This is a genomic window from Novosphingobium sp. BL-S-21, from assembly GCF_055521655.1.
The window spans coordinates 2704985-2759515 of the sequence record NZ_CM145496.1 but is presented as its reverse complement, the minus strand read 5'-3'; the positions used below and the strand labels follow the sequence as shown (position 1 = coordinate 2759515).

General features: G+C 66.6%; 58 protein-coding genes (2 of these 58 only partly in view). 17 read left to right on the top strand and 41 right to left on the bottom strand.

Going from position 1 to position 54531, the window contains the following annotated elements; translation table 11 throughout:
* From ACZ1J6_RS21715 to ACZ1J6_RS21680, 8 genes are all read right to left on the bottom strand, one after another.
* On the bottom strand, positions 1–623 hold the 5' portion of the coding sequence (locus tag ACZ1J6_RS21715) for a flagellar hook assembly protein FlgD (protein WP_132268667.1). The gene continues 52 nt to the left of window position 1, outside the view; 623 of the gene's 675 nt are visible here — the first part of the coding sequence; it begins with the start codon at positions 621–623; its stop codon lies off the left edge, out of view.
* Between the two features lie 12 nt (positions 624–635).
* The gene (locus ACZ1J6_RS21710; protein ID WP_431567285.1) at positions 636–2075 is read right to left on the bottom strand and encodes a flagellar hook-length control protein FliK; all 1440 of its coding nucleotides are present in this window, start codon (positions 2073–2075) and stop codon (positions 636–638) included.
* A 119-nt stretch (positions 2076–2194) separates the two neighbouring features.
* Positions 2195–4294, bottom strand: a complete 2100-nt coding sequence (flhA, locus tag ACZ1J6_RS21705; protein WP_132268663.1) for a flagellar biosynthesis protein FlhA — start codon at positions 4292–4294, stop codon at positions 2195–2197.
* A gap of 23 nt (positions 4295–4317) precedes the next feature.
* Positions 4318–4758 (bottom strand): helix-turn-helix domain-containing protein, encoded by a 441-nt coding sequence (locus tag ACZ1J6_RS21700; RefSeq protein WP_134094049.1) that lies wholly within the window; start codon positions 4756–4758, stop codon positions 4318–4320.
* Positions 4758–5123, bottom strand: coding sequence for a flagellar motor switch protein FliN (gene fliN, locus ACZ1J6_RS21695; RefSeq protein ID WP_207913050.1), 366 nt, complete (start codon positions 5121–5123; stop codon positions 4758–4760). The genes ACZ1J6_RS21700 and fliN overlap by 1 nt, the downstream gene beginning before the upstream one ends.
* Positions 5124–5134: 11 nt before the next feature.
* A complete protein-coding gene (fliF, locus tag ACZ1J6_RS21690) occupies positions 5135–6745 on the bottom strand; it encodes a flagellar basal-body MS-ring/collar protein FliF (protein WP_132268657.1) in 1611 nt (536 codons plus the stop codon).
* 327 nt (positions 6746–7072) lie between these two features.
* Positions 7073–7747, bottom strand: coding sequence for a FliH/SctL family protein (locus tag ACZ1J6_RS21685; RefSeq protein WP_431567284.1), 675 nt, complete (start codon positions 7745–7747; stop codon positions 7073–7075).
* A gap of 235 nt (positions 7748–7982) precedes the next feature.
* On the bottom strand, positions 7983–9011 hold the full coding sequence (locus tag ACZ1J6_RS21680; protein WP_431567290.1) for a flagellar motor switch protein FliG: 1029 nt from the start codon (positions 9009–9011) through the stop codon (positions 7983–7985).
* 105 nt (positions 9012–9116) lie between these two features.
* Here ACZ1J6_RS21680 and ACZ1J6_RS21675 point away from each other — a divergent pair, with 105 nt between their 5' ends.
* The 4 genes from ACZ1J6_RS21675 to ACZ1J6_RS21660 all read left to right on the top strand — a co-directional run bounded on the left by ACZ1J6_RS21675 (position 9117) and on the right by ACZ1J6_RS21660 (position 15551).
* The gene (locus ACZ1J6_RS21675) at positions 9117–11822 is read left to right on the top strand and encodes an SBBP repeat-containing protein (RefSeq protein WP_314463882.1); all 2706 of its coding nucleotides are present in this window, start codon (positions 9117–9119) and stop codon (positions 11820–11822) included.
* Positions 11823–11833: 11 nt separating this feature from the next.
* Positions 11834–12256, top strand: coding sequence for a flagellar biosynthesis protein FlgB (locus ACZ1J6_RS21670; RefSeq protein ID WP_431567283.1), 423 nt, complete (start codon positions 11834–11836; stop codon positions 12254–12256).
* A gap of 681 nt (positions 12257–12937) precedes the next feature.
* The gene (locus ACZ1J6_RS21665) at positions 12938–14041 is read left to right on the top strand and encodes an XRE family transcriptional regulator (RefSeq protein ID WP_431567282.1); all 1104 of its coding nucleotides are present in this window, start codon (positions 12938–12940) and stop codon (positions 14039–14041) included.
* A gap of 280 nt (positions 14042–14321) precedes the next feature.
* Positions 14322–15551 carry a putative bifunctional diguanylate cyclase/phosphodiesterase gene (locus tag ACZ1J6_RS21660; protein ID WP_431567281.1) on the top strand — a complete coding sequence of 410 codons (1230 nt, stop codon included), beginning with the start codon at positions 14322–14324 and terminating at the stop codon, positions 15549–15551.
* A gap of 297 nt (positions 15552–15848) precedes the next feature.
* Here ACZ1J6_RS21660 and ACZ1J6_RS21655 read toward each other — a convergent pair whose 3' ends face one another.
* From ACZ1J6_RS21655 to flgC, 8 genes are all read right to left on the bottom strand, one after another.
* Entirely contained in the window at positions 15849–16271 is a 423-nt protein-coding gene (locus tag ACZ1J6_RS21655; protein WP_132268648.1) for a flagellar biosynthesis protein FlgN, read from the bottom strand.
* On the bottom strand, positions 16261–16560 hold the full coding sequence (locus ACZ1J6_RS21650) for a rod-binding protein (protein ID WP_134094046.1): 300 nt from the start codon (positions 16558–16560) through the stop codon (positions 16261–16263). Before ACZ1J6_RS21650 ends, ACZ1J6_RS21655 begins: the two co-directional genes overlap by 11 nt.
* Before the next feature lie 2 nt (positions 16561–16562).
* On the bottom strand, positions 16563–17651 hold the full coding sequence (locus ACZ1J6_RS21645) for a flagellar basal body P-ring protein FlgI (RefSeq protein ID WP_431567280.1): 1089 nt from the start codon (positions 17649–17651) through the stop codon (positions 16563–16565).
* Positions 17652–17752: 101 nt separating this feature from the next.
* On the bottom strand, positions 17753–18847 hold the full coding sequence (gene flhB, locus ACZ1J6_RS21640; protein ID WP_465128039.1) for a flagellar biosynthesis protein FlhB: 1095 nt from the start codon (positions 18845–18847) through the stop codon (positions 17753–17755).
* A gap of 4 nt (positions 18848–18851) precedes the next feature.
* A complete protein-coding gene (fliR, locus tag ACZ1J6_RS21635) occupies positions 18852–19637 on the bottom strand; it encodes a flagellar biosynthetic protein FliR (RefSeq protein WP_132268641.1) in 786 nt (261 codons plus the stop codon).
* Between the two features lie 4 nt (positions 19638–19641).
* The gene (locus tag ACZ1J6_RS21630; protein ID WP_132268639.1) at positions 19642–19905 is read right to left on the bottom strand and encodes a flagellar biosynthetic protein FliQ; all 264 of its coding nucleotides are present in this window, start codon (positions 19903–19905) and stop codon (positions 19642–19644) included.
* A gap of 100 nt (positions 19906–20005) precedes the next feature.
* On the bottom strand, positions 20006–20365 hold the full coding sequence (locus ACZ1J6_RS21625; RefSeq protein WP_465128038.1) for a flagellar hook-basal body complex protein FliE: 360 nt from the start codon (positions 20363–20365) through the stop codon (positions 20006–20008).
* A gap of 11 nt (positions 20366–20376) precedes the next feature.
* The gene (flgC, locus tag ACZ1J6_RS21620) at positions 20377–20784 is read right to left on the bottom strand and encodes a flagellar basal body rod protein FlgC (protein ID WP_132268636.1); all 408 of its coding nucleotides are present in this window, start codon (positions 20782–20784) and stop codon (positions 20377–20379) included.
* A 118-nt stretch (positions 20785–20902) separates the two neighbouring features.
* Between flgC and ACZ1J6_RS21615 the strand changes: the two genes are divergently transcribed.
* From ACZ1J6_RS21615 to fliP, 3 genes are read left to right on the top strand one after another with little or no spacing between them, the layout of a single operon-like run.
* Entirely contained in the window at positions 20903–21136 is a 234-nt protein-coding gene (locus ACZ1J6_RS21615; RefSeq protein ID WP_132268634.1) for a FliM/FliN family flagellar motor switch protein, read from the top strand.
* 4 nt (positions 21137–21140) lie between these two features.
* A complete protein-coding gene (locus ACZ1J6_RS21610; RefSeq protein ID WP_132268633.1) occupies positions 21141–21482 on the top strand; it encodes a FliO/MopB family protein in 342 nt (113 codons plus the stop codon).
* Positions 21475–22218: a flagellar type III secretion system pore protein FliP gene (gene fliP / locus ACZ1J6_RS21605; protein ID WP_134094043.1), complete on the top strand. Its 744-nt coding sequence runs from the start codon at positions 21475–21477 to the stop codon at positions 22216–22218. Before ACZ1J6_RS21610 ends, fliP begins: the two co-directional genes overlap by 8 nt.
* A 69-nt stretch (positions 22219–22287) precedes the next feature.
* On the opposite strand, the gene ACZ1J6_RS21600 is transcribed toward fliP, so the two are convergent.
* The 13 genes from ACZ1J6_RS21600 to motA all read right to left on the bottom strand — a co-directional run bounded on the left by ACZ1J6_RS21600 (position 22288) and on the right by motA (position 31927).
* Positions 22288–22878 carry a PilZ domain-containing protein gene (locus ACZ1J6_RS21600; RefSeq protein WP_465128037.1) on the bottom strand — a complete coding sequence of 197 codons (591 nt, stop codon included), beginning with the start codon at positions 22876–22878 and terminating at the stop codon, positions 22288–22290.
* 83 nt (positions 22879–22961) lie between these two features.
* Positions 22962–23399, bottom strand: coding sequence for a hypothetical protein (locus tag ACZ1J6_RS21595; protein ID WP_314463893.1), 438 nt, complete (start codon positions 23397–23399; stop codon positions 22962–22964).
* A 113-nt stretch (positions 23400–23512) separates the two neighbouring features.
* Positions 23513–24379 carry a flagellar motor protein MotB gene (locus tag ACZ1J6_RS21590; RefSeq protein WP_431567276.1) on the bottom strand — a complete coding sequence of 289 codons (867 nt, stop codon included), beginning with the start codon at positions 24377–24379 and terminating at the stop codon, positions 23513–23515.
* Between the two features lie 12 nt (positions 24380–24391).
* Positions 24392–24715, bottom strand: coding sequence for a hypothetical protein (locus ACZ1J6_RS21585; RefSeq protein ID WP_243654383.1), 324 nt, complete (start codon positions 24713–24715; stop codon positions 24392–24394).
* 32 nt (positions 24716–24747) lie between these two features.
* On the bottom strand, positions 24748–25278 hold the full coding sequence (locus tag ACZ1J6_RS21580) for a chemotaxis protein CheD (protein ID WP_132268626.1): 531 nt from the start codon (positions 25276–25278) through the stop codon (positions 24748–24750).
* 5 nt (positions 25279–25283) lie between these two features.
* Positions 25284–25673, bottom strand: a complete 390-nt coding sequence (locus ACZ1J6_RS21575; RefSeq protein WP_207913048.1) for a response regulator — start codon at positions 25671–25673, stop codon at positions 25284–25286.
* Between the two features lie 12 nt (positions 25674–25685).
* Positions 25686–26717 (bottom strand): protein-glutamate methylesterase/protein-glutamine glutaminase, encoded by a 1032-nt coding sequence (locus tag ACZ1J6_RS21570; protein WP_431567275.1) that lies wholly within the window; start codon positions 26715–26717, stop codon positions 25686–25688.
* On the bottom strand, positions 26714–27601 hold the full coding sequence (locus ACZ1J6_RS21565; RefSeq protein WP_132268620.1) for a CheR family methyltransferase: 888 nt from the start codon (positions 27599–27601) through the stop codon (positions 26714–26716). Before ACZ1J6_RS21565 ends, ACZ1J6_RS21570 begins: the two co-directional genes overlap by 4 nt.
* Positions 27601–28092 carry a chemotaxis protein CheW gene (locus tag ACZ1J6_RS21560; protein ID WP_132268618.1) on the bottom strand — a complete coding sequence of 164 codons (492 nt, stop codon included), beginning with the start codon at positions 28090–28092 and terminating at the stop codon, positions 27601–27603. Before ACZ1J6_RS21560 ends, ACZ1J6_RS21565 begins: the two co-directional genes overlap by 1 nt.
* Complete coding sequence (locus tag ACZ1J6_RS21555; protein WP_465128036.1) at positions 28089–30338, bottom strand: chemotaxis protein CheA; 2250 nt, start codon at positions 30336–30338, stop codon at positions 28089–28091. The genes ACZ1J6_RS21560 and ACZ1J6_RS21555 overlap by 4 nt, the downstream gene beginning before the upstream one ends.
* Positions 30335–30700, bottom strand: a complete 366-nt coding sequence (locus ACZ1J6_RS21550) for a response regulator (protein ID WP_132268615.1) — start codon at positions 30698–30700, stop codon at positions 30335–30337. The genes ACZ1J6_RS21555 and ACZ1J6_RS21550 overlap by 4 nt, the downstream gene beginning before the upstream one ends.
* Entirely contained in the window at positions 30697–31059 is a 363-nt protein-coding gene (locus ACZ1J6_RS21545; RefSeq protein ID WP_132268614.1) for an STAS domain-containing protein, read from the bottom strand. Before ACZ1J6_RS21545 ends, ACZ1J6_RS21550 begins: the two co-directional genes overlap by 4 nt.
* A complete protein-coding gene (motA, locus tag ACZ1J6_RS21540; RefSeq protein ID WP_021233049.1) occupies positions 31043–31927 on the bottom strand; it encodes a flagellar motor stator protein MotA in 885 nt (294 codons plus the stop codon). The genes ACZ1J6_RS21545 and motA overlap by 17 nt, the downstream gene beginning before the upstream one ends.
* Before the next feature lie 315 nt (positions 31928–32242).
* Here motA and flaF point away from each other — a divergent pair, with 315 nt between their 5' ends.
* The 3 genes from flaF (at position 32243) to ACZ1J6_RS21525 (ending at position 36107) form a co-directional block, all read left to right on the top strand.
* On the top strand, positions 32243–32605 hold the full coding sequence (gene flaF / locus ACZ1J6_RS21535) for a flagellar biosynthesis regulator FlaF (protein ID WP_132268612.1): 363 nt from the start codon (positions 32243–32245) through the stop codon (positions 32603–32605).
* 176 nt (positions 32606–32781) lie between these two features.
* A complete protein-coding gene (locus ACZ1J6_RS21530) occupies positions 32782–35490 on the top strand; it encodes a PAS domain S-box protein (RefSeq protein ID WP_465128035.1) in 2709 nt (902 codons plus the stop codon).
* Positions 35487–36107 (top strand): response regulator transcription factor, encoded by a 621-nt coding sequence (locus tag ACZ1J6_RS21525; RefSeq protein WP_132268609.1) that lies wholly within the window; start codon positions 35487–35489, stop codon positions 36105–36107. Before ACZ1J6_RS21530 ends, ACZ1J6_RS21525 begins: the two co-directional genes overlap by 4 nt.
* A gap of 129 nt (positions 36108–36236) precedes the next feature.
* Here the strand turns inward: ACZ1J6_RS21525 and ACZ1J6_RS21520 are convergent, their stop codons facing one another.
* From ACZ1J6_RS21520 to ACZ1J6_RS21495, 6 genes are all read right to left on the bottom strand, one after another.
* Entirely contained in the window at positions 36237–37667 is a 1431-nt protein-coding gene (locus tag ACZ1J6_RS21520; RefSeq protein ID WP_465128034.1) for an alginate export family protein, read from the bottom strand.
* 265 nt (positions 37668–37932) lie between these two features.
* Complete coding sequence (locus ACZ1J6_RS21515; protein ID WP_134094037.1) at positions 37933–38811, bottom strand: sigma-70 family RNA polymerase sigma factor; 879 nt, start codon at positions 38809–38811, stop codon at positions 37933–37935.
* Between the two features lie 172 nt (positions 38812–38983).
* A complete protein-coding gene (locus ACZ1J6_RS21510; protein WP_465128033.1) occupies positions 38984–40018 on the bottom strand; it encodes a peptidoglycan-binding protein in 1035 nt (344 codons plus the stop codon).
* Complete coding sequence (locus ACZ1J6_RS21505; RefSeq protein ID WP_132268604.1) at positions 40018–40452, bottom strand: hypothetical protein; 435 nt, start codon at positions 40450–40452, stop codon at positions 40018–40020. The genes ACZ1J6_RS21510 and ACZ1J6_RS21505 overlap by 1 nt, the downstream gene beginning before the upstream one ends.
* Positions 40436–41773 (bottom strand): flagellar protein export ATPase FliI, encoded by a 1338-nt coding sequence (fliI, locus tag ACZ1J6_RS21500; RefSeq protein ID WP_132268602.1) that lies wholly within the window; start codon positions 41771–41773, stop codon positions 40436–40438. The genes ACZ1J6_RS21505 and fliI overlap by 17 nt, the downstream gene beginning before the upstream one ends.
* Positions 41774–41793: 20 nt before the next feature.
* Positions 41794–42282: a flagellar biosynthesis repressor FlbT gene (locus ACZ1J6_RS21495; protein WP_132268601.1), complete on the bottom strand. Its 489-nt coding sequence runs from the start codon at positions 42280–42282 to the stop codon at positions 41794–41796.
* A gap of 174 nt (positions 42283–42456) precedes the next feature.
* Here ACZ1J6_RS21495 and flgE point away from each other — a divergent pair, with 174 nt between their 5' ends.
* The 3 genes from flgE to ACZ1J6_RS21480 all read left to right on the top strand — a co-directional run bounded on the left by flgE (position 42457) and on the right by ACZ1J6_RS21480 (position 46869).
* Positions 42457–43782, top strand: coding sequence for a flagellar hook protein FlgE (flgE, locus tag ACZ1J6_RS21490; protein WP_132268599.1), 1326 nt, complete (start codon positions 42457–42459; stop codon positions 43780–43782).
* 61 nt (positions 43783–43843) lie between these two features.
* Positions 43844–45940: a flagellar hook-associated protein FlgK gene (flgK, locus tag ACZ1J6_RS21485; RefSeq protein ID WP_166675224.1), complete on the top strand. Its 2097-nt coding sequence runs from the start codon at positions 43844–43846 to the stop codon at positions 45938–45940.
* A gap of 20 nt (positions 45941–45960) precedes the next feature.
* Entirely contained in the window at positions 45961–46869 is a 909-nt protein-coding gene (locus ACZ1J6_RS21480; protein WP_465128032.1) for a flagellin, read from the top strand.
* 124 nt (positions 46870–46993) lie between these two features.
* On the opposite strand, the gene ACZ1J6_RS21475 is transcribed toward ACZ1J6_RS21480, so the two are convergent.
* Together ACZ1J6_RS21475 and ACZ1J6_RS21470 are read right to left on the bottom strand one after the other, a co-directional pair.
* Positions 46994–48877: a tetratricopeptide repeat protein gene (locus tag ACZ1J6_RS21475; RefSeq protein WP_465128031.1), complete on the bottom strand. Its 1884-nt coding sequence runs from the start codon at positions 48875–48877 to the stop codon at positions 46994–46996.
* Entirely contained in the window at positions 48874–49167 is a 294-nt protein-coding gene (locus ACZ1J6_RS21470) for a hypothetical protein (RefSeq protein ID WP_465128030.1), read from the bottom strand. The genes ACZ1J6_RS21475 and ACZ1J6_RS21470 overlap by 4 nt, the downstream gene beginning before the upstream one ends.
* Before the next feature lie 87 nt (positions 49168–49254).
* Between ACZ1J6_RS21470 and ACZ1J6_RS21465 the strand changes: the two genes are divergently transcribed.
* Positions 49255–49707, top strand: a complete 453-nt coding sequence (locus tag ACZ1J6_RS21465; protein WP_132268594.1) for a hypothetical protein — start codon at positions 49255–49257, stop codon at positions 49705–49707.
* A 98-nt stretch (positions 49708–49805) separates the two neighbouring features.
* Here the strand turns inward: ACZ1J6_RS21465 and ACZ1J6_RS21460 are convergent, their stop codons facing one another.
* The 4 genes from ACZ1J6_RS21460 to ACZ1J6_RS21445 are packed head-to-tail and all read right to left on the bottom strand — an operon-like array spanning position 49806 to position 52628.
* Entirely contained in the window at positions 49806–50495 is a 690-nt protein-coding gene (locus ACZ1J6_RS21460) for a MotE family protein (RefSeq protein ID WP_465128029.1), read from the bottom strand.
* Positions 50492–51103, bottom strand: a complete 612-nt coding sequence (locus tag ACZ1J6_RS21455; RefSeq protein WP_465128028.1) for a DUF6468 domain-containing protein — start codon at positions 51101–51103, stop codon at positions 50492–50494. The genes ACZ1J6_RS21460 and ACZ1J6_RS21455 overlap by 4 nt, the downstream gene beginning before the upstream one ends.
* The gene (fliM, locus tag ACZ1J6_RS21450; protein WP_132268591.1) at positions 51100–52119 is read right to left on the bottom strand and encodes a flagellar motor switch protein FliM; all 1020 of its coding nucleotides are present in this window, start codon (positions 52117–52119) and stop codon (positions 51100–51102) included. Before fliM ends, ACZ1J6_RS21455 begins: the two co-directional genes overlap by 4 nt.
* Positions 52116–52628 carry a flagellar basal body-associated FliL family protein gene (locus tag ACZ1J6_RS21445; RefSeq protein WP_243654380.1) on the bottom strand — a complete coding sequence of 171 codons (513 nt, stop codon included), beginning with the start codon at positions 52626–52628 and terminating at the stop codon, positions 52116–52118. Before ACZ1J6_RS21445 ends, fliM begins: the two co-directional genes overlap by 4 nt.
* Before the next feature lie 147 nt (positions 52629–52775).
* Here ACZ1J6_RS21445 and ACZ1J6_RS21440 point away from each other — a divergent pair, with 147 nt between their 5' ends.
* The 3 genes in view from ACZ1J6_RS21440 to flgA are tightly spaced (at most 55 nt apart) and all read left to right on the top strand, a layout consistent with a single transcriptional unit that may run on beyond the window.
* Positions 52776–53519 (top strand): flagellar hook-basal body complex protein, encoded by a 744-nt coding sequence (locus tag ACZ1J6_RS21440; protein WP_132268589.1) that lies wholly within the window; start codon positions 52776–52778, stop codon positions 53517–53519.
* Between the two features lie 55 nt (positions 53520–53574).
* On the top strand, positions 53575–54360 hold the full coding sequence (gene flgG, locus ACZ1J6_RS21435) for a flagellar basal-body rod protein FlgG (protein ID WP_132268587.1): 786 nt from the start codon (positions 53575–53577) through the stop codon (positions 54358–54360).
* 4 nt (positions 54361–54364) lie between these two features.
* Positions 54365–54531 carry the 5' portion of a flagellar basal body P-ring formation chaperone FlgA gene (flgA, locus tag ACZ1J6_RS21430; RefSeq protein WP_132268586.1) on the top strand. Its footprint extends 271 nt past the window's final position, so the window shows 167 of its 438 coding nt (coding positions 1–167); its start codon is at positions 54365–54367; its stop codon lies beyond the right edge, outside the window.

Here is a 54531-nt window from a genome sequence, read left to right as displayed (position 1 = left end):
GACATGCGGATGCCGTTCACGCCGAGCATGATGTTCGTGCCGTCCGTCACCACGTCGTTGACGATCGCCACCGAGTTGATCGTGGTGTCCAGTGCATTGCCGGCGCTGTCCGTGGCCGTGACCGAGAAGGTATAGGCGCCGTCCGCAGCCTTGCTGCCGTCCGCCTTGGTACCGTCCCACGAGTAGGAACCCTGCGTTTCGGGATCGAGCGTGACGGTGTTGACGACCGCGCCAGAGGAGTCCTTGATCGTGGCGGTCATCGCGGCGGGCGTGCCGTCCACGTAATAGGTCCAGTGCGCCGGAGCATCGCCGAGACCGGACACCGGGGAATCGAAGCGCGCTTCGCGGCCGATGTAGCTGGAAGCCTGCGACATCTGCTGCGAGGAAAGCTGGCTGAGGATGTCCTTGAGCGAGCCGGTCTGCTGGATCGACTGCTCCACCTGCGAATACTGCACGAGCTGCTGCGTATATTCCGAAGTGTCCATCGGATCGAGCGGATCCTGGTTCGTCATCTGCGTGGTCAGCAGCTTGAGGAAGAGGTTGTAATCGGTCAGCAGGCCCGAAGTGGAGGCCGCGGTCGTATCGGTCGTCGCGGTGGACGAGGTGCCTGAAACGGTGGTCATTGCTCTTGTGCCTTATGCCATGAGATCGACATGGCCGCTGCTGCGCAGAGGCCGGTAGATCGGGTCGTCGCTCCCGCCGAAGCCGTCGGACAGGCCGCTTTGGGCCTGACGCTGGTTCTGTTCGCCCTGCCAGCGCTGCCCGCCGCCCTGCCCGCCAGAGCGGCTGTCAAAGCGCAGGGACTGCCCGTCGGACCGCACGCCGGCATCGGCCAGGGCACGGTTGAGATCGGTGCTTTCGCGGCGCAACATGTCCAGCGAGGACGCGCTGTCGGCCGAGACCACCGCGCGCAGGACGCCGTCGTGGTCGAATGAGAGCCGCACGTCGATCCGGCCCAGGTGGCGTGGGTCGAGGCGGATCAGCAGGTCATCGCTGCCCTTGTCGAGCGCGCGGGCGATCTCGACCCCGATGTCGTTGCCGAACTGCCCCTGCTGCACGGCAACGGTCGCGCTCTGCGGCGCGGACTGCGCGGTGGGCGCGTAAGGCAGCGCGGCGGGGCGGCTGGTGGCGGCGTTCAGCGTCTGGCTGAACAGCGGTGCGGAAAGATTGCCATCGGGCGTGGCGGCGGCCTGGTCGGGCGCCTGCGCGGTATCGACCGGGCTTGCGGCATTGGCCGCCGCGCCCTGGCCGCGAGCGCCTGCCGGTTCCGCGGCTGCGCGCTCGGCCCCCGCGAACGTCCCGGCATTTCCCGTTTTGGCCAGCTTCACCGAAGCCTTGCCCTCGCCGTCGGTGGCGGTCTTGGCGGTCTCGCCGGGCACATCCTCGGACGGCGCCGGCACGGCCTGCGGCGCGACCGCGAGTTGCGGCTGCACCGCCGTCGTCGGCGTCTGCGGGACTTGCGCCTGACCGGCCGGGATCAATGCGGAAGCGTCGGCGTCGAGGTGCTTCGCCTCCGGGGCATCGGCATCGGCATCCGCCGCCGGAGCAGCATCGCCTGCGGCTTCGCCGGTCTCGCCGGTCGGGGCTGCATCTGCCGAAGCTGCCGCCTCGGCGACGAGCTGCGGCAGAAGCGCCTCGGCTTTCGCGACAGGCGGCTTGATATGGTCGGCTTTCGCCGCATGGCTCACATCGGCGGGCTTGGCCCCCGGCGTGGACGTCGCCGGCTTCGCCAGCAGGTTCTCGGCCGGCAAGGCGCCCGCAGCGGCTGCCGCGTCCTGAGCAAGCGTATCGGCGGAAATGACAGGTGCCGGGATCAGCTCGGCAGCAGCCGGTGCCTCAACCGTGGCTGCCGTTGCTGGCGCGCCTGCCTGGACCGTGCCGGAGGCGGCACCCGCGGGCGCCGCCTGCGCTGCGCCGAGCAGCGACTGGAAGGAACCGGTGGCCTGTTCCGCGCTCTTGAAAGCCCCCCCGCCGGCAAGCGCGCCGGCAAGGCTGTCAGCGGCCGCAACTCCGGAGACGGCGGCGGCCGAGGTGCTGCCGCCCGTCGCGGCGGCCATGGGGAACAGGGAATTCACGGAAACCGGCATTAGAAGACGTCTCCCGGCCGACGATCCGCGGCCAACACTTCATCATAGAGGGATTGCAGCCTGCCCGGTCGTGCGATCCTATATTCAGGCCCCTGGCGCGGGACCGCTCAACCGACCGTGCCGAGGCTGCGCAGCCGCGCGCGCGGATGGATCTCGTTCTGCGACAGCACGACGGTCGCCGGGCGCACGCGCTCGATGATCGAGCGCACGAAGGGCCGCAGCGGCGGGCTGGTCAGCAGGCAGGGGATTTCGCCCTGCCCGGCCAACCGGTCGTAAGTGTCGCGGACCGAGGCGATGAACGCCTGGAGCTGCGAAGGCGCCATGGCCAGGTGGCGGTCGTCGCCGAGACCGACGATGGCCTCGCCGAACGCCTCGTCCCATTCGCCGCCAAGCGTGACGATGGGGATCGCGCCGTCGAAGGTCTGCTGCGCCGAAATCTGGCGGGCCAGGCGCGCGCGGACATGTTCGGTCACTTGCGTCAGGTTGCCGGTCATTGCCGTCGCCTCGGCCACGCCTTCGAGGATCGTGGGCACGTCGCGGATCGAGATACCTTCGGCCAGCAGGTTCTGCAGCACGCGCTGCACGCCGGAGATGGAGATCTTGCTGGGGATCAGGTCCGCGATCAGCTTCTCGGTATCCTTGTGGACTTCGTTCAGCAGCTTCTGCGTCTCGGTATAGGAGAGCAGGTCGGCGATGTTGTCCTTGACGATCTCGGTCAGGTGCGTCGTCACCACGGTGCCGCAGTCTACCACGGTCAGCCCGCGGAAACCGGCTTCCTGGCGCATGTCGCGGTCGATCCAGAGCGCCGGCAACTGGAACACCGGTTCCTTGGTGGGCTCGCCGCGAATGCCGATGTCCTGCCCGGCCGCGTTGATCACCAGCAACTTGCCGATGCGCAGTTCGCCGCGTGCGATCTCGGTTTCCTTGACGAAGACGATATATTCGTTCGGCTGAAGCGCCATATTGTCGAGAATGCGGACCGAAGGCAGCACGAAGCCGTAGTCGATCGCCATCTGCCGGCGCAGCGCGCGGACCTGGTCGTCGAGGCGCGGCTCGGCCTGGGAATCGTTGATCAGCGGCAGCAGCCCGTAGCCGAGTTCGATGCGCAGCGCGTCGATGGCCAGCGTGCGCGAGATCGGTTCCTCGGCCTGCGCTTCCATCTGCTGCTGCTGCGCCATCGCCTCCTGCATGCGCTCCTGCGCGGCGCTGGCCTGCGCCTTGCGCGACATCGACCAGGCCATCCATCCGCACATGCCGCCCATCGCGGCAAAGGGAATGAACGGCAGGCCCGGCATCAGCGCCAGAACCGTCATCAGCACGCCGACGATGCCGAAGGCCTTGGGGTAGCGGCCGAGCTGGTCGCCCAGCGCGGCGCCGGTCTTGCCGACCACGCCGCCCTTGGAAACGAGCAGGCCCGCCGCCGTGGAGACGATCAGCGCCGGGATCTGGCTGACGAGGCCGTCGCCCACCGTGAGGATGGTGTATGTGGTGAAAGCCTCGCCGAACGGCACGCCGTGGATGGCAACGCCGATGATCAGGCCGACGACGATGTTGATTGCCGTGATCAGCAGGCCGGCAACGGCATCGCCCTTCACGAACTTCGAGGCACCGTCCATCGCACCGTAGAAGCCGCTCTCGGCCTCGATCTCGGCGCGGCGCTCGCGCGCCTGGCTCTCGGTGATGGTGCCGGCGTTGAGATCGGCGTCGATCGCCATCTGCTTGCCGGGCATGGCATCGAGGCTGAAGCGCGCCGCCACTTCGGCAATGCGGCCCGCGCCCTTGGTGATGACCACGAAGTTGATGACGATCAGGATCGCGAAGATGGTGAGGCCGATGACGGTCTCGCCGCCCATCAGGAACTCGCCGAAGGCCGCAATCACGCCGCCCGCCGCGTGGTGCCCCTCGTGCCCGTGGCCCAGGATCAGGCGCGTCGAGGCCAGGTTGAGGCCCAGGCGCAGCATCGTCACGATCAGCAGGATCGTCGGGAAGCTCGACAGTTGCAGCGGCTTTTCGATGAACAGCGCCGTCATCAGGATCAGCACCGAGGCGGTGATCGACAGGGCCAGGCCCATGTCGAGCATCCAGCCGGGCATCGGCAGGATCAGCATGCCGATAATGGCGCTGACCCCCAGCGCCAGCGCGAGATCGCGGCTGGGGCCGAGGCGGGCCAGGAACTGGTCCAGCCTTGCAGAGACGAGTGCGTTCATCGCTTCACCGGGCTTTCAGGAGGTCAATGACGGATCAGGCCGGGCGGCACCGCGACACCGTCGGACAGGAACGTGCGGAGCTTGTTGCGCATGGTCCGGACCGAAATGCCCAGCATCGAGGCGGCGGAAGTGCGATTGCCCCGGCAATGTTCCAGGGTCTTGAGGATCAGCTCGCGCTCGACATCGGCGATGTTCTGCCCGACCAGCTCGGAGACGGCCATGGCCACGGGCTGGTTCGCCCGCTCGCCGCGCAGCCGCGAGAGCACGTCCTGCAGGTTCACCGCGATGTCCACGACCACGAGATCGTCCTTGGCGCGCTGCCAGTCCTCCAGCACGGTGGAGCTGGCGGTGCCCACGGCGATGCTGGCGGGCGAACCGCGCACCATCTCCACCGCCAGGCCCATCGCGTTGCCGAGGTCGCCGACCAGCATCAGCCGGGTCGGATCGTGTTCGGAGTAAGGCATCATGCCTCCTGCCGGACGATTTCGGTGAGCGTGATGCCCAGCGTGCTGTCGATCAGCACGACTTCGCCGCGCGCGATCAGGCGGTTGTTGACGAAGATGTCCACCGGCTCGCCGACGCGGCGGTCCAGTTCCACCACCATGCCGGGCTTCAGGCGCAGCAGGTCGCCGATGTCCATCCGCGACCGGCCCAGGACGGCCTGGACCTTGACCGGCACGTCGAACACGGCCTGCAGGTCGTCGGGCGTGGGCGGCGTGGTGGGGCGGGGAGACCAGGCGGCTGCGGCATCCTCGCTCGCTTCGCCGTTCGGGTTTTCGTCGGACAGGTGAGCAGGCGCCAGCTGGCGCGGCTCGAGCTCGTCGCTCATGGTCATACCTTTCAACTGTTCATCCACTGACGGATTACGGATGCGGATTCTCCGGGACTGGCCGAGATGGCGTCACCGATGCGGCGCAGGGCGGAGAGCTTGATGCGCCCGTCCACTTGCGCCAGGGCAATTTCCTGGTCGAGCATCTCGCCTTCGTTGGCGCGCATTTCGTCGAGCTGGCGGATGGCCTCCTCGTCGCCGGCCGCGGCCCGCTCGTTGAGGGCCATCATTTCGGCATCCTCGGCGGTCAGGCGGCGCTCCACCACGCCTTCGACCAGCGGCGGCTCGGCCAGCTTGGGCTTGAGCATGCGGATGGCGAAGAGGATGATGCCGCCCACGATCAGGATCTTCAGCACGTCGAAGATGCGGTCCATGGTCAGGCCGAAAGGCAGGCCGCCTTCGGCGCCGTCGAGATCGGTCGGCGCGTTGAAGGCCATGTTCTCGACCACCACGCTGTCGCCGCGGTCGGCATCGAAGCCGACGGCATTCTCGACCAGCCGCTGCAGGCGCTGGACCTGCGGCGCGGGAAGGCCCTGCGGCCCGCCGTCCACCATGACCGCCACGGTCAGGCGCTTGACCTGGCCGGGGGTGCGGACCGCGACCTTCTGGGTGCGGCTGTTCTGGTAGGTGGTGTCTTCCGAGGTCTCGTTCTGCGCCGAGCGGCGGGCGTCGCCGCCATTGCCGTTGACGTTGCCCTGGTTGTCGGGAAGCTGCGAGCCGACCGTCACGCCCTCGGCGCCGGCGGAATTCTCGTCGCTCTGGTTGTTCGATTCCACGGTGACCGTGTGGGCCACGACCTGGGTATCGGGATCGAAGACTTCCGATTCCTCGCGCACCTGGTCGCGTTCGAGCACGGCGGCCACTTCGGCGCGCACTTTGCCCTGGCCCACGATCGGTTCGATCATCGCCTCGATCTCGGTGCGCAGGCGCGCTTCGACGGCGTTCTGGCGGTCTTCGAGATTGCCTGCACCGGCGTCACCGCCCTCGCCCGCCCGCGCCAGCAGCGCGCCGGTCTGGTCGACGATGGAAACCGCCTCGGGATTGAGATCGGGAACGGCCGAGGAGACGAGGTAGCGGATCGCCTGGACCTGCTCGCTGGAAAGGCGCCCGTTGGTCTTCACCGTCACCGCGGCGCTGGCCTTGCGCGGTTCGGTCTCGAACATCGCATGGTCCGGCATGACGACATGGACGCGGGCCTTGCTGACCTTTTCGAGGCTCTCGATCGAGCGGACCAGTTCGCCTTCGATGGCGCGGGTCTCGTTCAGCTTCGCGCGCGAGGAAGAGATGCCGAAAGGCTCCTCCGCATCGAGCACTTCGTAGCCGATCTTGCCGCCCAGCTGCTCGGAGGCCATCGACATGCGAAGCTCCGCCAGCTTGTCGACCGGGGCCATGACCGCAGAGCCGTCGGCGGAGAGCTGGAAGGGCACGTTCTGGCCCTTGAGCTTCTCGCTGATCGACTGGGCCGCCGAAGGATCGAGATCGGTATAGAGATAGCCCATCTCAGTCGCAGGACTGCGAAACGCCATCCATCCGAGCCCGGCCAGCAGGGCAAGGGCCACGCCGCCCATCAGCAGGGCACGGCGGGGACCGACCTGCTCGATAAAGTTCCGCAACGGGTTCAAAAGTCGCCTCTTACGTCAGCGGCGTCACCCCCTGGTGTCGCCCCTGACATTATAGGATAAACGCTAGGCAACTCTTGCCGGGAACAGGAAAAGTTTATGCAGGAATTTCCGGGCCGGTAGTCGAACTTGGACACGGCCCCGTCCAGATGCCGGACGGGCTGGGGATGTCAGGGGCGCAACCAGCGCGCCGCCGTCAGCGAGGCCGCAGTCCCGCTGGCCATTGCCACGCTGTCTGCGCCCCGTTCTTTTCGGTGGAAGCGGCTCCCGGCCGATCGGGAACGTGACGGTCTGCGGCGCGCCGGAAAGCCGGCCAAGCGCCGGACCGGCTCACGCCGAGACGGCGTCGCTTTCGGGTTCCTGCCCCAGAACACCGGCGAGTTCGGCCATGACCGCGGCCCGGCGCGAGGCCGCGTCGATGTTCAGGCCGCCTTCGGCCCAGCCGATATGGGCATCGCCGGAAGGGAGCGTGTCGTCGTCGACCACGACGATGGAGATCGCCCGCCGCTCGCGCGCGCGGCGTTCCTCGACAAGGCGCTCGATATCTTCACGCATGGCCGGGTTCGCGCGGATCGACAGCGCGGTATCGCGCGAGACCTGGTCGAGCGCGCGGGTCAGCGCTTCGTCGATGGCGCGCGCGGGCTCGGCGGCAATGGCATGTCCGGCCAGCAGTTCGGCGGCCTGGAGCGCAATCGCCCCGGCCTCGGCAATGACCTGATCCATCACTGCATCGAAACGGCTCTCGACATCGTCGATCGAGGCATGAAGCGCATCGGTGGCGGCCAGCATGGCTTCCGCCCGCTCGCCCCGCGCCTGCTCCAGGCCCGCCTCGAAGCCATCGACCCGCGCCCGCGCCAGCTCGGCGACGTGGTCCTCGTGCAGGCGCTCTATACGGGCCTGGAGTTCCTCGACGTGCTCGCGCAGTTCATCGTGTCGTCGTTCGTCGACCTGCTCACTGGACGGAAAACGAAATATCCTGTCGAAACCGAATGGCTGAATGGTCATGGGATCCTCCATCATCGCCGCACCCTCGGAATTCGGACGACCTTCCGGTCGCGCATCGCGGACATGGTCCCGCGAGGCATGAAACAGTTCGAAATCGTTCGGCCGATACGCCATTGGCTTCCCCAAATGGCAAGCTCGCGACACAAGCCGCGAGCGCACCGGATACCGGAATCTTCCCTGCTCGTTCCGTACGTTAACCCGGACGAGCAGGATATCAAACAGGTCATCGCACCGATCAATAGATCATGGCGTCGTCGCTCTTGGGATCGACGAGCATGATCTCGCCCCGATCCCCAAGCGACTTGGCAAGACGCACCAGAGCCGTCTGCGCTTCCTCGCATTCGCGCGCGCGCACCGGACCCATGGCCGACATGTCGTCGCGCATCAGCTTGGCGGCACGTTCGGTCATGGCGCCGAAGAACAGCTTCTTCATCTCGTCCGGCGCACCCTTGAGCGCCAGCGCCAGTTCGCGCTTGTTGCAATTGCGCACGATCGTCTGGATCGCCCCCGGCAGCAGATTGCCGAGATCCTCGAAGGTGAACATGAGCGCGCGGATACGTTCGGCCGATTCCGGCGCCTTCTCGTCGAGCGCGCCCAGCATGGCCTCTTCGGTCGAGCGGTCCAGCGCGTTGAACAGTTCCGCCATGGTCTCGTGCGGATCGCGGCGCTGGGCGCGCGACAGGTTGGTCATGAACTCGCTCTTGAGCGTCTGCTCCACCTGAACGATCACGTCCTTCTGCACGGTATCCATCCGCAGCATGCGCATGACCACGTCGGTCGCGAAATCGCGCGGCAGTTCGGATAGCACGCGCGCGGCATGGTCCGGGCGCAGCTTGTGCAGGATCACCGCAACGGTCTGCGGATATTCGTTCTTGAGGTAACCCGCGAGCACGGCTTCGCTGACGTTGGACAGCTTGTCCCACATCGTGCGGCCGGAAGGACCGCGGATGTCCTCCATGATCTCCTTCACGCGGTCCGCCGAGAGAATGCCTTCCAGCAGCCTTTCGGTGGTCTCGTAGGAGCCATGCAGCGTCGCCATGCTCGCCACTTCGCCCGAGAACTGGACGAGCAGGTGCTCGACGACGACTGCGGGCACCCGGCCGAGCTGGGCGATCGTGGAAGACAGCTCCTTGATTTCCTCGGTGGTCAGCTGTTCCCAGATCGGACCGCCATGGTCGCGTCCAAGGGCCAGCATCAGCGCGGCAGCGCGCTGAATTCCCGAGTATTTCTTGAGCTCCGGCGGCTCAGCCACCGCGGCCATCATCGTCACTTCGATACCCCCGAAAAATTGCTCAATTCCGCACGGTTTGGGCGCTGTTCCTTCTATTTATAGGAGGAAGGCTTGCGCAACCGCCCGATGGAGACAGAATTGACGATAAATATAAACAACGGGTTGATCGGACTGTCGGTTCTGGGTGGCACCAGTGCCTATTCCGCCCTGTCGTCCTCCCTCGCCGCCCTGGACAGCGCTGCCGTTCTCAAGGCCAAGAAGGCCTTCACCCTCGCCACGCCGGAAACGACGCCGCCCTGGCAGGAGGCCGCCGATACCCGCCCGGTCAGCGCCCAGATCGTCGCGCTCAAGCGGATGCTGTCGCTGGTGGACACCACCAAGGACAGCTCGCTGGGCGATCTGCCGGATGTCCAGACCGCCTTCACCACCTACAAGGCGCTCGACCGGCTCCGCATCCTGGCCGAAAGCGCCGCCAAGGCCACGACCTCGTCCACGGAACGCGCCTCGCTCCAGAAGACGTTCGCGCAAGGGCTGCTGGACCTTCAGTCCTTCCTGGGTTCGGCCGACACCGATCTCGTCTCGCTCTATTTCGGATCGAAGACCAGCAACGCCACTTCCGTCGCAATCAAGTCCACGAACTCCAGCGGCGCGGTCATCGGTGAAGGCGTATCGGCCACGCGCAACGCGGCCATCTCCGGCATGACCGGCAGCGAAGTGCTGCAGATCAAGCTGACCAAGGGCAGCACCACCGAGACCGTCAACGTCGACCTTTCGGCAACGACACAGCCGCCCACGCTCGATTCTGTCGCAGCCGCGCTCAATGCCGCCATCGGCAGCAGCCAGGCACTGGACACCAGCGGCAATCCCGCGGTCGATGCCAATGGCGACCCGATCAGCAAGTGGAAGTCGAACTTCACCGTCGAAAAGAACGACGGCAAATGGGGGCTCGTCTTCAATCCGGCGGGCAGCGAGAAGGTCGCCATCGACCAGGTCGGCGGCGGCGACGCACTGATGGTGGCCAGCGGCGAGACCGCGAAGGATGCCGCCACCGCTGCGCGCGTGTACCGGGTGGAAGACCTGGACGATTCCCTGTCCTGGCAGCGCCTGAGCAAGCTCAACGCGGTAGACGGCACCGCCACGGCAGACGCCAAGGCGAACGCATCCTCCACTGACGACGAGGACAAGGACTATACGGTCGCCGCGGCCACCCAGGCCAAGGCGATCGCGACGGATTCCGAGGGCTTCAGCTATGTCGTCGGCACCACGGCTGGCGATGTCGGCACGCGCATCTCGGACGGCTCCGACGATCTGTTCCTCACCAAGGTAGACAGCGAGGGCAATGTCGTATGGCAGCGCAGCCTTGGCGCCGCAGGCAGCGCGCAGGGCGCCGCCGTCAGCATTGCCGCCAATGGCGACATCGTGGTCGCCGGCACGGTAGACGGTGCCTACAACGGCGGCGACGACAGCCAGACCGACATGCTGGTCGCGCGCTACAACATCAAGGGCGACCAGCTTTCCGCCACCGTCATCCGGCAGGTCGGTAACGAAACCGCAAGCGCCGTGACCGTGGGCGACGATGGCAGCATCTATGTCGCGGGCAAATCATCGACGGGCGGCGGCGATGCGTTCATCGCCAAGCTCGATGCGACCGGCAAACTTCAGGAACGCCGCGCGATCGACAGCGGCGGCCTCGATTCCGTCACCTCGCTCGCCATCGACAACGACGGCAACCTCCTTGCCCTGACCAGCGAAAGCGGCGTGGCCACGATCCATCGGATCGACTCCACCTCGCTCTCCACCGATCTCGGCTCGATCACGCTTGGCAAGGTTTCCGCACGCGCCATCGCCGTGTCCGACAGCGGCGAGATTGCCGTGGTCGGCACCACGAGTTCGGCGGTAAGCGGCACGCAGGTCAACAGCATCAATGGCGGACAGGACGCGTTCGTCACCCGCATCGATGCCGCCCTGTCCTCGGCCAGCACGACGTATATCGGCACGTCGGCCACCGATCAGGCCGACAGCGTCACGTATCTGAACGGTACGCTCTATGTCGGCGGCCGCACGGCGGGAGACCTTTCGGGAACGAAGTCCGGCACTGTCGACGGCTTCGTCGCACGGATCGATGCTTCCACGGGCGCGATCGAGAAGATTTCGCAGTGGGGCATGTATACCTCGACCACGGAGCCAGTGAAGATCTCCGCCGTGGCGGGCGGCTCCACGGTGCTGGGGGCGCTGGGCCTCAACCGCGGCACACTGAACGAGCAGGAATCGACCACCCTTTCCTCGCAGACCAACCTGCAGGCGGGCGACAAGTTCACGATCCGCGTCGATGGCGGGGCCACGCGCACCATCACCATCGGCAAGGACGAGACGATGGTCTCGCTGGCGCAGAAGATCCAGAAGATCACCGGCACCAAGGCCACCATCACCACCCCGCGCGTGAACGGCCAGACGACGCTCAAGATCCAGGTGAAGTCCGGCTACCAGGTCGAACTCGGTTCCGGACCGGACAACAAGGACGCCCTGTCCAAACTGGGCATAGACCCTGTACGCCTGGTCGCTTCCAAGGCACCCGATGCCGATGCGCCCAAGGTCACGCCCGGCGGCACCTACAGCCTGGGCCTCGCCACGACCCTGTCGGTGAAGGATGCCAAGACGGCTGCGGTCGCGCTGGCCCAGATCAAGTCCGCCCTCTCCATGACCCAGACCGCCTATCGCTCGCTCTATTGGGACTCGTCGAAGGCGACCCTGGTGGACGGCGCGATCACCGGCGGCGGCACGGTCTACCAGCAGAAACAGCTCGCCAACTACCAGGCCGCCTTGTCGCGGCTTACCGGTTCCTGAGGTAAACCTTCATGTCTTCTCTTCCTCCTATTTTCGATGGCATGGGCCAGGCCATGAAATACATGGCCGAGCACCAGCGCGTGATCGCCGAGAACATCGCCAACAACGAGACACCCGGGTTCAAGGCGCGGACCGTGGACGCGCCGGACTTCTCCTCGCTCGTCTCGCAATATGGCGTAGCGGGTACGCCCCGCGTTTCCCGGCCGAAAGTGGAGCTGTCCAGCGGCATGACCGCGCTCGGCGCCCGCCCGCCCCTGGCCGGCAGCCATGTCGTGCTGGACGGCGACACAACCGAAACCAAGCCGGACGGCAACAATGTCACGCTGGAAGACCAGTTGCTTACCCTGGGGCAGGTCCAGGCCGACTTCGCGGCCATGACCAATCTCTACCGCAAGCAGATGGGCCTCATGAAAACGGCACTCGGCCGCGGCTAAATCGCTTCGGGAGAGGGTGTCCGGGGCGCGGTACCTCACAGAGGGCCGCGCCCCGTAAAAGGACGATCCGACAAGCGAGAAATCCGGCGTGCGATACCTCGAAAGGGGTAGGCCGCCCTCTGCAGGCGAATCGCAGATCAGGCGGGTTCGTTCAGCCTGCCTTCAATCTATCCCTGCCTTATCCTAAAAAATCGACGAAGCGATTCTGATAGGAGGGAACTGGATAAGCCGCAGCACGTTCAAAAGCGAAACTATTTGTATTTCAGCTTTTTAACTCTGCCTTTGCGGGACGAGGACGCCTCCTGGACAAGCGACACTTGATAGGAAAGTTTTTCCTGCAACGAAGCTGAAATTTCCGGGAAACACCACAAGACTAGCCATTATGGTGCAAAATAGGAAGGCAACTGGTGGAAGTTATTGCCGGTCACGACAATCCGACCCACTTTGGTACGATATACATAATGGATTATTGACCAAGTGGGCGTTCCGTGGAACAAATTCCTCATTCATAGCCAGATAAGAGCTTCAATGACCCAAAAACCGCTTGGATCGCAGAAGCGGACTGGGAAGGCGCTTGCCACGGCGCCGACCGCAATCGAGATCGATGCATATCGAACACTCGTCTTTCCGAACCGCATCCGGAAATTTCGTAAGCAGCTGAATATTGGATCGCTGCTAGAGTTGTCGGAGAAGCTTCCGACGATCACCTATATTCGCCTTTCGAAGATCGAGAGGGGAGAGATCTTTGCGCGTGCCGGAGAGCTGCGCGATATCGCGGCCGCCCTCGGCATCGATGCCGGCGAACTCCTGATCGACATCGACGATCCGGAGTTCGACATCTCGGCCTGGGCGGATCCGCTCCATGGCAGCGACCGTGTCGATCCCGCTGCCGAGCGTTTCGCCGTGCTGCTGGCGGCGGCCCTGCGCACACGCCGCGCGGCGGACGATGCCCTGACGATCGCCGCTCTCGAACACGAATATGGGATCGCCCCGGTTATCCTGTCGCGTATCGAGAATGCCCTGAAGCCTTTCGATCGCTGGAACGAGGAAGTCCGTGCTTCCCTGCGCAGGCTGTTCGCGGCTGCGGACGACGGCGAACTGATCGCCATCGTCACCGAGGCGCATCAGCGCGGAGACCTGGACCCGGTGCTGCCGCTCGTGGCGAACCCGGAACTGCGGATCGCCAAGTCCCGCGGTCGCATCGCCGCCCTGCGCGACGAACTGCACGGCCCGTCTCGCGCGCAAGGCATCGCACGCGCCGTGCCGCATCCGCTGCTGGATCGTCCGCCGCTCGATCGTCCTTCCCTGGGCCGCGCCATGAGCGAGCGCCCCATGCTGGAACGCGGTGCCGGCAGGCGCCGCGCTGCGGAAGCTCTGGCGGAAGATGCCGGCGGCGATACCATGGTGGCGGAGCACCCCTCCGTTCGCCTCGTGCCCGTCTTCGGCAGCCCCCTGGCCGATGGACTGATCGCCCTCACGCCGGCCGGTGCCCAGGTCGAAGCGCCGCGCAATTCCGGGCCGCGCGCCTATGGCCTGCGCCTGGGCCGGGCCACGCTCGGTGCCGGACTTCCCGGACGCTCGGTCCTGATCGTCGATCCCGACCGCTTCCCCTCTGCCGGCGGCCTTGCCGTGGTGACGGAAGCCGAAGGGCTGCGCGTCCTCTCGGTCACGCTCGACCGTCATGGACGGATGCTCGGCTACAGCGAGAACCCCGATCTCGAAGTCGCCATAGACGAGCTGGATCCGGCCAATCTGGCCACGGTCCTGGCGGCCGTGTTCGAATAGTAACAGCAATTGACATGAGGCCGGGCCCATAGTCCCGACCGGCCCCATATAATGGTATGTGTCAGACCCCCCGGAAGGCACGATGCGCATACCTAAACTGTTCAAGCCGAATGGAAAGCGGCCCCCGCCGCGATCCACGGCCGACCCGGCGGGATTCTCCGCCGCGCGCGTTCCGCCGCTGACGCTGGTCTCGCACGCCCTCGCCCGCCTCCGGGCGCCCGATGGAGCCCGTCCTCCCGACGGCAGCGCTCTCTCTGAAAGCGCGCCTTTCACACGGGCCATGCCACCGCGGGCCGTCTCGCTGCTGATGGTCAATCTCGACCGTTTCAAGCTCATCAACGATCTCTGCGGCCCTGCTACCGGCGACTTCCTGATCGACATCGTTCACGAGCGCTGCCGCCGCGTCCTGCGCCGCTCGCATGTCATCCATCTCGGTGCCGACGAATTCGCCTGCTTCCTGCCCGAAGATCGGCCCCGCGCGGCATCAGGCATCACCGCATCCGATATCCCTGCCGAGCGCCTCGCCGCGCAGTTGCTGGAAGCGATCGGCGAACCGGTCAGCCTCGGCCGCCACATGGTGCACCTGACCGCCTCCATCGGCATCGCCACGGACCACGCGGGAACAGTCCCCGCGGAGGAACTGCTGCGCGGCGCCTCGATCGCCCTCACTCATGCCAAAGATGCAGGCGGCGATTGCGCCCGGCGCTTTTCACCCGAGATGTTCGCCAGCCTGGCCGAGCGGGCCTCGCTGGAAGAGGACTTGCGCGGCGGCCTGCTGCGCGGCGAACTCGTGCCCTATTACCAGCCCATCGTCGCGCTCGCCTCGCGCCGGGTGGTCCGCTTCGAGGCCCTGGTGCGATGGCGACATCCGCAGCGCGGCCTGCTCGCCCCGGACAGCTTCCTGCCGATCGCCGAGGACGTGGGCCTCAACGATGACCTGCTTTATGCGATGTTCCGCCAGTCCTGCCGCGATGCGCACGAGTGGGGCGGCGGCACCGGCCTCGCGCTCAATATGTCGCCATGGCAGGTCTGCGAACCGCACATCGCCTCGCGGCTGCTGCGGATCGTCTTCGCCAGCGGCCTCAGGCCCGACAGGCTGACGGTGGAGATCACCGAGAATGCAGTGATGCACGACGTCGCCGCTGCCCAGGCCACCGTTGCCGCCTTGCGCGAGGCGGGCATCAAGGTGGCGCTCGACGACTTCGGCTCGGGCTACGCCAGCCTCAGCCGCATGTGCAAGATCCCGCTGGACATGATCAAGATCGACCGCACGCTCGTCCAGTCGCTCGACAGCGATGCCGGGCGCAAGCTGGTGAAAGTGGTCGTGGATCTCGGCCAGAGCCTTGCCATGCCCGTGACGGCCGAAGGGATCGAAACCGAGCAGCAGGCACGCTATCTCGCCGATCTGGGCTGCACGTTCGGCCAGGGCTACCTGTTCGGCCGCCCGGCGCCGGCCGACGAGACCGCCGCCCTCCTGGCGGGGGGCCTGACGGTTCCGCTGGCCTGTTGATCGGCGCGCCTCGCCGCCCGTGATGTCGCACGGGGCGGGTCCGAATTCCGCATGAGAGGTGTTTGGCCGGGATTGCCAGGGGGCGTCCCGTTGGAACGCAATGGAAGCGGGTGAAGGGTCGTGCGCTTTCTGGACCGTCGGGGCCATGCCCCAGAACTTCCATCCCGCGAAGGCCGCGTGCCGCAGCTTCCGCGCGGCCGGAAGGCAGCCCTGCGCGCCGGTGTTGGCACAAGGTCCAGCCCCGACACCAGGAAAGGCCGGCCGAGAGACCGCTGGTCCCCCGCCGGGCCTTGCCGGTCAGTATTCGCTGTTGAACGAGATGGGCGTGGTCAGGTCGAGGCGCGCGATGTCGCCTTTGGAACCATAGGTATACGTGCGGTTGCCAGAGAGACGCTTGGCCTCGTTGGCGATGGCGCCCATCATTTCCATCGAGAGTTCGATCTGGCGCTCCAGCAGGGCCGAGTTCACCAGCGAGGCCGCGCGCAGTTCGCCCAGGGCTTCGGCCAGGCGCTCGCGCGTCTCGTCGTCCATCTGCTCGGTCCATTCCGGGTCGAGCCGGTTGCGCCGGGCCAGGACTTCTTCCAGCGACCCCACCAGCCGCGTCTTCGCCGCCGCCAGTTCGGCCAGTTCGAGCGCGCGCTCGCGGCCTTCGAGACGCTCGGTCTCCTCGCGCATGACCATCGAGAGCGAGGTCATGATCTCGATCAGCTCATTGGGCATGGCCATTGCCTCCCTGCAAACGGATGATCTGCGCTTCCACGGCCGAGGCGATGCCCAGGCCCTTGCCCTTGGCGATCTGGGTGCCGATCTGCTCGGCCAGGACGCCGCGGAACATTTCCTCGCCGTGGCCGCCGTTGAAATCCTCGCCCTGCTCGACGGTCTCCAGCATGATCTTGGTGATCTGCCCTGCGAAGACGCCTTCGAAATCGCGCGCCACTTTGGCGGGGCTGCGATCCGGCGTCTGGACCGCGGGACGGGAAGGAAGCGAAGCAAGAATCGGATCTGCCATCTTTACTGTACCGCTATTTCGGCCTGCAGCGCGCCCGCCGTGCGCAGCGCCTGCAGGATGGTGATGAGGTCGCGCGGGCTGACGCCCAGGGCATTGAGCCCGGCAACCAGGGTCTGGAGCGAAGTGCCGCCGTTCAGCACCGCCAGCGAGGCGCCGCTGCCGTCGTCCGCCTGGACGTTGGTGCGCGGCACCACGGTGGTCTGGCCGCTGGAGAACGGCGCGGGCTGCGAGACGATCGGCGTCTCGGTGACGCTGATGGTCAGCCCGCCCTGCGCGATGGCGACGGGGCTGACGCGCACGTCCGCGCCCATGACCACGGTGCCGGCGGCTTCGTTGATGACGATGCGCGCGGGCTGGTCCACTTGTACCGGCAGGTTCTCGACACGGGTGATGAGATCGATCACCGAGCCGCCGGCCGGGTTGATCTCCACGGTGCCGGGGTCGAGCACCTGGGCGGCGCCGGGCGCCTCGCGATTGATGGTCGCGGCGATCTGGCGGGCGGTGGTGAAATCGGGATTCTTCAGCGCCAGTTTCAGCGTCTGGGCGGAGCGCAAGTCATAGGGAACCTCGCGCTCGACGATGGCACCGCCGGCGATGCGCGCGGTGGTCATCACGCCGCGGCTGAGCTTGGCCGCCGCGCCCTGCGCCTTGAAGCCGGATACCGCAACGGGGCCCTGCGCCACGGCGTAGATCTCGCCATCGAGCGCGCGCAGCGAGGAAACCAGCAGGATGCCGCCCTGCAGGCTGGTGGAATCGCCGAGCGCGGAGACCTGCACGTCGATGGTGGAACCCGCGCGGGCGAAGGCCGGCATGGTCGCGGTCACCGTCACGGCGGCCACGTTCTGCGTCAGCATCTGCGTGCCGCGAATGTTCACGCCCATGCGCTCCAGCATGGCCTGCAAGGTCTCTTCGGTGAAGGGAACGTTGCGGATGCGGTCGCCGGTGCCCTGGAGGCCGACGACGAGACCGTAGCCGACCAACTGGTTCGACCGCACGTTCTCGACATCGACGATGTCCTTGATGCGCGGCTGGGGCCCGGCGAAAGCCGCCGTGGGCGCCAGTGCCGAAGCAAGTGCCACCAGGCCTGCCATCATGGCGAGACGCGGACCTTGCATCCTCGATTTGAAAGGCTTGGGCATCACTGTCCTTATAGGAAGAAAGAGGCGGATGGCGGCGGCGGCGGCAGGGATTTTCACGGGTATTTCCGGGCCGCACCGGCGCCGCTGCCCGTGCGCGCCAGGCGCATGACGTAGCCGATGATCTCGGCCACGGCGGCGTAGTGCTCGATCGGGATCGGCCGGTCGATGTCGACGGCGGCGTAGAGCGCGCGGGCGAGCGGCGGGCTCTCGACGATCGGCACCCTGGATTCGGTGGCGATCTCGCGGATGCGCAGGGCAATGGCGTCCACGCCCTTGGCCACCACCACCGGCGCGGCCATGGCGCCGTGGTCGTACTTCAGCGCGATGGCGTAGTGCGTCGGGTTGGTGATGATGACGCTGGCCTCGGGCACCGCGGCCATCATGCGTTTGCGCGAACGCTGCATCTGGATCTGACGGATCTTGGCCTTGATCTTGGGATCGCCGGCGCTCTGCTTGTGCTCGTCCTTCACTTCCTGGAACGTCATCATCATGCGCTTCATGAAAGCGCGGCGCTGATAGATGAAGTCGAACAGGGCCAGGGCCATGACCAGCATCAGCACTGCGCGGATCGCATCGTATGCCAGCGTTCCCGCCGCGGCGCCGATCGCGCCCGGCGCGAAGCCGACCAACTGGTCCAACCCGGTCACGCGCGGCTTCAGCACCAGGAACACCACCAGGCCGATGGCGCTGAACTTGGCCAGGGTCTTGCCGAATTCCACCAGCGCGCGCATGCCGAAGATGCGCTTCATCCCGCTGGCCGGGTTGAGCTTGGACCACTTCGGCTTCAGGCGCGACCAGCTCAGCGTGGCGCGGCCCTGAAGGAACATCGTGGCCACCGCGCAGGCGAACAGCACGCCGAACACCGGCAGCATCGAGAGCATGAAATGGCGCGCCACGCCGGTCATCAGGTTCTGCGCGCCATCGGGATCGAGCGGATAGTCCTCGGCGCTGCCCCAGAGGCGGGTCAACATCATGCCGAGATGGCGGATCGCGGAAATGCCGACCCAGCCCGTGACGATCAGCGCGCCGGCCATCATCGTGGCGTGGCGTACTTCCGGCGCCATCGCCACTTCGCCGCGCTTGCGGGCATCGTCGAGCTTCTTCTGGGTCGGCTCGTGAGTCCGCTGGTCCTTGTCGCTCTCGGCCATGGCTCTAGAGGCTCCATCCGTTCTGCATGAAGGCACCCATGGCGTTCGCGAAGGCCGTCAGCATCGTGCCGAGAGTCATCGCCAGCAAAGAGATGCCGAGCAGCAGGTTGAGGGGCTGGGTGATGAAGAAGACCTGGATCGACGGCGCCACGCGGGCGGCCAGGCCGAGGCCGACGTTGAACAGCGCGCCATAGAGGATCAGCGGCGCGGCCAGGCTGACGCCCAGCGCCAGCGACTGGCCGGTGACTTTCACCGCAAGATCGGCGAACTGCGCGGCGGGCGGCAGTCCGCCTACCGGGAACACCGAATAGGACTGGAAGATCGAGGCGATCCACAAGTGGTGGACGCCCAGGCTCATGCAGACGATCACCGCCGCGATCCCGAACAGGCGCGAGAGCAGCGGAGACTGCCCGCCCATCGAGGGGTCGGCCACGAGCGCGGAGGCCAGGCCGACCTGCAGGCTGGCAATCGATCCGGCGACGGCGGCCGCGCTGAACAGGATCTTCACGATCATGCCCATCGCGATGCCCACCAGCACTTCGCCGATCACCAGAAGCGGCAGCGAAACGTCCGACTTCACCGCCGGCGCGACCTGGCCCTGGAGCATGCCGTAAAGGCCGACCGTGAAGCCCAGCGACATCACCAGCCGGATCTGCGGCGGCACCGAATCTTCGGAGAAGGCCGGCAGCAGCATGATCACCGCACCCACCCGGCAGAACAGGATCAGGAACGTCGCCGCATCGATCGGCAGCGCCGCCAGGGTCACCATGTCGAGGGATGCGCCGGCCATGGTGTCAGCCGGTGACGATGGCGTCGGCGATGCGGTCCATGAAGGCGCCGAGGGCATGGCCGATCATGGGCAGCGAAACCAGCATGACCACGCCCAGGACCAGGATCTTGGGCACGAATGTCAGGGTCATTTCCTGCACCTGGGTAAGGGCCTGAAGCAGGCCGATGGCGACGCCGACGATCAGCGCGGCGATCAGCATGGGGCCGGCGATGGTCAGCACCAGCACCAGCGCCGCGCGCGCGATCTCGATGGCTTCGGGTGAGGTCATGACTGCCGTCTGTCTTTCGGTGGAAGGATGTGGCGGTTGCAGAATGTGGCGGTTGCAGGCCGGGATTCCGTCCCGGCCGGCCCCGCCACTGCGCGGTCGTCTAGATCTGCATCCGCATGATGTCGGAATAGGCGCTGACCACGCGGTCGCGCACGGCCACCACGGTGTCGAGCGCGCTTTCCGCTGCGCCGATGGCGGTGACGACGTCGATCAGGTCGCCCTTGCCGGCCACTTGCTTGGCGCTTTCCGCCTCGGCGGTGCGCAGCGAGGACGAGGCGTCGGTCACCATGGATTCCACCATGGTGCCGAAGTTGCCGCCGGCGCCGGATGCCGCGCCGGACAGGCCTCCGGCCATGTCGCCGAGGCCGGCGAGGCCGCCCCCGCTACCACCGACCGACGGCCCAGCCGTCTTCATCGCGCGGCCATAGGCGGCCGCGGCGTCGAGTGCTCCGATTGCCATGGAGATGTTCCTTACTTGAGCAGGTCGATAGTGCGCATGGTCATGCCGCGCGCGGATTCGATCGCATTGAGGTTGGCTTCGTAGGACCGCTGCGCCGCCTTCATGTCGGCAGCCTCGATCAGCGGGTTGACGTTGGGCTGGCTGACATAGCCCTGCGCGTCGGCGGCCGGGCTACCCGGCTGGTAGACGCGCCCGAACTGGCTCTTGTCGCCTTCGATCGACTTGACGGCGACCTGGGTGGCACCGCTGGCACGGTCGACTTCGGCAGTGAAGGTGGCGACCCGGCGGCGATAGGGATCGGCATCGGGCGTCTTCGCCACGGAATCCGAGTTCGCCAGGTTTTCCGCGATCACGCGCATTCTCAGCGACTGGGCGCGAAGGCCCGATGCCGAGACGCCGATCGAGTTCTGAAGTTCCATCAACACAGCTCCTGCCCTGCCCCTTGCGGCAGTCAGCATCCTTATAGGCATTTTTTGCCTAGCGGCGGCATGCTCCTATAAAATAATTCCTATAAGCAGGCTTGAAAGGAGACGCGTCATGTCCGTTCTCGAAGGCATTCCCATCGACATGTCGATCGTACTCGGATCGACCAGCATCCCCATCCGGCAGGTTCTCAAGATGAGCCGCGGCGCGATGATCCCGCTCGATTGCGGGCACAACGATCCCACCCGCGTCTATGTGAACGACCAGCTGGTGGCAGAAGGCAAGATCCTGGTGAACGGCGAGGTGATGTCGCTGGAGATCACCAAGGTTGTCGAACGCGAGCGCTGAGAGGATGGATTTTCTCTCTCTGCTGCGCACCATCGGCGCATTGGGCGTGGTGCTCGGCATGCTGGTCGGCGCGCTTTGGGTGGTGCGCCGCTATGACCTGAAACTGCCGCAGAAGTGGCTGAACGGCCAGCTTTTTGCCGGCATGGGCCAGGCTCGTCCCGATCGCCGGCTGGAACTGATCGAGCGCCTTGCCATCGATCCCCGCCGCTCGGTCGTCCTCATCCGCCGCGATTACCGCGAGATCAGCCTGCTGATCTCGCCCGAAGGCGTCGTCATGCTCGATTCCGCGCCGTGCATCGGCCCGGTTTCCCCGAAAAGTACACCGAAAGCCCCTGTCGATGCATAAACGCTATGCCATTGCCGCCGCGCTGTGCGGGGCGGCAATTCTTGCCGTGTTGCCCGAAGCCGCCATGGCCCAGAAGGCCGCCGGCGCCCTTGGCGAAGGCGCGATGTCCGGAAGGGTGATCCAGCTCGTCCTGCTGATGACGGTGCTGAGCCTGGCGCCCGGCATCCTGATGACGGTCACCTCGTTCACGCGCATCATCGTTGCCCTTTCGCTGCTGCGCTCGGGCCTTGGCGCCCAGGGCGTGCCGCCTAACCCGGTCATCATCAGCCTGGCGCTGTTCCTGTCGTTCTTCGTCATGGCCCCGACGTTCGATGCAGCCTGGAAAGAGGGCATGGTCCCCTACAACCAGGGCCGCATCAACGAGACCCAGGCGCTGGAACGTGCCAGCAAGCCGTTCCACACTTTCATGCTCAAGCAGGTCCGGGACGACGACGTGAAGCTGTTCGTCCAGCTCTCCGGCAAAGTGCCCGCATCGCGCGCGGAACTGCCGATGACGACGCTGATGCCCGCTTTCATGATCTCCGAACTGCGCCGCGCTTTCGAGATCGGCTTCCTGCTGCTGCTGCCGTTCCTGGTGATCGACCTGGCGGTGGCCGCCGTGCTCATGGCCATGGGCATGATGATGCTGCCCCCCGCGACGATCTCGCTGCCGATGAAGATCATCTTCTTCGTGCTGGTGGACGGCTGGGCGCTGATCGCCGGGTCGCTGGTGAAGAGTTTCGGGGTGCCCGGGTAGCGCCCCTTCGCTATCCGGTTCGCCTGAAGGGGGCGCGGCAGGATCAGGCCTGCCGCGCCCCTTTTGTCATCAGGCGCCGTAGCGCAGCACGCGGTTCATCAGCCAGGGGCCGAAGTCCGCAAAGGGCAAGGGTTCCAGGAAAGAGAGGCCATAGGCGCCCTCTCCCACCCAGCGCACCGCGGCTTCGCGTTCGCCCAGGCCCGGAAGAGTGAGCCTGACGATGCTGTCGCGCGCGATCTGCACTTCCGCGACCAGGCGTGCGCCTCCCTGCGAAAGGTCGATCAGGCGGACGTCGTGGCGCTGGTGCGCAGCCAGCAGCTCGGCGCCGCAATCGACGTCGAAGCGCGGCCCGCGCGCAATGCCCTCGGGACCGATGCGATTGGCGACATGACCGAGCAGTCCCGCAACGTCGACCGGCGCATCGAACTCCACGCCGATCCGGCCATTGAGCGACCAGCGGACTCTGCCGCGCAGCACGTCTCCGGCCTTCAGCGTCGCCTCGACCTTCTGGTCCACGGCGAAAGCACCGTGGACTTCGGCCATGAAACCGTTGTCCGAGATGTTGCGGATGCGGCAGATCGTCTCGCCCGAATGGCTGGCGAGCTTGCCGATGAGCAGGATCGTCGTGACCCGCGGCCCGCGCGCAACGCGCGGCAACACCGGCGACGATGACGGGACGGCCCCCGCAGGCTGCGGCATGGCGGACGATGACAAGGGCATCGCGTCTTTCTCCCCCGCCCCGCTCAGACCGGCGAGGCCTGCGTGACCACCACGCGGTGGACGAGATCCTTGCCGTAGACTTCCACGGCGGCGTCCATCACCACCCGGCGGAAGGCCTCCACGCCGGGGATCATGCCGTCCGGCCCGCTGGCCAGCGGCGTGCGATACGTGCGCATGTTCACGGCATTGAGCAGCAGCGGCAGCTGGCCGGTCACATCCTCGGCCTTGCCCTTGTCGACTTCGATCTGGCACTCGAACGAGACGTAGCCCGACAGGCGGCCATCCGGGAATGTCAGCGGGGCAAGGATGGTGCCCGTGGGCACGAATTCGGTCTCGACCCGGACAGGGCCAAGGTCGGGCATGACCTGCGGCAGGAAATGCCGCGCCGCATAGGCGCCGCCAATGCCGACACCGGTGCCGGCGATCAGCGCGACAAGGCCGATCACGATCCGCTTGATCACGATAGTCTCCAGTCTCGTTTATCTGAAAATACGCCGAAGGCGCATTTTGCGGCACCGGCCCAGGCCCCAATCGGTGCCGTTCTAAAAATGCGAGCCATTTTTTATGCTGACTCTCAGAACTTGAAGCTCGCATCCTGCGGCAACGCAGAAGGTTCGGCCATGACGACGATAGTGATGCGGCGGTTTTCCGGGCGGTCCGGGCGGTCGGGATAGACCGGCTCGGTCCCGGCCTTGGCCACCACTTCGGAGAAACGATCCGCCGGCAGGCCCGAGGCGACCAGGGCCGCGCGGGCCGAAAGGGCGCGCTGCGCGGAGAGGTTCCAGTTGGCCTCGCTCTGCCCGCCGGTGCTGTCCGTATGTCCTTCGATGGCGACTTGGGCGCCGGTACCGGCCAGCTTGTGAGCGATGCGGCCCAGCAGGTTGCGGGCATAGTCGTTGAGCTGGGCGGTCGGGCCCTTGAACATCGAGCGGTTGGCGTTGTCCATCAGGTGGATGCGGAAGCCGTCGCGCGAAGGCTCCACGTCGACGCTGCGCTTGCCCTCGCTGGGATCGACAGGCGGATCGAGCGAGAGCTGCATCTCTTGCGCCATGACGCGCAGCGCCGCCTCGGGCACATCGGCCGTGCCGCCGCGTGCCGCACCCTTGGTGCCGGCTTCGGCGGAAGGCTGGCCCACGGCCCGGTTGTCGGCCGACTGGTTGCGGCGGCTGTGCCCGCCGAGCCCCGGCTGCGAGCCGGGCTGGTTGGTCAGCGTCGTCGCCGGCGAAGACCGGTCGGCATTGGGCGAGAAGTATTCCGCCAGGCCCTTGAGCTGCTCCTTGTCCGGGTTGGCCAGCAGCCAGAGCAGCATGAAGAAGGCCATCATCGCGGTCACGAAGTCGGCATAGGCGACCTTCCACGCACCGCCGTGATGACCGGCGTGCGCATGCTTCTTGACCTTGCGGATGACGATCGTGGGATGATCTTCGTTGCCCCGTGCCACGCTTTGAATTCCTCAGTCCAGGGCGGCGCGAAGCCGGTCCTGCATCACGCTCAGCCGCACCTGGCCGATCGCCTCGCCGGGGCTCTGCCCGCCGGCCACGCGGTCGAGCAGCGCGGCGCTTTCATCCACATGCTGGGCGATCAGGTCGAAGGCCTGGAGCTGGTCGATATAGTCCAGCACGAAGCGCTCGTCGTTCACCAGTACGCCGGCCAGCTGTTCCAGCAGTTCGCGGGCCACGCGCATCTCGCGGGCCAGGGCCTGCCAGAGCGGGGCCGCCGGACCCTGGCCCGGTTCCGTGCCCAGTGCCGTCCCGAGTCCCTCGGATTCGATTGTCATTGCTTCCCCCTGAATGTCCGCCCGTTCCATGATCAGAACAGCTCCAGTTCGCCGGTCGGCTGGAAGACCGGCATGGGCTTGGGACGGACGACGGGCGGCAGCGGCTGGTCCATCACCAGCGTCGCGCGCACCCTGCCCTCGTAAGGCATGAATTCCACCTTGCGGGCTTGCGTGCCGCCAAGGTCGCTGTGATCGAGCGCAATGCCTTCGGTCTGCATGAAGTTGCGCGCGAACTGGCCGTTCTTGGTGCCGATCCCGCCCAGCCCGGCGACGATGTTCGCCCCGCCGTAAAGGTGGCCGCGCAGACGCGAACGCTGCGCGCCGCGCTTCATCAGGGCATTGATGAGCAGTTCCATCGCATGGACGCCGTAGCGCTGCATGTCCGCCGGGTTCACCGGCGCATCGGCGCCCGGCTCTCCCAGCAGGAAATGGTTCATGCCGCCCACCCGCGCGACGGGGTCCTGCAGGCAGGCCGCGACGCACGAGCCCAGCAGCGTCGAGATGACGACGCCGGACTGGTTGACCACATGATATTCACCCTGGACGATGGCAACGCGGCGCATGGCGTTCAGACCAGTTCGCCGAAGACGCGTTCGATCTTTTCCTTCAGCGCCGCCGGCGCGAAAGGCTTCACGACATAGTTGTTCACGCCCAGGGCCGCGGCCTTCTGGACCACTTCCTTGTCGGCGGAACCCGTGAGCATGATGAACACGGTCTTGCCGATCACCGGATCGTTGCGGACGGCTTCCAGGAATTCCAGGCCGTCCATTTCGGGCATGTTGTAGTCCGAGATGACCAGATGGACCCGGTCGGTCTTGATGGAAGCGAGTGCTTCCACCGCGCCGCCCTTGTCGCGAATGTCCTTGAAACCCAGATCCTGTAGCGTGCGACGGATCATCGCGCGCATGGACGTCTGATCGTCGACCACCATTACTTTTATTGCAGACGCTGCCGGCATGAACCGCTCCATTTACCTCCGACACGCGCCGAGGATTCCCTCGGGCATGGCGGACAAACTCAATTCCTTCTCCACCGCGCCCGCCTCGAAGGCAGCGCGGGGCATTCCGTAGACCACGCAAGTATCGCGGTTCTGCCCGAGCGTGCGGGCGCCGGCGTCGCGCATGGCCTTGAGGCCCATGGCGCCGTCCGAACCCATGCCGGTGAGGATCACTCCCACCGCGCGCGAGCCGAGCCGTGCGACCGAACGGAACAGCACGTCCACCGAAGGCCGGTGTCCGCTGACCGTGTCGCCGGCCACCAGCTTGACCTGCCCGCTGGTGCCGCCCAGCAGCTCCATGTGCTGGCCGCCGCCGGGCGCGAGATAGACCGTGCCCCGGCGCAAGTTCATGCCGTTCTGGGCCTCCACCACCTGCACCCGCGCGGTCTTGTCGAGCCGCGTGGCGAAGCTGCCGGTGAAGATCGCGGGCATGTGCTGCACCACCATGACCGGCGGGCAATCGGGCGGCAGGGCGCCGATGATCGAGAACAGGGCTTCCACCCCGCCGGTCGAGGCGCCCACCGCGATAACGACGTCGCGCAGGCTTCCCTGCGCGGCATTGACCGGGGTAGGCGGGCTGGCCGTGCGGCGCACCGACGAACGGGCCGCAGCCTTGACGATCTTGCGCAGCAGCGCCCCGTCCTGCGCGATCTCCAGCGGGTTGCCGGAAGGCTTGGCGATGCAGTCCACGGCCCCCAGGCGCATGGCCTCGATGGTCGCCTCGGTGCCGCGCGCCGTCAGGGTGGAGCACATGACCACCGGCATCGGCCGCAGGCGCATGATGCGTTCGAGGAAAGACAGTCCGTCCATCCCGGGCATCTCGATGTCGAGCGTGACCACGTCGGGATTGAGCGACTTGATCATCTCGCGCGCGGCATGGGGCTCTGGCGCCATGCCGACCACTTCGATGGCGGGGTCGTGGCTCAGCAACTTGTTCAGCAGCGCGCGCATGGCGGCGCTGTCGTCCACGATCAGGACGCGCGTCTTTTCAGGCGCCAGGGTCATGCCGCGCCTCCGTCGTTGCGGACGTAGATCGTCTGCCCCGCCGGCTTCATCAGCCGGGTGGCGGGGCCGATCAGGCGCTCCGAATGGCCGATGTAGAGATAGCCGCCGGGCGCCAGCATCTCCACGAAGCGCGCCTCCAGCTCGGCCTTGGCGGTATCGTCGAAGTAGATCATCACGTTGCGGCAGAAGATCACGTCGTACTTGCGGCGCATCGGCCAGGGCTCGAACAAGTTGAGCACCCGCGCCGCCACCAGCTCGCGCAGCGGATCGGCCACGACATGGTCGCCGTTCGCTTCGGCCCGCATCCAGCGCCGACGATAGGTCTCGGGCACCGGCTCGACCGTGGCCGCCGAATAGCGCGCTTCCTGCACGGACTGCACGACATGCGGGGCGATGTCGGTGGCGAGCAGGCGCACGTCGCCCTGCTGGAGCCAGGCCGCGCTGGTCGGCCCGTCTCCTGCCAGGCACATGGCGATCGAATAGACTTCCTCGCCGCTGGAGCAACCGGCGGACCAGATCCGCACTTTCTCGCCCTTGCGCGCACGGTCCTGCAGCTTGGGCAGGACATCGCGGCGCAAGTGGTCGAAGTGGTGGTTCTCGCGGAAGAAATGCGTGTGGTTGGTGGTCAGCGCCACCACCATGGCGTGGCGTTCCCCGGCATCGCGCTGGACCAGCGCGACGTAGTCCACGAAGCTCGTCAGCCCATGCTCGCGCAGGCGGCGGCTCAGCCGCGAGTGGACGAGCGTCATCTTGGCCTCGACCAGATGGATGCGCGCCTCTCGCTGCATGATCGCGGCAATGTCGCGGAACTGGGCGGGACGCAGCTCGGCAGTACCGCCCAACGCGCTGCCGCTCGTCGCTTCAGGGGAAGCCAGCACGGTCATTACGCGAAGTCCGGCACCTGGCGGGTGAGGCTCAGCGCGTCGAGGTCGAGCAGCAGGCACATGGCCTCGGCATTGGCCGCGGCATCATGGGTGCGGCGTTCGATCTTGACGAGACCGGCGATGGCGCCCTGCTCGTTGATCTCGACATCCGGCGCGGGCTGAATCTCGCTGCCCTGGATCACGACGATGTCCTGCACTTCGTCCACCAGGAAGCCGGCATGGCGCCCGCCGATGGTGACGACCAGGATGCACGAACGCGAGTGCAGCTCGCTGGGCGCCCAGCCCAGGCGCTCGGACAGGCCGACCACGGGAACGACCGAGCCGCGCAAGTTGGTCACGCCCTTCACATAGGGCGGCACGCTCGGCAGCGGGGTGGGTTCTTCCCACTCGCGGATTTCGATCAGCGAGCGCATGTCGATGCCGAACAGGCGGTTGCCCAGGGTGAAAGTGACGATCTTGCGTTCGTCGAGTTCGCTATCTTCGGTGCTCATGCTGCCATTCCTTTCAGCGCATACTTGGATGAGCCGCCGGTCGGCGCGACCAGGGCATCGATGTCGAGGATCAGCGCGATCGAGCCGTCGCCCAGGATTGTCGCCCCGCCGAGACCGCGGATCGGGTGGAGGTTGTCCTCCAGGCTCTTGATCACGACTTCGCGGCGGTTATCGATCGTGTCGACCATGAGGCCGACGTTCCCGGCCGTCTCGCTCTCGACGATGATGACGAGCGAGTCCTCGGGTACGCGGTGGGACCGCATGCCGAACAGCTCGCCTACGCGGCGCACCGGCAGGTACTGCCCGCGCAGTTCGATCACTTCGGAGCTGGGCGAAGTCGCCTGGACCTGGCCCGGCTCGGGCTGGACGGTCTCGATCACATTGGCCAGCGGCAGCACGAAGCGCTGGTCGCCCAGGCGCACGATCATGCCGTCGAGGATCGCCAGAGTCAGCGGCAGCGCCATGGTGAAGGTCGTGCCTTCGCCCGGCACCGAGTTGATCTCCAGCCTGCCGCCCAGCGCCTCGACGTTGGAGCGGACCACGTCCATGCCGACGCCGCGACCCGAAATGTTCGAGATCGTCTCCGCGGTGGAGAAGCCCGGCGCGCAGATCAGGCCGTCGATCTCCTCGTCGGAAATCGGTACGTCGGCGGAAATGATGCCGCGCTCGATCGCCTTGGCGCGCACCCGCTCGCGGTTGATGCCGCGTCCGTCATCGCGCACGCGCACGATGATGCGCGCGCCCTTCTGCTCGGCGGACAAGTGGATCGTGCCTTCGGCGGGCTTGCCGGCGGCAAGGCGTTCCTCGGCGCTTTCGATGCCATGGTCCACTGCGTTGCGGATCATGTGGGTGAGCGGGTCGCCGATCTTCTCGATCACGCCCTTGTCCACTTCGGTCATCTCACCGATGGTTTCGAGCACGACCTTCTTGCCGGTCTCGGCCGAAAGATCGCGCAACATGCGGGGCACGCGCGAGAACGCCTGCTTGATCGGCTGTGCGCGCAGCGACATCACGTTGTCCTGGATCTGCCGCGTCAGGCGCGAGAGTTCCGGCAGTTCGACGCGTTCCTGGTCGGCAGGCGAGAGCCGGTCCGACAGGATCGAACCGCGGATCACCAGTTCGCCCACGAGGTTGAGCAGCTGGTCCAGCTTGGACAAGTCCACGCGGATCGACTGCGCCACTTCGACGTTGCCCTGGCGGGCTTCCGCCTTGGGCTTTTCGGCCTGGGCCGGTGCCGCTTTCGCAGACGCCGCCTGCACGACAGGGGCCGATACCGCCGGAGCAGCGGCCGCGGGCACCAGCGTCAGCATCGGCTCGGCCGGTGCCAGGTCAAGATCCGGCAGGGAAACGGGCAGTGGCTCGAATACGCCGAAGCCGTCGAAGTCCTCTGCGGCCGGTTCCTCGACCACCACCATCACCACGGCGGCGGCACGCTCGATCTCGATCAGCGAGTCCGGGGCCACGAAGTCGAAGCAGTCGCGGATGTCCTGTTCGGCCACGCTGCCGGGCAGGGTCAGGGTCCAGACGAAATAGCTGTCCTCGGGATCGAGATCGCGCAGGCCCGGAAGCGCGCCGGTATCGACGGCGGTGACCGCCGCGCCCATCTCTTCCAGTTCGCGGATGACCAGCATCGGTTCGCCGCCATTGGCCAGCGCGCCGCGCGAAGGGCCGAAGCGAACGGTCCATCCGGCAGGCTCCGCCGGTCCCGGAGAGGCGAAATCGTCCAGCTCGACCGCCACCGGCTCGAAGCCGAAGGGATCGAAGTCGTCGATCACCGCCGCGACCGGCGTGAAGCCGAAATCGTCCAACTCGGCCACCGGCTCAGGCGCAGCGACGACGGGCGAGGCCTGCGAGGCAGCGCCCTTGCTTTCCAGGATCGCGTCGAGCTGTTCCAGCATGACCGCGTCGGCCGGCGGCTCGGTGCCGCCCTGTGCCGCCGTGACATGATCCGAGAGGATGTCGAAGGCGCCCAGCATGGTCTGGGTCACTTCGCCGCTGGCGGGAATGCGGCCGGCGCGCACTTCGTCAAGCACGTTCTCGAAACGGTGCGAGAAGGCGAGCAGCGCGGCATGGCCGAAAGCGCCCGAACCGCCCTTGATCGAGTGGACGGCGCGGAACACGCCGGCGATCGTCTCGGACGAGACATCGCCTTCGGCCATCGCCGAAAGACCCTGTTCGGCCACGGCAAGACCTTCGGCGCACTCCTCGAAGAAGATGCCCTGGATTTCGTCGAGTTCGTCGCTCACGGGCAGACGCGGCGGACAGCCGCTCCCAGCTTGGCGGCTTCGAACGGCTTGGTGATCCAGCCCGTGGCCCCAGCTTCGCGGGCGCGGGTCTTCTTCTCGTCCGAGAACTCGGTGGAGAGCACCAGGATCGGCGTGCCGCGGAATTCGGGCACCGAGCGGACCGCCTCGATCAGTTCGAAGCCGTCCATCTTGGGCATGTTGATATCGGTGATGAGCAGGTCGGGCTTCACCTCGTGCATGCGCTCGAGGCCGTGCTCGCCGTCATCGGCCGCTTCCACGCGGAAGCCCTGCGCGGCCAGCGAGGCCTTCAGAAGCATCCGCATCGAGGCGGAATCGTCGACGGTCAGGATGAGTTTGCTCACGACGGGAATTCCTCTTCAGATAGGCCGACGGCTTCTGCCAGTCCGCAGGCCTGCACGCGCTCGACGAAGGCCGTGCTGGGATTGACGATTTCGAATTCGTGGCCGGCGTCCAGCGCCTCGGTGCGCGCGGCGACCAGGAGTTGCAGCACGGCCTGGCCCACCGTCTCGACCCGGCTGGCGTCGATGTTCATCGCACCTTCGAAGTCGCAGGCCAGGACCATGCGGACGCGCAAGTCCTCGGCCGTCACGGTGGAGCCATGGACCGGCAGTTGCAGCGCGCGGTCCTCTCCGGCGAAATCCGCGGCAGCGGCGTCCAGTCCGAACTCTTCGAACGGCACGGGTTCAGGCAGGTTTGGCATTGAGCTGATCCTTCACTTCGTCGAGCGCGGTCTCGAGCTGCGTGAACGAAGGGGCATAGGGAGACGGCGTCATGCGGCGCGCAAGCTCGATGGCCACTTCGGTCGGCTGGCCCTGCGCGTGTCCGACGATCGCGGTCTTGACGATGAGGTAGGGCTTGAAATCGGAATCGATGATCTGCTGCAGCTTCTGCGCGATCGGCCCGACCAGGCAGTAGGCCAGCAGCACGCCCAGGAACGTACCGACCAGAGCGCCGCCGATCATCGCGCCGAGGATCTCGGTGGGCTGGTCGATCGAACTCATGGTCTTGATGACGCCCAGAACGGCGGCGACGATGCCGAGGGCAGGCAGGCCGTCGGCCATCATCTGCAGCGCGTGCTGCGGGGCCAGTTCCTCGGCATGGTGGCGCTCGATGTCACCTTCCATCGCCTCGGCCAGCTGGTGCGGGTCCTCGAAGTTGACGGTCATCATGCGCAAGTAGTCGCAGATGAACTCGATCAGCCCCTCGTCCCCCAGCAGGCGGGGATAGCGCATGAAGATGCTGCTTTCCTCGGGCGCGTCGAGATGCTTCTCGATCGAGTTCGCGCCTTCCTTGCGGAAAGTGGCGAGCAGCGTGAAGAGCAGCGCCAGGAGATCGCGGAAGTCGACCTCGGTCCAGCGTCCGCCCTTGAAGACGCGCTGAATCCCCGCCCAGGTCTTCTTGACCGTGGTCATCGAGTTGCCGAGGATGAACGCACCCACCGCCGCGCCGGCAATGGCCAGCATTTCGTGCGGCAGGGCGTGAGCGATGACCATTATGTTACCGCCCGACATCAGGAAGCTGCCGAAGACGCACAGCAAGATGACGACGAGGCCGATGGCGTTGAGCATGAAGAAGATCCGCGATTGATGGCCGCAAAAGGTTACGGGGCCGAAGCCCTGCGTTAGTTATAGGATGCTCGGGCCGGGGGCGGTGCGGGGCGATGGAAATTAGGCGCAGCGATGCCCGGCGGCGTCCTTGCGTATCCGGCAGTGGCCCCGTCCCCGCTCGCCATCGCCAGGCGCCGCGAGGAAGACGGACTTAGGCTCCTCGGCGGTCCCGGATCGGGAACGCCGCGACGGCGCATCGCAAAACGGACCGCCCTGCGACCGCTCGGTGCGTCTTTGTCCTATATGAGGGAGGCGGACGTCCTTGCTGGAGCCATCATGTCACTCAATGCCTACCAACGCGTGCAACAGATCGCCGCGACGCCTCGCCGGAACGAATACCGGCTGATGAGCCAGATCACCGGCGAAATGATCGCCGCACGCGATGCCGGCCTGCGCGGCGCACAGCTTGCGCCTGCGCTTCACCGCAATCGCCAGGCCTGGTCCACCTTCTCTTCGATGTGCGCGGGCCAGGGCAATCAACTACCGGACGACTTGCGCGCGCGGATCATCTCGATCGGTCTGTGGGTGGACAAGTATACGTCGGAAGTCATTACAGGCCATGACACCATCGACGATTTGATCGTGGTAAATCGCGCGATCATAGAAGGACTTGCAAACGAGAACGGTACTGGCAACTAAGGAAAATCACTTAACGATTTCCTTCATCTTTTTTAGAAAAGATAATCAAGCGCTTATTCGTCTGCCACCGGAAAGCACCGGATTGCCATCTCGACCGTCTATTTACAAAGATGCGTAAAGCTCTATTTGCCCGTTCGCCTTGAAGCCAAAGTGCAAGGCGCAATAAGCGGGTCGGAATGCAGGAATTGAATCCACCGCCGCAGCGCTTGGGCGGGTCGCTTCCTGTCGGGATGGCACCGGCCATTCCCGCCCTCGTCCTCGCGGCCCAACTTGTCTGCGCCATCGTCCTTTGCGGCTGGGCTTTCGGCATGCCGGGCCTTGCCGGAATCGGCACGGACGGCTTCCTCATGCAGCCGCTGACGGCCGTGGGCTGCAGCGCCATCGGCATCGGTATCCTGCTCGGCGCCGCCTCCCGGCACAGCGCCGCACGATGGGCCATGGCCATACCCCTCGTCATAGGATGTTCCTCGCTCATCCAGGAATGGGCAGGCGTCTCGCTCGGCATGGACCGCCTGCTGTTTGCCGACAGCGTCCTTCACCAGACCCGGCCCTACCCCGGCCGCCCCGGCGTGCTGCCCGCGCTCGGCCTCGTGCTGCTGGCTCTTTCCGCGCTTTCCCTCGGTTCCTCGCGCCGCGCCCTGCGCCGTCTCACCGTGGTCTTCGCCTGCATCGCCATCGCCGTCGCCGCGATTTCGGGTACGCTGCTGCCGCTGGGCATCAGCACGCCGGGCCCGGAGACCCGCCACGCGCTCATGTCCGTGCCGACGGCCGTGACGATCTGCCTGCTCGCGGTGGGCCTCATCGCCCTGCGCCGCCAGAGCGCCTGGCCGCGGCAACCCGATTGCGGGTTCGGCTCCGCCACTCTCCAGGCCTGCCTGCTGCTCTGCGTCTCCCTGCCGGTCGTCTCCGCGCTGGCGCATTTCTGGGTCGAGCGCTCAGGCGCGGTCTCTGCCGAGATGATCGAGATCGTCCAGGCCGTGGCCCAGGTGGCCCTGTCCTGCGGCCTGATCGCCTGGGCCTGGATGCGCATCGCCCGCGAGAGCGGCGCCCGCTGGGCGGTGAACCTCGCGCTCGATTCCGCCCCCGTCGCCATCACCGATGTCGACGGCAGGATCCTGCGCTGGTCGGCCGGCTGCGAGCGCCTTTACGGCTGGACCTCGGAGCAGGCACTGGGCCGCTTCCAGCAGAAGCTCACCGGCACCCCGCCGATCGCCACCAGCGACATCGAGGCGCTGCTCGCCGGCGCCCGGCAGGAGCGCGAAGTGACCGCCTACCGCAAGGACGGCACCATGCTGCGCGTCCTGCACAGCAGCCAGGCCGTGCAACCGCGCTCCGACATCGCGCCCATGGTGGTCCATGCCATGACCGACATCACCGCCCGCACCCGCGCCGAACACGCCATGCTCGCCAGTGACGCGCGCCTCTCGCTGGCGGTCGACCTCCACGAACTCGGCATCTTCGAATGGTCGCTTGCCACTGACCGCTTCGTCTTTCACGGCCATGCCGAGCGCCTGTTCGGGCTGGAGCCCGGCCTGTTCGACGGCGGGATCGACGCATGGAAACGCCATCTGCGCCAGACGTTCGGAACCTCCTTCCGCATGCCCGGCCCGCCCGAAGCCTGGAGCGCGGGCCGCTACGGCTTCCGCCTGGTCGCGGTGGAGGCAGGCGTCGTCAAAGTCGTCGAGGGAACCGCGCATATCCACCGCGGTCCGGGCGAAAACGATGTCTCGATGATCGGCATCGTGATGGATGCCACCCAGCGCGAACAGCATGCCGAAATGCTGAAATCGCGCGAATCCGAACTGCGCTCGATCCTGGAAACCGTGCCGGAGGCGATGATCACCATCGACGGGGGCGGGCAGATCCGCTCGTTCTCGACCACGGCCGAAACGCTGTTCGGCTATGCCGCGGCCGAAGTCCTGGGCAAGGACGTGCGCCTGCTGCTGCCGCGCTATGTCCGGCCCTCCACCGACCCGGCGCTGCCCGGCCAGGGCAATCCCGCGATCACCAGCATCACCGCCGGCCTCGACCGCAACGGCAACGAACTGCCGATCGAAATCGCGGTGGGCGCGGCCAATGTGGGCAACGAGCGGATCGCCATCGCCTTCATCCGCAACTTGCGCGAGCAGATGGCCACCCAGGCCCGCCTCAACGAACTGCGCGAGCAGGTGCTCCACGCCTCGCGGGTCAGCGCCATGGGCGAGATGGGCGCCGGCCTGGCGCATGAGCTGAACCAGCCGCTGACCGCCACTTCCAATCTGCTGGGCGCCATCGACCTGGCGATGGCGCGTGGCGGCGATCCCGAGCAGGTCCGCTGCATGCTGGAACTGGCGCGCCAGGAAGTGCTGCGCGCCGGCTCCATCATCCGCCGCATGCGCGCCTTCGTTTCCAAGGGCGAGCTGGAAATTCGCGCCGAGCCGCTGGACGAGGTGATCGCCGAAACCCTGCAGCTTGCGCGCTCGCGCAGCCGGGTACCGGGGGTCCGTCTCAGCTATCGCCCCAGTGTCGTGGCTCCATCCATCCTTGCCGATCGCATCCAAATGCAGCAGGTGCTGGTGAACGTCCTCAACAACGCCTTCGACGCGCTCGCGGGCCTCAACGACAGGCTGCCGGAAATCACTCTTTCAACCCGCCAACTGAACGATGGCCACATCATGATCAGTGTTATCGACAACGGCCCGGGCTTGCCCGAAGCCATCATAAACCGCCCCTTCGAGGCCTTTTCGTCTACCAAGACGACGGGCATGGGGCTTGGTCTGTCGATCTGCCGCCGCATCGTGGAAGCGCATGGCGGGCGCTTCTCCTTGCGGAACGTCCCCGATGGGGGCGCGGCGGTCGAATTCACGCTGCCCAGCTACAGCGAGCTGGAGCTCAGGGCAGGATGACGTCGCGGCGCATCTATATCGTCGATGACGACCTGGCCGTACGCACTTCGCTCGAATATCTGCTGTCGATGATCGGGGAGAGCCGGATCAGCTGCTTCGATTCCGGGGACAGCTTCCTGGAAGCGGCGCCCTTGCTGGAGCCGGGCTGCCTGCTGCTGGATTTGCAGATGCCGGGGGCGTCAGGGCTGCAAGTGCTCAGCACGGTGGGCGGGCGGCCGACCCGGTTCGTGCCGATCGTGCTCACGGGGGAAGGCGACGTCTCCGTGGCGGTACAGGCGATGAAGCTCGGTGCGATCGACTTCATCGAAAAGCCCTGCGACCATCTCAAGCTGATGAACGCGGTGGAATCCGCTTTCACCCAGCAGGCCGTCTCGACCGCGGAAGAGCGGCGCAAGGAAAAGGCGATCTCGCTGCTGGAGCAGCTTTCGCCGCGGGAGCTGGACGTGCTCAAGGGCCTGATCGACGGGCAATCGAACAAGATCATTGCCCATGCGCTCGACATCAGCCCGCGCACGGTGGAAATCTACCGCGCCAAGCTGATGGAAAAGCTGCAGGTGCGCAGCCTTTCCGAAGTGCTGCGCATCGCCTTTGCGGCGGGCCTCGTGCCGATGGATTGACCGGGCCTTTCGAAAGTCCGCCGCGCGTCTCGGATGCTCGGGCGGCGGCTTTCGCGATACCAGGGATGCCCCGCCCGGCTCAGGAGAGAGGCCGGACGGGGCAGGTCCACAGGGTACGCCGGTTATTCTTCAGAAGTCGAAATAGAGATCCACGTAGCCGTATCGGGTGTCGCCGGTCTGCGGGGCATTGGGCGCGTCCTTGAGGAAGCCGCCCTTGGCGAGATAGGCCACGCCCGTGTCGACCCGCAGCACGTCCGGGATCAGGGTGCGCCGATAGCGGGCTTCCACCTGGTTGCCGGCAAAGCTGCCGCTCCGCCCGGACACGTCCTTCACGCCGGTGTTGGAAAAGGCATCGGTCTTGGAATCCAGCCAGAGCGCGCGGTACATTACCATCACGTCCGACTTCTTGTCCGGCTTCACTTCAAGCCGCGCGCCGCCCGAAATCGTGTTGAAGCGGCCAACCGCGCCGTAGAGCCCGGTCGGGCCGAAATCGAACCGCCGGGCGCCGAACAGCGTGTCGAAGCGGTTGTAGGTCCCCGCCTTGGAACGGTCACCGCTGGCGATGTCGAAGTCGAGCGAGACGCGCGGCTTCCATCCGCCGGCGAACGTGTTGCCCGCTTCGGCGTGGATGAAGTAGGCCGAGACGTCCAGGTCGGCCCGGTCGGTGGGCGCGGTCGTCGCCCGGGTGCGGCCGAACTGGTAGGCACCCTCGACATCGTAGTCCAGATGGCCAACCTTCGGCGCGCGATAGGCACGCAGGCCCGGCGTGAAGATGTGGCGGTTGCGGGTCGGCCGGTCGGCGCTGTCGCGTTCCGCCAGGCCATAGCCGTAGACTTCCAGAGAGCCGCCGAACACGCCGGCCTTGGTCAGCGAGCCGCCATAGAACTGGAGGTCCGTGGTCTCTTCGTCACGCTTCACCGAATTGTCGTGGATGCCTTCGGAATCATCGGGCAGGCGCAACTGCGGCATCGTCCAGAGCAGGGTCAGCTGGTCTCCGCCGCGGCCCTTCCACTGGAAATTGACGCCCGTGAAGGCGTTGGTGCTGTTGCGGAATGACTGGCGCGCCACCAGGCGGCGCGATCCCAGGTTCATCGTGAAGCGACCCGCCGTGAGCTGCGCCTTGGAACCGCCGCCCATGCCGAAGTCCAGCCCGACATAGGCCTGGACCATTTCCAGTGCATCGACTTCGCCGGTGCCCGCGGAGGAATTGGACTTCTCGCCATAGGCGCGGGCGTCCCAGAGTTCGCCGCCGACCCGCCAGGGCCCGCCATCGTATTCGACCAGGAGCGAGGTCTTGAGGGAGAACATGGCGTCGTCCTCGGCCGCGGTGGGACGGAACTGTCCGTCGATCCCTTCGACGCGGGCGCGGACTTCGCCCTTGATGGTCAGCCCTTCCGGCGCGCCGACCGCGGTTTCCAGCAGGCCGTCGGCATGGGCAGTGCCGGTATGTCCGACGAGCAGCAGACCGCCGCCCATCATGCCCAGCAGCGCGCGGGCGCGCCAGGATTGCGGACCGAAATTCCAGTCCTTGCGGACCGGGTCGAACAGGCAGGCACTCATCACGATCTCCCGAAGTAGCGGTCCATTATAGGATAATGACCGCAACCGTAGGCGACCGGATCCCGGTTTTCGCCCTCAGCCCTGTCCAATTTTCCTGGCAGCTTCAAAGCACACCCGGCAACGATGAAAAAGCCCCTTGCGCCGGGTGGAGCGGGGGGTGAAGCGGCCCCGCATTACAAGGCCGCTGCGAAGTCTCTGGATCAAGCCGGGACACGCGCGATACGCGCATTTCCCGGCGGCGGCGCCCCAGGTCGCGCCGGCGCGCTCAGTGCGCGGCGGCCGGCGCCAGCATCGACTGACGGTATTCCGCCATCATCGTGAAGCGCGGATCGGCCACGGCCAGGTCGCTCATGGTCTTGGCGGCGCGCTTGGCGATCTGGCGCACGCGCTCCTTGGCCACGCCGTTTTCATCGTCCGCCGTCTCAAGCGCGGTCATCTCGAAGAGACGGCCTTCCACGACCTTGCGGTTGTGCTCCAGGCGCTCTTCCAGTTCCGCCAGTTCGGTGGGATCGAGCATGGACTTGCCGGTGCGCCAGACCGAGCGGCGCGTGCCGGCCTCGGCACGGGGCGCCTTCTTGGGCTGAGCCTTGCGGCGGATGCGCTCCACGCCGATGTTGCGCAAGTGATCGACATAGCTGTCGGTCAGCGAGGCCATGGCCTGACGGGCAAGATAGTCCGAAGCGCCCGATTCCGTGCGGCCCAGGGCATCCTCGTCCTCGATGGAGGCCACGATCGACTGACCCTCGCCGTCCTCGCCCCCGGCGATCGCGTCGAGCGATACAGTGACCGCCTCGACCTTCTTGGCGGAAGGACGCTGGTCGGTCATCAGGCGGAAGCGCAGGCTCTGCAGCTCGCCGCGGATCTGCCAGTTCACGAAAGTGGTGAACTGCGCCTTTTCGGGATCGTAGGCCTGGATGCCGCGGTGCACCGCGATGGCGCATACCTGCTCGGCGTCGTCCCAATGGGCGACCAGACCGTACTGGCGGATGAAGTGGCGGATGCGCGGCGCGATCAGCTTGATGATCTGCGCGAAGGCGCGGTCCACGAGCACGCGTTGACGTGCGGACTGCGGCTGGCCATCGGCCGGCATGTTCGCTCTGACGGCGGCGACCGCGGCTTCCAGAGCGATTGTGATCTTCGACATGTTGAACCCCCGGTTAGAGAGGAGCCTCGGGCGCCCATCGCCGCTGCTCCACTTCAACAAGACCTGTTGTCTCGTGAATTTCTGAACGCGAGGTTAATCCTATAAACGTGTTTCCTATATTTCCTATAATTTTTTTCACTTCGTCGGGAACCAAGTGCATTTTGCCGTAATATCAGCCCGCGAAACGGTCCGGACGGATGTTGCGGCCGACATAATCGAGCAGCCAAGAACGGTGCGCAGCCGTTGCGCTGCCCGCCATTTCGATGCGGCGATTCGCACTGGCGGTGCCGACCTGGGCATTGAGCAGGGTGCGCGCGCGGTCGGGAGAAAGCCCGCCCTTCAGGAAACGCACCGCATCGCCCAGGCCGAGATGGTGGCCGAGATAAGCTGCCTGCGCGACTTCGACCACGTCTCCGCCGATCCGCACGCCCGATCCGCGCAAGGCGTCGAGGTTGGTGCGGGCATAGTCCGCAATCGTCTCGATCGCGGCCTGGGGATCGTAGCGCAGCGCCAGCAAGGCACCGCGGCTCTCGCCGCGAACGTGCCCGCGCTCGTTGAGCCAGCCGTTCTGCTGGGCCATGGCATGAAGCCAGGTACCCTGGCGCTCTGCCTGCCCTTCCCAGGTCCGGTTGAGAAACTGGCCGAGCCCGGCAGCGCTGGATCGCGGGTTGCGCGAATAAGGGAGCCACCGGCCATCGGAGCCTTTCGCCGCCTCGGCATTCACGATCGTGGCGAGTGCCGCCGCCGGAATGCCGGTGCGCGAAGCCGCCGTACCGAGCGCACCGGCGTAGCGGGCATTGGGCCCTTCCTGCATGGCCAGGGCGCCGCTTGCGTCATCGTTGCGGCCGCCCCTGCCCTCGCCGCTGTCGCGCCGCGCCTCGCGGTCCCAGCCGCCGGCAGCCGATCCGCAGGACGGATCCTCCACCGGAGCCTTGGGCATGGCCGGATCGGCCACGGAGGCCTGTCCGCTCGCCGCTCTGGTGCGTTCGTCCAACAGGGTGAGCAAACCGTCCAGTCCCAGCGGGTCGGAACGCTTGTCGGCCAGTCCTCTCGACTGCGTGTCGTCTCCTCCGCCCAGCGCCGCACGCCAGAGCCGGCCCGACAGTTCGCTGCGGGCCTGGCTGTAGATCAGCTGCGCCTTCTGCGCCGGCGTCATGCCCTGGAGGCTGCCGGCCTGAGCGCCATGGGCGGTTGCGCCCTCGATCATCACGAGGTCTCGCGCCGAACGGCGCGGCGGGCCTTGATGAAGGACATGGCGGCGAAGTCGTCGATCCCGGCCTGCTCGGCATTGGCGAGCACCCGCTCGGCGTCCTGCCGGTAGCCGTCCGCGGCCGTCTCGATGGCGCGGAACGTGCCATAAGCATCGACCGCCTGATCGCGCAGCTCGTCGAGCCGGGCCTTGAGCTGCACCTGGCGGACCGTCAGCAGCCGGCGCTCGCCGCGCATCCGCTGCAGATAGGCGTGCGAGCAGACCGCCAGATCGCCGGCCGCCAGATCGGCCTCGCGGCTCATCGACACGGCCACGCGGTCCCGCGCCTTTTCCACTTCGCCCAGCACACCGGACTGGTTGCTGATCGCCGCGCTCATTTCGTCGATCTCACGCTGCTGCACGCGCAGCGCGGCGTCATAGGGTGTCTTCATCCGGGACCTCCATCAGCGCCGCCAGCGCGTCGAAACTCTCCTGCGCGAAACCGCGATCCTGCTTGCCCTGCTTGAGCAGGTCCTCGATGCGCGGGGCCAGCGCCACGGCACGATCCACTTCCGCGCTCGACCCGGCGCGATAGGCACCGAGGCGGACCATTTCTTCCATGTCCTTGTACGTCGCCATCTCGCGACGGGCGGCCAGGCGGATATGGTTTTCCTCCTCGCCCAGGCAGTGCGGCAGGGTTCGCGAGACGGACTTGAGCACGTCGATCGCGGGATAGCGCCCACGTTCCGCAATCTGGCGGGTAATGACGATGTGACCATCGAGAATGCCGCGGACGGCGTCCGCCACCGGCTCGTTATGATCGTCGCCGTCGACAAGCACGGTGAACAGGCCGGTGATCGCGCCCTGCCCCGGAAGCCCGGGCCCGGCGCGCTCCAGCAGGCGCGGCAGTTCGGCGAAGACGGTGGGCGTGTAGCCCTTGGTCGCGGGCGGCTCACCGCTGGCCAGGCCGATCTCGCGCTGCGCCATGGCGAAACGGGTGACCGAGTCCATCAGGCACAGGACATTGAGCCCCTGGTCGCGAAAATGTTCGGCCACGGTCAAGGTGGTCCATGCCGCCTGGCGGCGCATCAGGGCGGGCTCGTCGGAAGTGGCGACCACCACGACGCTGCGGGCCAGGCCTTCCTCGCCGAGGTCGTCCTGCACGAATTCCTGAACCTCGCGCCCGCGCTCGCCGATCAAACCGATCACGGCGACATCGCACTCGGTCCAGCGCGCCAGCATCGACAGCAACACCGACTTGCCCACGCCCGAGCCTGCAAACAGGCCGAGCCGCTGGCCGCGGCACAGCGGCGCGAAAAGATCGAGCGCGCGAACGCCCGTGGAAAGCCGCGAGCCCACGCGCGCACGCGCCGAAGCGGGCGGCGGCGAGGCCTTGATCTTGCGCAGCAGGGCGCCCTGTTCGAGCGGCCCCTTGCCGTCGACCGGGCGGCCGAGGCCGTCCACCATGCGACCGAGCCAGGCGCTCGATGGGCGCAAGGCGAACTGGCTGGCGGAAAGGTCTGCGCGCGATCCGGAGGCGATGCCCTGCGGCTCGCTGAACGGCATGCAGTGTGCAATGCCCCGGTCCAGTCCGGTGACTTCCGCCTCGACTTGTCCGGTCGGCGAATTCAGCGTCACGCGGGAGCCGATCTGCGCCGCGCCCGAAAGGCCCTCGACCTCGATCAGGGCGCCGCGCACGGCCACGACCCGGCCATAGCGTTGGTCGGGGGTAAGCAGGCGAAGACCTGCAGCGGCGGCGGCGAGACTGGCCATCGGAGGAGCGCTTCTTCGCGTCAGGCGGCCGGCGTGGCCGCGATGGCCGAGGCCACCTCCACGACGGGCGCGGCTTCCACCGCCGGTGCAGGTTCGGCAGGTGCCGGCTTCGGCGCCACCACGATGCGCGAAAGCGCGTCGGATTCGTAACCGATCAGCCAGCGGCAGTCGGCCAGGGCATTATAGAACTGGCCGGTCGCCACCTTCTGGGCGAAGCGGATGCAGACGGCCTTGGCCTCCGCGGTCTCCAGCGCCAGCATCAGCGCTTCCAGCCGGGCCAGCAGCACCTGCTGGTGCCGCGAAAGGTCGGCCGGGTCGATATAGGCCATCATGCAGGCGAAATAGAGCTGCCGAGCCGGAGAAGTCGCTTCCTCCGGCTTCATGACGTCGCGTCCGCGCAGGATGGTGGCCTCGTTCTCCACGACGAGATCGGTGCGGCCGACAGCGCGCAGAACCGCGCCGTTCACGATCACCGGCTCTCCGTTGCGAAGCGAAATACGAAGTGTCATGTCAATTGCCCCCAAGACATCTGCATCAGTTATAGGATGACTGAGACAGGTCCGTGGCGAAGCGCCATAAATTTTCGTGCGCCTGCGAACGCGGGCCGCGCCATTCTTCCTACAATGCCTCTGTTCGGTGGCCGGTACGCCACTTTTCCCGGCCGACACGCACAGGAGAATGAAATGAGCCTTTATTCAGCTCTTTACGCCGGCGTTTCCGGCCTCGGCGCGCAGGCGAGCGCCATGGCCACCGTCGCGGACAACATTACCAACGTCAACACCATCGGCTACAAGGGCGTTTCCGCCCAGTTCCAGACGCTCGTCACCGATGGCAAGATGAAGAGCAGCTATTCGGCCGGCGGCGTCACCGCCGCGCCCAAGGCGCTCATCTCGAAGCAGGGCCTGCTCCAGGCTTCGAGCAGCCTGACCGACATCGGCGTCGACGGCGCCGGCTTCTTCGTCGTGCGCTCCAGCTCGGATACCAGCGGCCAGATTTCCTATACCCGCGCCGGCTCCTTCACGCCCGACGCCGACGGCTATCTGCGCAACACGGCCGGCTATTACCTGACCGGCTGGCCGCTCGACGCCAACGGCAGCTATACCAACAATGGCAGCATGAACTCGCTGGAACCGATCAAGCCGAATTCGCTGACCGGCGCCGCCCAGCCCACCACCAAGATTTCCATGCGCACCAACCTGGACTCGACGGCCGCCGAACTGGCGGGCGGCAGTGCAGGCTACGTGCGCGGCTCGATGGCATCGGGCGCGGTCGCGGAGCAGTTCTCCCGCCCGATGGAAGTCTATGACGCGCAGGGCACCTCGCACAGCCTGACCTTCAACTTCGTCAAGACCGGCCCCAACGAGTGGGTTGCAGAAATCTCCGGCACGCCCGGCGAAATCACCAGCTCGAACGGCACCGGCATCACCGATGGCGTCCTGGCCAGCGGCGTGGTGAAGTTCAATCCCGACGGCAGCCTCGACCTGGCCGGTTCGGACCCCTCGCTCTTTGCCAACCTGGACATCGGCTGGGCCAATGGCGCCGGTTCGACGCCGATCACCCTCGGCCTCGGCACCAACGGCGGCCTTGACGGCCTGACCCAGTTCGGCAGCGATTCCGCCCTGCTTTCATCGAGCGTCAACGGCGGCGTGCTGGGCACCGTGTCCTCGGTGGAAATCTCGGACACGGGCATCGTCAGCGCCGTCTTCGACGACGGCACCACCCGCGCGATCTACCAGCTGCCGATCGCCACCTTCCAGAACCCGGACGGCCTGACCCGCATCAGCGGCAATGCCTACGTCGCCTCGGCCACTTCGGGCAACGTCGCGATCAACCAGCCCGGCGCCCTTGGCGGCGGCTCGATCTCGGCCGGTACGCTGGAAGCCTCGAACGTCGATCTGGCGGCCGAGTTCTCGAACATGATCCTCTTCCAGCGCGCCTACAGCGCCTCGTCGAAGATCATCACCACGGTCGACGACATGCTTCAGGAAGTCAGCAACCTGAAGCGCTGATCTCGGCCCTTACCCTCAAGACCTTCCCTCTCCCGGCGATATTTTCAGGAAGACCAGCACCGTGTCCCTCAACCAGATACTCAATTCCGCCATGTCCGGCCTTTCGGCCTCGCAAGCCGGAATGCAGACGGTCTCCAACAATATCGCCAACGTCAGCACGGTGGGCTACGCCCGCCAGAAGCCGACGCTCTCCACGGCAGTGGCCGGAGGGAAGGTCAACGGGGTCGTGGTCGGCGAACCTTCGCGCGTGGCGGACAAGTTCCTGGAGAACGCCGTCTACCAGCGCGCGGGCAACGCCGGGCGCAGCGAGGCGGCTGCCACTTACCTCGACCGTCTCCAGTCGCTGCTCGGCGCCACCGATTCCAAGTCCGGCATCGCGTCGAGGCTGACCGCCCTTTCCACGTCGGTATCGCAGATCGCCAGCCTCCAGGGCTCGGCGCAGTCGATCGCGCTGTTCACCGGCAACGTGTCCGACACCATCGACAGCCTGAACCAGCTCCGGGGCGACGTCTCCAACCTTCAGGCCGATGTCGAGAGCGAAGTCTCCGACACGGTCGAGCGCACGAACGTGCTTCTCAAGAAGATCCACGACCTCAACAGCGAAGTCGCCCGGCTCCAGGGCCTGGGCAAGAGCGTGTCCGGCCCGGCCGACGAGCGCATGTCCGCGCTGGAGGAACTCAGCGGCCTCGTCGACGTGACCGTGCGCGAACAGAGCGACGGCCGCGTGACCATCGACACCGCCTCGGGCCAGGTCCTGCTCGACAAGCGCCTGCGCCAGCTCAGCTATCCTTCCGGCGCCGCGTCCTCGCAGGCGACCTATCCGGCGATCGACATCCGCTTCGCGTCCGACAGCGGCGTGATGGGCGCTTCCACCGGCGAGAAGATCGATTCCACCGCCGTCGGCGGCAAGCTGGGCGGACTGCTGGACATCCGCGACCGCGCGCTGCCCAATTTCTCGGAACAGCTGGGCCAGCTGTTCAGCGGGCTTGCCGAGACGCTGAACAAGGTTTCCAACGCGGGCACCACCCTGCCCCCGCCGAACACGATGACCGGCGAGCCGAACGGCCTGATCGGCACGGACCGCCTGGGCTTCACCGGGAAGGCCACGTTCGCGGTCGTCGGCAAGGACGGCACGCTGGTTTCCAAGACGACCGTCGACTTCGATGCGCTGGGCCCCACGGCCACCGTCGATGACGCCATTGCCGCGATCAACGCCGGCCTCTCGCCCGACGGCACCGCGAGCTTCACCAACGGCGTCCTGTCGATCGGCGCCGCATCGAGCGCGAACGGCATCGCCATCGCCCAGGACCCCGACAGCCCGAGCGACCGCGCTGGCGTGGGCTTCTCGCAGTTCTTCGGCCTCAACAACCTGATCCGCTCGGACACGAGCGCATTGGCGCCTTCAGGCTTCACCGCCAGCGATCCCCACGGCTTCGGCACCGGCGAGACCGCGCAGATCGTCCTGCGCGATCCCACCGGCAAGGTCCTGACCCAATATACCCTCACCGGTTCCACCGGATCGACCTGGGGCGACCTGGTGGGCGAACTCAACGCCAGCCCGCTTTCCGCCTATGGCAGCTTCGAACTCGACGACCGCGGCCGCATCCAGTTCAACACCAATGCGGCAAGCTCGGGATCGACGATCTCGATCCCTTCGGATTCGACCGACCGGAACGGCACCGGCCTGTCCTTCTCCTCGCTTTCGGGTCTCACCGGCGCGGCGAGCGGCCTCGCTTCGGCCGAAGTGCCCGCCAGTCTGCTGGCGGACACCACGCGGCTGCCGCTGGCCCAGCTCCAGCTGACGGCCGCGGTGGGCGAAAAGGCCATCGGCTCGGGCGACATCCGCAATGTCTCCGGCTTCGTCGACGCGCTTTCCGGCGCGGTCGATTTCGGCAAGGACGGCAGCCTCACCATCGGCACTTTCGCCAACCGCCTGCTCGGCAGCGCCGGTTCGCAGGCCTCGCTGGCGCTGACCAATTACAACGACGCCTCCTCGCGGCTGAGCGACGCGCTCGACCGCCGCGATTCCTTCTCCGGCGTCAATGTCGACGAGGAACTCGCGCAGATGGTGATCCTGCAGAACAGCTATTCGGCCGCGGCACGCGTGATGACCACGGCCTCGGACATGTACGACACCCTGATCGGCATGCTCCGCTGAGTTAGAGAGAGGATACGAAGATGACCCGCGTAGCCACCATCCCCCTGCAGCGCACGCTTGCCAGCGCCATCACGCGCTCGCATGAGAACCTTGCCACCAGCCAGCTGCAGTTGACGTCGGGCAAGAAGGCCACCGACTATGCCGGCCTCGGCCTCGATGCCGTGCGTACGCTCTCGGCCCGGTCGATGCTGGCCCAGCAGGAATCGTACAAGGACAATGCCGGCCGGGTCTCGACCACGCTGTCGCTCTACGATGCCAACCTCAACCAGGTCGATTCCTCGCTGTCGGATCTCAGCACCCAGCTTCTGAGCGCAATCGGCACCGGGGATTCGCCGGGGCTTCAGGCCGCCATCGAAAGCGCCTTCGGTGACTTGCGCACCGCGCTCAACGCCAACGAAGGCGGCATTCCCCTCTTCGCCGGCTCGCAGACCTCGGGCTCCCCGTTCCTGCCCAAGACGCTGCAGGACACCGTCGGCCTCGACGCCGCGGACGCCTTCGCCAACGACGACGTGCGCCAGTCGACCCGCGTGGGCGAGAACATCGAGCTTGAATACGGCATCGGCGCCAGCGACGTCGCCACCAACCTGATCCCCGCGTTCCGCACCCTGGCCGAGGCCGGTCCTTTCGGCGAGAAGCTGACGGATACGCAGAAGCAGGCCATCACCGATGCGCTGGCGCAGCTGGACACCGGCGTCACCGACTTGCGCAACGTCAACGCCACCAATGGCCGCAACCAGAACAAGATCGACAATCTGACCGACCGCGCGGACGACCGGATCAACTTGTTCAAGGAAGTGATCGGTTCGGTGGAAGACGCCGATCTCGGCCAGGTCGCGATCGACATCACGCAGCGACAGACCATCCTGGAAGCGAGCTATTCGGTCTTCGCCCAGCTCAATTCGATGTCGCTGGCCCAGTTCCTCAAATAAGCACCGGGCGGCAGCGCAGCGCATGAGAAAGGGCGCCGGGATCTCGATCCCGGCGCCCTTTTCCGTTCGGCAAAGCTCGGTTCGACGAAGCCGGGGCCGGCTTGCAGCGCGCCCCCGGCGCCGGTCAGCCCTTGGGCGCGGCGCTTCCGGGTGCGCGCTCCAGCAGGTCGGCAAAGTCGCCCGCCGGGCTGGCCGAGGGCATGGCCGCCATGGCCCGCGCCAGTTGCGGCCCGTTGCTTTCTGCCGGACGCCCGGTCAGCATCTCGAAGACGGGTGCGGAAGGCAGGCCCTGGAAGGCCGCGGCATAGCGCGCATGGAGGCCGGCAAGGCCTTCCTCGCGGCCCAGCATGGCCAGGGAGATGGCATGGCGCAGCACGACGGCCTGCGCCACTTCGTCCAGCCCCCGGCCCTTGGGCAGTCCACCGGCCGAAGCCTCGGCATAGCGGGACCAGTCGCGCTGCTTCCACAGGATCTCGGCGCGCAGGGTATCCGCATCGGGCACGTCCTGAAGCACGGCCATGGCCTCGTCGATACGGCCGATCTGGCTGAGCGCGGCGGCCTCCACGCGCTTGCGCGCGGCGATCATGGCATCGGGGAACGAGGGATCGTCCGACTTGCGCAAGGTTTCCAGCGCGCGGTCCGGGCGGCCCGCCAGGATGAACAGCGTCGCCACCCGCGCCGATAGCGGCCCGCGGGCAAGATCGCCCGCCCGCACGAAAAGCTGGTAGGTGAGCAAGTCGCCTGCACGTTCGTAGAGCCCGGCCTGCTGGAGCCGCTCGGCAAGATGGCTGGCCATGAGGTCTCCCTCGGCGCCGCCCGGTGCGATGTCGCGGTAATCCCAATAGAGCCCGGCCGCCTTGTCCAGCGGCAGCTTGCGCGCCGGGTCCAGCGCGGTCGTCAGCTTGGTCCGGAGGCCGGGCAGGAAGTCCGCCCCCTGCCGCGTCGCATCGTGGTAGCGGAACAGGGCCGCCCCCGCCGCCAGCGCGCCGGACAAGTCGCCCCGCGCATCGTAGAGCCGGTAAGTGAGGCGCAGGGCGCGCTCCTCGATGGCATCGCCCCGCCAGGCATAGCGGATCGCGTCGAGTCGCTTGAGCGCCGCTTCGGGGCCGACCGCCTTGTGAGCGACTTCGGATTCGATCTCGCTGAGGCGCGCGTCCATGCGCTGCTCCATCGTGCCCGAGCGCTCGACGCGGGCGAAGCGCAGGCGGGCCTGGTCGGCATGGCCCTGCGCCAGCTCGGCGCGGCCGCGATAGAGATTGGCCGCCGGATCGCGGTCAGGCAGCGGCGCCAGCCATTGCAGCGCCTTGTCCGGCGCCCCGCCTTCCACGCCGGCGCGGGCCGCCGCGAGCACGAAGGCCTTGGGCCGCGGCGTCTTGAGCGCGGACCTTGCGCAATCGAGCTGCTGCAGCGCCTGTTCCCCCAGCGCGCTCTGGGCCAGCGCCCGCAGACGCCAGGCACAGGCCTCGGGATTGGTACCGAGCCCGGGCGCGCCCAGCGCGGACAATGCCTCGGGATAGCGGCCCAGGAGCGTCAACGTCGCGCCTTGCGCCAGGCGGAAGGTATCGACCATCACCAGGTCCGGATCGTCCTGCCGCATCACTTCGAGCACGCCGAAGGCCTCGCCCCCGCGCTCCTGCCCGATCAGGCTGCGCGCGTAGTTCCAGCGCGCCTGCTGCCGTTCGGGGCGCGGTACGCGCGCCAGTCGGGTCCAGGCGTCGGCGTCGGAAATCCGGGTCCAGGCGGCCGGTCCCACGATCGCGGGCTGCTGCGCGAGATCGGCGGCGAAGCCGGGCAGGCGCGGCGCGGGCGGCAGCAACGCCGCCTTCGGCGCAGCAGCGCCCGGCGGCGTCAGCGACGCCTGCGCGGCAGGAGCAGGAGTGGGGGCAGAAGCGGCCGCAGAAGCAGGCAATGAGGCCAGCGGGGCGGCAGGCGGCGACGCTGCCGGGGCAGCGAGCAGCGCCGCGCCGGGGACGAGTGCGGCCGTGGCCAGCAGACGGGTAAGGATCACAGCAGGGCTCCGGGAAACAGGACCGAGGTCGCAAAGAGCACGCCGCCCAGCGCGCTGCCGATCAGGAACAACAGGACCGCCAGAGCCACCCAGAGCGCACCGCCGCTTTTGCCGGTCGCCATGGGGAGCGCCTCACCTGCACTTATCTGCGGTGCATCGGTGCGGCGGCGTCCCGGGTTGGGCACACCATTACCGGCTGCTCCACCGGCCTGCGGCGAGGAGGAGGCGTTCCCGTCCGGCGTTCCGGAAGAGAAGACCCTGACTTTCGCCGGGCGCCGATCGTCACTCATCTTAACCTGACTCCTGGGGTTTCGTTCTATTATAGAGGAACAAGCCGCCGGGCGGTCCGTCCTGGTCGGCCCGATCTGGAGTCTTCGATGCCGCGTTCCGCCCGTTCCCCCAGAGCCGCTAAGCTTGCCGCCCGGCTTGCAGCGCTGCTGGCCGCGAGCCTCGCGGCCACGGCGGTGACGACGCCGGCCCTGGCCGAAGCCAAGAAGCCCGACCCCCTGCCCCCGCCCGATCCCTCTTTCGTGGTGATGGAGCCGATCGACGCCCCGATCGTGGACAGCGGCCGTCTGGACGGCGTGCTCCACGTCTCGATCACGGTGAAGACGAAATCCGCTGCGAACGCCGCGGAACTGGCGAAGCGCATGCCCGAACTTCGGGCCGCCTCGCTGGCCGCCGCCATCGAGTTCGCCCGCCTCCATGCCTCCCCCTATACGCCCGTCAACGTCGCCCGGCTCTCCGCCATGATGGCGCCGCCGATCAAGCGGCTCGACAAGGGCATCGAGAAAGTGCTGATCGTGAAGGTCTCCGCCGACGAAGGCTGACGGCTTTCCCTGCCAGGCGTCCAGCAAACCAGGTCGTCCAGCAAAAAAGCCCCCGTCCGGACTGGACGGGGGCTTTTTCGTTCCTGCCTGGGGCGTCCTTACTGCGCCGGTGTCGCGGCGGGCGCTGCGGCCGGCTTGCCTGGGGCCGGCTTGCCTGCAGCCGGCTTGGCCGTGGCCGCCAGCGCCTGGGCCTTGCCGCGCTTCGCTTGCGGCAGAGGAGCCGGCGGCGCCTTGATGACCTTGCGGCCAGCCAGCGCCATGGACAGTTCCACGGCCGAACTCGGCGTCATGTAAGCCATGATCTGCGCGGTCGCACGCTCGCGCATGCGGCGGGCGACCTGCGCCTGCACTTCGATGTCGAGCTTCTCGAAAATCGGCGCGGCGCGCTGGGGCTTCATGGTCTGGTAGATGCGCGCCAGATTGTCATAGGGCATTTCCGGCTCGGGCGCACCGTTCTTGCCGCCCGTGGGCGCCGCCGCCGCGGCCTGGTTCTGCTGGGCCTGACCGGCAAGGCGCGATTCGCCGGCCTTGACCGCCTGCTCGCGCATTTCCAGCTTGCGCCGCTCGGCGGCCAGCACGCGGTCGCGCTGGACCGAAGCGTCCTGGAGCGAGGCGCCGAGACGCCCCGAATCTCCCTTGCCGCTGTCCACCGCAGGCGCGGCGAGGGCAATGGCATTGGCCACCGCCGCCACGCCGGCCACGCCGAAGATCAACCGGGAGGGCGTCACCAGCGCGCGCAGCGGAGCGAGCACGCCGGCCATCAGTCCCGAAGCCTCAGGGCGTGTCATGCAACCGCGCTTTCACGCGATGCGCGGGCGGCGGCGATGTCGCGCACGACGCCGGTGGTGTCGCCGCGGGTCACGTCGTTGATGGCGGCCGGAACGGCAACCTTGCGGCGCGAACGGGTGCGGGCCGGGGTGGGAGCGACGACCTTCTCGGCTTCGAGAATGCCGGCAACGACCTTTTCCGCGTCGCTGGACTTGGCTGCAGCAGCCTTGGGAGCGGTCTTGGCGGCCGTCTTGGGCTTGGCAGCGCGGGGCTTGCGGACGGCGCGCTTCTTCGGCGCCGCTTCCTCGACCTTGGGGGTCTGCGCGGCCGCATCCATGATGCGGTCGGCCACGGCATTGCCGATACCCACCATCAGGGTCAGCTCGTCGCGGATTTCCTCGGCCGCGGCAATGGCGCTGGCCTGGGCAGCGCCGTCAGTGGAAAGGACGCGCTTGAGATCGCCCAGCACGACGCGGGCCTGGCTGGTGGCGCGGTCGATCTGGGTCACGCTTTCGGAAATCTGGGTGTCGCGCAGCTGCTTCATGCGGCGCCCCATGCGGGCGCTCTGCACCAGCACGGATACGCAAAGCAGGATCAGCACGACATTGATCATGGTGGCGAAAGTCATTTCGGATACCCCTTGGAAATGTCGGTGGCCATGCGAATGGCGATATTGCTCGAACGCTGGCCGATATGCGCGCGGCCCAGCGGCACACCGCCGCACTGGACCTGAAGCGCATCGTTCGGGCTGTGGCTGAGGGCGATGGTCTGCCCCACCTTGAGAGTCATGACGTCGCGCAGGCTCATCTGCTTTTCGCCGAGCACGACGTCCACGGTGACTTCGGTATTGTAGAGTTCACTGGCCATATGCGCCGCCCACATGCGATCGCGGCCGAGCTTTTCGCCCATGAAGCGCTGCAGCAGCTTGTCGCGCACCGGCTCCATCGTGGCATAGGGCAGCAGCACCGAGAACTTGCCCCCGCGCCCTTCCATGTCGACACGGAAAGTGGCGACGGCAGCAATATTGCTGGGTCCGGCGATGGCGGCGAAGCGCGGGCTAGATTCCATGCGCTCGACCACCATGGTCACCGGCTCGATCGCCTCGAAGGCCTGCGACAGGTCGTCGAGAGCAAGCTGGACCATCTTGGCGACCAGCATCGTCTCGATCGTGGTGAAGGCACGCCCCTCGACCCGCATCGGGCGCGAACCCTTGCGGCCGCCGAGCAGCGCATCGACGACGGCGTAGATCAGCCCGGAATCGACCGTGACGACGCCGTAGTTCTCCCACTCGGTCACCTGGAACACGCCGAACATCGCCGGGAGCGCCACATGGTTCATGAATTCGCCGAAGCGGGTGGAGGTGATTTCCTCCAGGCTGACGTCGATCGCGTCCGAGGTGAGGTTGCGCATGCTCGTGGCGAAAGAGCGCACCATGCGCTCGCACACCACTTCCAGCATGGGCAGGCGCTCGTGGCTGATCACGTTGGACTCGATCATGGCCTTCAACCCGCTCTTGGGCTGGGTGGGCATGTCGCTGTCGAACCCGAACAGGGCATCGATACCGGCCTGGTCGAACATGTCGTCGTTGATCGCGCCCATCTTGGGCGGATCGGGGAGGACGAAGTCGTCGAAGTCGTCGCTCATTGCTGGACGAGGTCCTGGATCAGCACGTCCTTGACCATGCCCGCGCCGAGCGCCTGGGTGGCGCGCGTCATCATCTCTTCCTTGATGCGGAACACCGCGGCCGACCCGTTGAGATCGTCCGGGCGCAGCTCGCGCAGGAAGGGCTGCAGCGCATCGAGCACTGCCGGCAGCTTGTCCTTGACCTTGTCGGTCTTGCCGTCTGCCGCAACGATGATGAAGCGCAGCTTCAGGAAGCGCGCCTGGCTGTCACTGCCGCGCAAGTTTACGATCATCGGCGGCACTTCGATATAGGATGAAGACCCGGCTTCCCCCTCCGGCGCTTCCGCCGCGGCCTCGTGCTCGCCGCTTGCCTCGGCGCTGTCGCCGCCGCGCATGAACCACCATGCCCCGCCGCCGCCCGCAAGCAGCGCCAGGACCGCGGCCCCGCCGATCACCAGCATTTTCCGGCCGGACTTCTTGGGCTCCGGCACATCGACCGCCGTAATGTCGATCACGTCGTCGCTGGACAACTTTCATCCCCTTGGCTGTCGGGATGCGCGCTTCACCGAAATGGTGTCGGCGCATCCGCTTTCGCGATTTCGCCTCTATTATAGGAAAGCTACACGGCAAAATCTGCCTAGCGCCGAATATCTGGAACTTTTTCGCAAGGTGCTTGAATGGACGTCTCTTCCTTCGTTCTGCTGAGCCACGAGCAGGCCCTGCGCCGTCAGCTCGACATCACCGCCAACAACATGGCGAACACCAGTACCGTGGGGTACAAGCGCGAGCAGGCGCTGTTCCACGAATATGTCGAGACGGTGAAGGACGCTCCGGTGGAGGATGCGCGCAAGACCTCCTTCGTCCTGGATTTCGGCGCGGTACACGACACGTCGCAAGGCGCGTTCCAGTCGACCGGCAATGCGCTGGACGTCATGATCGACGGCCCCGGCTACCTCAATGTCGAGACTCCCGAAGGCGGCGTCGCTTATACGCGCGCGGGCTTCGTGAAGATCCTGAGCACGGGCGAACTGGCGACGTCGGGCGGCCAGCGGCTGCTGGACGAAAACGGCCAGCCGATTGCCGTGCCCACCGACCAGCTCAACCAGGTGACGATCACCGAGGACGGCTCGGTCATGGTGGGAGACGGCCCGGTCGGCCGCCTTGCCGTGACCAACTTCGCCGACGAGAACATGCTGGAGCCGCGCGGCGACGGCATGATGACCGGCACGAACGGCCGCATGCTCACGGCAGCGCAGACCAAGCTCAAGACCGGCGGGGTGGAAGCCTCCAACGTCGAGCCGATCACCGAGACCACGCACATGGTCGAGATCCTGCGCTCCTACCAGACCAGCCAGCGCCTCTCCGCCGATCTCAACGACATGCGCAAGCGGGCGATCGACCGGCTGAGCCGGGTCAGCTGACGGCCTGCGTCCTTACAGCATTTTCACGCCTATCCCTTTCTAACGAGGAGCCATCATGCGTTCGCTCTCCATCGCTTCGACGGGCATGCTTGCCCAACAGACCAACGTCGACGTCATCTCGAACAACATCGCCAACATGAACACCACCGCGTTCAAGCGTCAGCGCGCGGAGTTTCAGGACCTGCTCTACCAGCAGGTCTCGCGCCCCGGCGCCAATACCAGCGACAGCGGCACCAAAGTGCCGACCGGCATCCAGATCGGCGCGGGCGTCCGCACCGGCGGCGTCTACCGCATCACCGAACAGGGCGCGTTGACCAATACCGGCAACACGTATGACATGGCGATCGACGGCCCCGGCTACTTCCAGATCACCATGCCCTCGGGCGACGTCGGCTATACCCGCGCCGGCTCGTTCCAGCTTTCCGACCAGGGCGAACTCGTCACCACCGACGGCTACCTCGTTCAGCCGAACATCACGATCCCGCAGGGCGCGCTCGACGTGACCGTCTCGAAGTCCGGCGAAGTGCAGGTGAAGATCGCCGGCCAGGCCGAACTCCAGACCGTCGGCCAGCTCGAACTGGCCACTTTCGTCAACGAGGCCGGCCTGGAAGCGATCGGCTCGAACCTGTTCCTGGAAACCGGCGCATCCGGCCAGCCCACCGTATCGACGCCGGGCCAGCCTTCGTTCGGCACGCTGAGCCAGGGCTTCATCGAAGCCTCGAACGTCAATCCGGTCTCGGAAATCACCTCGCTCATCACCGCGCAGCGCGCCTACGAGATGAACAGCCGCGTGCTCAAGACCGCGGACGAGATGCTCCAGACCTCCACGCAGATCAGCTGAAGCCATGCTCACCGCACTCCTTCTCGCCCCGGCACTGGCCGCCGCCCCGGCGATCCCCGCCGGGGAAGCGGCGCCCGTCCTCGCCCGCACCGTCGAACGCGGCGAAGTGCTGTCGAAGGCGGACTTCGTCACCGCCCCGGTCTTCCCGGCCATTGCGCGCAATGCGCTGAG

Excerpts from the sequence above, each read along its gene's own strand:
- flhA (WP_132268663.1), bottom strand. The coding sequence starts at position 4,294 with ATGAACGCACTCGTCTCTGCAAGGCTGGACCAGTTCCTGGCCCGCCTC.
- ACZ1J6_RS21700 (WP_134094049.1), bottom strand. The coding sequence starts at position 4,758 with ATGCCTTACTCCGAACACGATCCGACCCGGCTGATGCTGGTCGGCGAC.
- fliN (WP_207913050.1), bottom strand. The coding sequence starts at position 5,123 with ATGAGCGACGAGCTCGAGCCGCGCCAGCTGGCGCCTGCTCACCTGTCC.
- ACZ1J6_RS21685 (WP_431567284.1), bottom strand. The coding sequence starts at position 7,747 with ATGACCATTCAGCCATTCGGTTTCGACAGGATATTTCGTTTTCCGTCC.
- ACZ1J6_RS21680 (WP_431567290.1), bottom strand. The coding sequence starts at position 9,011 with ATGATGGCCGCGGTGGCTGAGCCGCCGGAGCTCAAGAAATACTCGGGA.
- ACZ1J6_RS21670 (WP_431567283.1), top strand. The coding sequence starts at position 11,834 with ATGTCTTCTCTTCCTCCTATTTTCGATGGCATGGGCCAGGCCATGAAA.
- ACZ1J6_RS21660 (WP_431567281.1), top strand. The coding sequence starts at position 14,322 with ATGCCACCGCGGGCCGTCTCGCTGCTGATGGTCAATCTCGACCGTTTC.
- ACZ1J6_RS21655 (WP_132268648.1), bottom strand. The coding sequence starts at position 16,271 with ATGCCCAATGAGCTGATCGAGATCATGACCTCGCTCTCGATGGTCATG.
- ACZ1J6_RS21650 (WP_134094046.1), bottom strand. The coding sequence starts at position 16,560 with ATGGCAGATCCGATTCTTGCTTCGCTTCCTTCCCGTCCCGCGGTCCAG.
- ACZ1J6_RS21645 (WP_431567280.1), bottom strand. The coding sequence starts at position 17,651 with ATGGCAGGCCTGGTGGCACTTGCTTCGGCACTGGCGCCCACGGCGGCT.
- flhB (WP_465128039.1), bottom strand. The coding sequence starts at position 18,847 with ATGGCCGAGAGCGACAAGGACCAGCGGACTCACGAGCCGACCCAGAAG.
- fliR (WP_132268641.1), bottom strand. The coding sequence starts at position 19,637 with ATGGCCGGCGCATCCCTCGACATGGTGACCCTGGCGGCGCTGCCGATC.
- ACZ1J6_RS21630 (WP_132268639.1), bottom strand. The coding sequence starts at position 19,905 with ATGACCTCACCCGAAGCCATCGAGATCGCGCGCGCGGCGCTGGTGCTG.
- ACZ1J6_RS21625 (WP_465128038.1), bottom strand. The coding sequence starts at position 20,365 with ATGGCAATCGGAGCACTCGACGCCGCGGCCGCCTATGGCCGCGCGATG.
- flgC (WP_132268636.1), bottom strand. The coding sequence starts at position 20,784 with ATGGAACTTCAGAACTCGATCGGCGTCTCGGCATCGGGCCTTCGCGCC.
- ACZ1J6_RS21615 (WP_132268634.1), top strand. The coding sequence starts at position 20,903 with ATGTCCGTTCTCGAAGGCATTCCCATCGACATGTCGATCGTACTCGGA.
- ACZ1J6_RS21610 (WP_132268633.1), top strand. The coding sequence starts at position 21,141 with ATGGATTTTCTCTCTCTGCTGCGCACCATCGGCGCATTGGGCGTGGTG.
- fliP (WP_134094043.1), top strand. The coding sequence starts at position 21,475 with ATGCATAAACGCTATGCCATTGCCGCCGCGCTGTGCGGGGCGGCAATT.
- ACZ1J6_RS21585 (WP_243654383.1), bottom strand. The coding sequence starts at position 24,715 with ATGACAATCGAATCCGAGGGACTCGGGACGGCACTGGGCACGGAACCG.
- ACZ1J6_RS21580 (WP_132268626.1), bottom strand. The coding sequence starts at position 25,278 with ATGCGCCGCGTTGCCATCGTCCAGGGTGAATATCATGTGGTCAACCAG.
- ACZ1J6_RS21575 (WP_207913048.1), bottom strand. The coding sequence starts at position 25,673 with ATGCCGGCAGCGTCTGCAATAAAAGTAATGGTGGTCGACGATCAGACG.
- ACZ1J6_RS21570 (WP_431567275.1), bottom strand. The coding sequence starts at position 26,717 with ATGACCCTGGCGCCTGAAAAGACGCGCGTCCTGATCGTGGACGACAGC.
- ACZ1J6_RS21565 (WP_132268620.1), bottom strand. The coding sequence starts at position 27,601 with ATGACCGTGCTGGCTTCCCCTGAAGCGACGAGCGGCAGCGCGTTGGGC.
- ACZ1J6_RS21560 (WP_132268618.1), bottom strand. The coding sequence starts at position 28,092 with ATGAGCACCGAAGATAGCGAACTCGACGAACGCAAGATCGTCACTTTC.
- ACZ1J6_RS21545 (WP_132268614.1), bottom strand. The coding sequence starts at position 31,059 with ATGCCAAACCTGCCTGAACCCGTGCCGTTCGAAGAGTTCGGACTGGAC.
- motA (WP_021233049.1), bottom strand. The coding sequence starts at position 31,927 with ATGCTCAACGCCATCGGCCTCGTCGTCATCTTGCTGTGCGTCTTCGGC.
- flaF (WP_132268612.1), top strand. The coding sequence starts at position 32,243 with ATGTCACTCAATGCCTACCAACGCGTGCAACAGATCGCCGCGACGCCT.
- ACZ1J6_RS21530 (WP_465128035.1), top strand. The coding sequence starts at position 32,782 with ATGCAGGAATTGAATCCACCGCCGCAGCGCTTGGGCGGGTCGCTTCCT.
- ACZ1J6_RS21525 (WP_132268609.1), top strand. The coding sequence starts at position 35,487 with ATGACGTCGCGGCGCATCTATATCGTCGATGACGACCTGGCCGTACGC.
- ACZ1J6_RS21520 (WP_465128034.1), bottom strand. The coding sequence starts at position 37,667 with ATGAGTGCCTGCCTGTTCGACCCGGTCCGCAAGGACTGGAATTTCGGT.
- ACZ1J6_RS21515 (WP_134094037.1), bottom strand. The coding sequence starts at position 38,811 with ATGTCGAAGATCACAATCGCTCTGGAAGCCGCGGTCGCCGCCGTCAGA.
- ACZ1J6_RS21510 (WP_465128033.1), bottom strand. The coding sequence starts at position 40,018 with ATGATCGAGGGCGCAACCGCCCATGGCGCTCAGGCCGGCAGCCTCCAG.
- ACZ1J6_RS21505 (WP_132268604.1), bottom strand. The coding sequence starts at position 40,452 with ATGAAGACACCCTATGACGCCGCGCTGCGCGTGCAGCAGCGTGAGATC.
- fliI (WP_132268602.1), bottom strand. The coding sequence starts at position 41,773 with ATGGCCAGTCTCGCCGCCGCCGCTGCAGGTCTTCGCCTGCTTACCCCC.
- ACZ1J6_RS21495 (WP_132268601.1), bottom strand. The coding sequence starts at position 42,282 with ATGACACTTCGTATTTCGCTTCGCAACGGAGAGCCGGTGATCGTGAAC.
- flgE (WP_132268599.1), top strand. The coding sequence starts at position 42,457 with ATGAGCCTTTATTCAGCTCTTTACGCCGGCGTTTCCGGCCTCGGCGCG.
- ACZ1J6_RS21480 (WP_465128032.1), top strand. The coding sequence starts at position 45,961 with ATGACCCGCGTAGCCACCATCCCCCTGCAGCGCACGCTTGCCAGCGCC.
- ACZ1J6_RS21470 (WP_465128030.1), bottom strand. The coding sequence starts at position 49,167 with ATGAGTGACGATCGGCGCCCGGCGAAAGTCAGGGTCTTCTCTTCCGGA.
- ACZ1J6_RS21465 (WP_132268594.1), top strand. The coding sequence starts at position 49,255 with ATGCCGCGTTCCGCCCGTTCCCCCAGAGCCGCTAAGCTTGCCGCCCGG.
- ACZ1J6_RS21460 (WP_465128029.1), bottom strand. The coding sequence starts at position 50,495 with ATGACACGCCCTGAGGCTTCGGGACTGATGGCCGGCGTGCTCGCTCCG.
- ACZ1J6_RS21455 (WP_465128028.1), bottom strand. The coding sequence starts at position 51,103 with ATGACTTTCGCCACCATGATCAATGTCGTGCTGATCCTGCTTTGCGTA.
- fliM (WP_132268591.1), bottom strand. The coding sequence starts at position 52,119 with ATGAGCGACGACTTCGACGACTTCGTCCTCCCCGATCCGCCCAAGATG.
- ACZ1J6_RS21440 (WP_132268589.1), top strand. The coding sequence starts at position 52,776 with ATGGACGTCTCTTCCTTCGTTCTGCTGAGCCACGAGCAGGCCCTGCGC.
- flgG (WP_132268587.1), top strand. The coding sequence starts at position 53,575 with ATGCGTTCGCTCTCCATCGCTTCGACGGGCATGCTTGCCCAACAGACC.